Origin of the sequence: Streptomyces sp. NPDC020362 (assembly GCF_040642095.1) — a bacterium.
GTDB lineage: Bacteria > Actinomycetota > Actinomycetes > Streptomycetales > Streptomycetaceae > Streptomyces.
Window position 1 is genome coordinate 1 of the sequence record NZ_JBFAET010000061.1, and the last position, 44,839, is coordinate 44,839.

The window sequence follows — 44,839 nt, forward strand, 5'->3', positions numbered from 1 at the left end:
CGGCGCTCACCGCCGGGCCGCCGTCGTACCGGGACCTCAGCCGCGGTGGGCCGCACCGCCGAGCCGGGCCTGGCCGACGCCGTAGGGCGGCCGGGCCGCGACCGGGGAGGCGTCCAGCCGGGCCGTGATGACCAGGGTGCCCGCCTCGATCTGGTAGTCCAGGGGCAGCCCGAGACCGCGCATCGCCGCCACCATCCCGGTGTTGGACGCCTGGGTCACGGCGTACACGCTCTCGCAGCCCGCCTCCACCGCCATCGCCACCAGCCGGCCGAGCAGCTCGGCTCCGATGCCCCGCCGCTGCCACTCGTCCTCGATCAGGAGCGCGACCTCGGTCTCGTCGCCGTCCCACAGCAGATGCCCGAGGCCGACGATGCGGCCGGAGGCCGTCTGCACGGCGAGGGTCCGCCCGAAGCGCGGGCTGAGCAGGTGGGTCAGATAGCGGTCGGCGTCGCCGACGGGCCCGTGGTAGCGCAGGCCGAGGGTGTGCCTGGAGCACCGCTCGTGCATCGCCCTGGCCGCCGCCAGATCGCCGGTGTCCACCCGGCGCACCGTGATGTCGTCGCCCTCGGGCAGGGTCAGCACGTCCTGGCTGCGCGGGATCCGCGGACCGAGCCGGCCGTCCAGCTCCACCAGTGCCCTGGCCCGCGCGAACTCGGTCGGCGTGAACGGCAGGTACGGCCGTTCCACGGTGAGCACGCCGCCCTCCGGTGCCCGCAGCCGCATGACGGTGTCCTCGAGGACCCCTTCGACGGGCACGGGCTCCGGCCCGCGGCCCCCGCCGACCGGCGTGGCGGGCAGCGAGCGGATCGTGCACCGGCCCAGCAACTGCCGCAGAGCCAAAGGGAGTTCTGCCGCGTCGAGCGCGGTGCGCGCCGCCAGGCCGAGGACCCGCGTCGGGGCGTCCACCAGGTCGTGGGCGTCGGCCCGCTCGATCCAGGTGGACGCGCCGCCGGCCAGCGAGACGGCCCGGGTGATCTCGGCCGACGTGAGACCGTCGGGCGCCCGCAGCAGGAACTCGTCCACCGTGCCGTCGGCCAGTGGGTGGGTCTGCAGGCTCAGGATGTCGACCCGCCGCCCGGCCAGCGCCGCGCACAGCGCGGCCAGCGAACCGGGCTCGTCCTTCACCGTCGTGCGCATCCGCCACAGTGCGCTCGCCCGGGCCTCGTTCCGTGCCGTCGCGTCCGCCTCCTGCACGGGCCCGGCCGACCGCACCTCGGCGGCCGTCCGGGCACCGGTATCGTCGGCGGGCGGTGCGTGCCCGTGGCGTCGTGCCCACCATGTGTGGAACCCCGCCGTCGAGATCAGCACGACCGCCGAGATCACCAGCAGCGCCGGACCGTCGGGTCCGTGCCCGATCAGGTTCGCCACCGCGTCCGCCACCGCCACTGCCGTGAACAGGGCGGCGAGTTCGACGAGGTCCCGCCGCCAGTGGTGTACGGGCCGTCCGCGCCGGGCCCGGGTCACATGAGACATGTCTGGAGTCATGCAGCCACTGTGAAGGAACGGTGTTGCGTGATCACGAACGGCTTGTGTCCGATGAGTAAAGCATGCCTTCGCCCCTTTTGTTGCGCTTTATACAGTTGAGGGGCTCGGGCTTCCGGCCGGAAGGGGACGGTCACGTCCCCGCATCGGGCGGCCGCCTCCACGGCCGACGTGTCCCGCAACCGGCGGGCCCGGGTGGCCGGACGGGAGGAGCCGCCACGGTCGGCGGCGTCCGCCGGGTGCGGAACCCCGCCACGTGCCCCGGACCGCTCGGCACGGTCCGCCGCCGCGGTCGGCACGTCCCGGAGGCCGCGGGCCGTCACGGCCGGCAGGTCCCCGAGGCTGCGGGCCGCCACGGCCGAAGCCTCCGGGCGGGCGGTCGCGAGCCCCGCCGCCGGGACGGGGAGAGCGTGCCGGAGCACCCCCATATCGTCGCATGGGCGCCGGTGGCCGCGACCGTCCGTGCCGCCTCGGCCGGCCGCCGCGGCTGCACCGCGCCGGGGTCGAATGCAGGAGGCCGAACGTGCGGGGCGCGGCGGTCCCGCGAAGCCTTACTGGCCCACCCGGCCCGGCTGCAGGGTCTGCGTGAACAGCACCGTGCCGTCCTGCTCGCGCAGCCGTACCGTCAGTTCGCCGCTGCCGCCGTCGATGTCCACCTCGCCGAAGAACTGGTAGCCGCCGGCGGGCGACACGTTCGACGCGGTCGGCGCCTTCACGAACACCCGCTCCGGGCCGAACGTGTTGTCCAGCGCGTTGGCCGGGAAGGCGCCCGCGTTCAGCGGCCCGGAGACGAACTCCCAGAACGGTTCGAAGTCGGTGAACGCGGCCCGCGACGGCTGGTAGTGCTGGGCCGAGGTGTGGTGCACGTCCGCCGTCAGCCACAGCGTGCCCGTGATCCGCCGGTGCTTGATGAAGCGCAGCAGCTCGGCGATCTGCAGCTCACGGCCCAGCGGGGCGCCCGGGTCGCCCTGCGCCACCGCCTCGAAGTTCGGCTTGTTCTCCATCGGGTCGGGCACCACCAGGCCGAGCGGCATGTCCGCGGCGATCACCTTCCACACCGCACGCGACCGGGACAGCTCCCGCTCGAGCCACTCCAGCTGCTCACGGCCGAGGATGCCCTGCGGGTCCACCCGCTGGTCGTCGGTCGAGTTGGCGTTGCGGTAGGTCCGCATGTCCAGCACGAACACGTCGAGCAGGGGGCCCTGGTGCAGCACGCGGTGGATGCGGCCCTCCCGCGCCCCCGGGCGCAGCGTGGAGACCGGGAAGTACTCGCTGAACGCCCGCCGGGCGCGAGCCGCCAGCACGTCGATGCTCTTCTCGGTGTACCGGGTGTCGGTGGAGCCGATGACCTCGCCCGGGTACCAGTTGTTGCGGACCTCGTGGTCGTCCCACTGGATGACGGACGGCACCTGGGCGTTGAACCGCCTCAGGTTGTCGTCGAGCAGGTTGTAGCGGAAGTTGCCCCGGTACTCGGCGAGGGTCTCGGCGACCTTCGCCTTCTCCTCGGTGGTGATGTTCCGCCAGGTACTGCCGTCCGGCAGGGCCTGGGTGGCGGAGATGGGGCCGTCGGCGTAGATGTTGTCGCCGCTGCACAGGAAGAAGTCCGGGTCCAGCTTCGCCATCGCGTCGTAGATCCGGTAGCCGCCGCGGTCGGGGTTGATGCCCCAGCCCTGACCGGCCAGGTCTCCCGACCACAGGAACCGCACGCCGTCGCGGCGGTGCCGGGAGACCGTGCGGAAGGTGCCGGTCACGGGCTCGCCGGTGCGGCGCGGGTCGTCCGGATCGGCGAGGAGCACGCGGTAGTGGATCTGCTCGCCCGACGGCAGGCCGTGCAGCCGGGTGGTGCCGGTGAAGTCCGTGTCGGCGCCCAGCGGCGGGCCGTGCCATCTGCGCGGGTTGCGGAACGACTCGGTGGCCGAGGTCTCCACGATCATCCGGGCCGGCCGGTCCGAACGCACCCACACCAGGCCCGAGTCGGCGGTCACGTCGCCCGTCTGCACGCCCCAGCCCGCCTCGGGGCGCCCCGAGAGGGCGAACGCCGGTGCCGCGCCGAGGCCGGCCGGCAGGGTCAGGGCCGCCGACGCGGCGAGGGAGCCGCGCAGCACGCTGCGGCGGCCGGGGAGCGGACGATGGGACATGGCTGCGCCTCCAGGGAAGGGATCCGGCCAGTGTGCAGAGCCACACCTACTGGTGCGCTGCGGCGCGCACGCAAACCGCAAGTGAACAACGGGCCGTCCGGCGCCTGGTGAAATCCGGTCAGCCGGTCGGCCGGTCGGCCGGTCGGCCGGTCAGTCGGATAGCGGGTCGGTCGGTAAGCCCGATAGCGGGTCGGTCGGTCAGCCGGTCAGTCGGCGAGCGCCTCGGCCATCAGCCGTACGCCCGCGCGGATCCGGGCCGGCGGCAGATGCGCGTACCCGAGCACCAGCCGCACACCGTCCTCGTCGGCACGCGCGTGTGTGCAGGCACTGAGGGGGCGTACGGCGATGCCGGCGGCGGCCACCCGCTTCAGGAAGCCCTCCTGCGGGCCGTACCGTTCGGGGAGTTCGGCGATGGCGTGCAGACCCGCCGCGATGCCCGACACCCTCGCCTGCGGGAAGTGCTCGGCCAGGGCCGCGACCAGGACGTCCCGCCGCTCCCGGTAGGTGCGCTGGCAGCGGCGCAGCTGCCGGTCGTAGTCACCGCGTTCCACGAAGCGTGCGAACAGCGCCTGGTCCAGGGAGGGATGACCGAGGTCCATCGTCCGCTTCCGCGCCACGACCTCCTCCGTCAGGGCCGCGGGGACGAGCAGCCAGCCCAGCCGCAGTCCGGGCGCGAGGGACTTGCTGACCGAGCCCATGTAGGCGACGCGCTCCGGATCGAGGCCCTGGAGGGCGCCGACGGGAGCGCGGTCGTAGCGGAAGTCCCCGTCGTAGTCGTCCTCCAGCAGCAGGCCGTCCACCGACCGTGCCCAGTCGAGCAGTTCGGCGCGGCGGCGCGCGGAGTACGCGATCCCTGTCGGGTACTGATGGGCGGGCGTGGTCACCGCGGCCCGTACACCGGAGCCGCGCAGCGGGCCGAGGGCCAGGCCGTCCTCGTCCAGCGGCAGCGGTACGGTGCCCAGACCGGCCGCCGCGTACAGGCCGTCGTGCTGGGGGCTGCCGGGGTCCTCGACCCCGATCGTGCGCGTCCCGCGCGCGTGGAGCACGGATCCGATCAGGCTGCTCGCCTGGGCGACACCGGAGACGACCACGATCCGCTCAGGGTCGGCGACCACTCCCCGGCGGCGGGCGAGCAGCGCGGCGAGCGCGGTGCGCAGCCGGGGAAGTCCGCGCGGGTCGGGGTAGCCGAGTTCGTGGTGCGGCAGTTCGGCCAGCACGGCGCGCTGCGCGGCCGCCCAGGCGGCCCGCGGGAACAGCGACAGGTCCGGTGTTCCCGGGACGAAGTCGACGCGGGTGCCGGGGGAGCGCGGGGCGAGGTCACGCGCGCGGGGGTGGGCGGCTCGCACGGCGTCGCTCACCCAGGTGCCCGCGCCGCGGCCGCTGCGCAGATACCCCTCGGCCGTCAGCTGCTCGTACGCCTCCGTGACCAGGCCGCGCGACACGCCGAGGTCGGCGGCGAGATCCCGACTGGACGGCAGTCGCGTGCCCGGTGCGAGCCGGCCCGAGCGGATCGCCTCGCGCAGCGCCTCCTGGAGGGCACGGCCACGCGCGCGTGCCGGGGCCGAAGCCGCGGGCAGCAGCAGCTCCCACGCCGCCGATCCCGCAAGGCCGCCCGCAGTGGTCCCCGATGACGTCATGGAAGTGGACCTTAATCCGGACCGCCCCGCTTCCTAGCGTCACCGCCATGAAAGCCACCATCGTCCGCCCGCCGGACACGACCACCGGAAAGAAGCCCGAGACGACTCGCGGCGCCCTACTCGCCGCCCTCGCCTGCGTGCTCGTCGGCGGCTCCTTCACCGCCAACAGCGTCCTGGGCCACTACCCCGGCGCCGGCGGCCAGTTCCTGCGCTACGCCCTGGCCTGCCTGCTGCTCGCCCCGCTCGCGGGACGGGACGGCCTGCATCGCCTGCGGGCGCTCGGCGCTCGCCAGTGGGTCCGCCTCGCGCTGCTGGCAGGCATCGGCATGGTCGGTTTCAACCTGGCCGTCATCGCCGCCGAACGCAGCGCGGAGCCCGCGGTCCCCGGTGTCTTCGTCGGCTGCGCACCGGTCGTGGTGGCCGTCCTCGCCCCGCTCCTCGACGGGCGCCGACCGCAGCGCGCGGTGCTGTACGGCGCGCTGCTCGTCGCCGGCGGAGCGTTCGCCGTGCAGGGCTGGGGCCGCACCGACGGGCCCGGGATCGCCTTCTCGGCGTGCGCGCTGGCGGGTGAGGTGGGGTTCGCGCTGCTCGCCGTGCCGGTGCTGCGGCCGCTCGGGCCGCGGCTGCTGTCCGCGACCGTGTGTGCCGTGGCCGCCGTCGAGGCCGTGCTCGTCTCCGCGGTCCTGGACGGCGGGGCGTGGCTGCGCCGTCCCGGCGCCGCGGAGGCCGCCGCGCTGCTGTGGCAGGCGGCGGTCGTCACCGTGGTCGGCTTCGTGTGCTGGTACAAGGTCCTGAAGCGGCTCGGCGCCGAGCGGGCCACGCTGTTCTCCGGGCTCATTCCGGTGGCCGCCGCCTGTACCGCCCCGCTCGTCGGCACCGGTTCCTACGGGCCGGCGCAGGCCGCCGGGAGCGCCCTGGTGGGCACCGGGGTCGCCCTCGGCTCCGGTGCGCTGCGTGTGCGCCGGTCCGGCACCGGGGTCGCCCTCGGCTCCGGTGCGCTGCGTGTGCGCCGGTCAGCGGCTGCCGTCGAGGATGACGCGGGCGACGAGCGCCGGGTCGTCGTTCATCGGGCAGTGCCCGCAGCCGGGCAGCCGCACCAGCCGGGCACGGGGGATGATCGTCTTGGCGCGGACGCCCTGGCGGCGCACGAGGAGCCGGTCCCGGGTGCCCCAGGCCACGGTGACCGGGAGGCCCGGCACATCGTCGGTGAACCGGACGGTGCTGCCCGCCCGCAGGGTCGCGTCGAACCCGGTGGCGCCCACCAGGGCGAGCGTCTCCGCGACCACGGCCTCGGGTGAACGGCGCGCGGGGCGGCCGTAGATGGTGCTCGTCAGCGCGGTACGGCCGGCCGCCGTGCGCGACATCCGCTCCACCAGGGGCAGCGGGAGCCGCTGGGCGATGCCCCGCATCGTGAGCAGCACCGCGAAGGCGTAGCGCCGCTCGGCCTCCGTCCAGAAACCGGCCGGGGACAGGGCCGTGACGGACCGCACGAGCTTCTCCCGGCCCAGCTCCAGGGCCAGCAGGCCGCCCAGTGAGTTGCCCACCACGTGCGGGCGGTCCAGCTCCAGGGCCTCGAACAGGGCGGTCAGGACGGAGTTGGTCGTGGGCAGGTCGTAGTCGAGGCCGCTCGGCAGGGCCGGGGACGCGCCGAAGCCCGGCAGGTCCACGGCGATCACGTCGCGTTCCGTCGCGAGGATGTCCACGACCGGGTCCCAGGCCTGCAGGTGGTGCCCGATGCCGTGCAGCAGGACCAGCGGCTCGCCGCGTCCCACGCGCGCGTAGGAGACGGTCACGTCCCTCGGGCCGTGCGGGGTGGGGACCTTGAAGGAGACGGTCGCGGACATGGGGTGCTCCTCGTCTGGGCTGCTGACGGACGCCGTAGACAGTTTGTCAGCAGTTGCTACCGGCGGGTAGCCCCCGGTGGTCGTGGGTGTTGCCCGCGCCGGGTCTCAGCGGGCGCGGCGCACCTCGACGTTGAAGTCCGCGTGCCCGAACTTCTGGAACAGACAGAACCACAGCGGCAGCAGCATCTCCATGGCCCGCGCGGACCGGATCCCGCCCAGGTCCAGCACCCGCTCGGCCGGCCAGCCGAACTCGCCGAGCAACTCCGTCACCTGCCCCTTGGCGCCGGCGTCGTTCCCGCACACGAACAGATTGTGCTCGCCCGGCACGCGCCCCGGATCCACCATCACCTGGCAGTTGACGGTGTTCATCGCCTTCACCACGCGCGCGTCCGGGAACATCCGCTGGATCTGCTCGGCCACGCTGTCCGACTCCACCGGGTCCAGCCGCACCTGCCCGTCCTCGAATGCCAGGGGGTTGCACACGTCCACCACGACCTTGCCGGCCAGGTGCTCCGCCCCCGCGGCCCTGAGAGCGTCGAGCGCCACCCGGCCGCCCACCGCGTTCAGCACCACGTCGGCCGCCGCGGCAGCGTCCGCGAACGCGCCCGCATGTGCCCGGCCACCCACGGCCGTGGCCCACTCCTGACCGATCGGGTTGTCCTTCGTGCGCGATCCGAGGGTCACGTCGTACCCCAGCTCCACCAGTCTGCCGCCGAGTGTGCGGCCCACCTCGCCCGTGCCCAGCACCGCGTACCGCATCGGTCACCTCCTGGACCTCGGCCGCCGGCCACCGGCGGTCCGCGGTCATTGTGTTCCGGGCCGGTCCGGGACAGGCCGATTCCTCCTGGACACCGCCACGCGTGTCGGATGGGATGGGACGGTGACCGCCGACACCGCGACCGACGTTTTCGAAGAGCACCGATCCCTCCTCACGGGCGTCGCCTACCGCATGCTCGGCCGCGTCGCAGACGCCGAGGACGTGGTCCAGGACGTCTGGCTGCGCTGGTCCCGCGCCGACCGCAGCGAGGTCCGCGAACCGCGTGCCTACCTCGTGCGCATCGCCACCCGGCTGGCCATCGACCGGCTGCGCCAGGTGCAGACGCGCGGCGAGGCGTACGTCGGCCCCTGGCTGCCCGAGCCGTACGTCACCGACTTCGGCGACACCGTCCCCGACACCGCGGACCGCGCGCTGCTCGCCGACTCCGTCTCCCTCGCCGTGCTGGTCGTCCTGGAGTCGCTGTCACCGCTGGAGCGGGCCGTCTTCGTCCTCCGGGAAGCATTCGGCTACCCGTACGCCGAGATCGCCGCCCTGCTCGGCCGGGGAGAGGCGGCGGTACGGCAGCTCGCGGGGCGGGCCCGCCGGCACGTCGAGGAGCGGCGGCCGCGCTACGAGGTCGACCCCGCCCTGCGCCGCGACCTGACCGAACGCTTCCTCGCCGCCGCGGCCGAGGGGGACCTGGCGGGACTGCTGTCCGTGCTCGCCCCCGACGCCCGGCTGGTCGCCGACAGCGGCGGCAAGGCGAAGGCCCCCGTGCGCGTCCTGCACAGCGCGGACAAGGTGGGCCGCTTCCTCGTCGCCGTCGCCGCCCAGAGCCTTCCCGACCCGTCCGTCCGCCTCGTCGAGGTCAACGGCGGCTTCGCGGTGCTGACCCTGTCCGCGGGCAAGCCCGACACCCTGATCCAGGTGGACGTCGCCGACGGCCGTGTCGCCACCGTGTACCTCGTCCGCAACCCCGAGAAGCTGCGGTATCTGGCCGACCGCTGAGCACCGGCGCACCGCAGGCCCTCGTCGTGCGACGAGGGCTTTGCCGCGATGTCACACATGCGACCACGTACGAACGCCTCGTGAACGCTCCGCGGCGTGGTCCCTGTGCAGGGCCGCGGGGAACGAGGATTGGTCTTGACCAAGGGTGACGGCCGCCCTATGGTCGCAGAGAAGTGCAACAACCTTTAATAAACAAGGGCGCTAAAAACCGCCGGACCACGGCTCTTGTGGAGGACAGGGTGGGGACCACGCAGCTGGAATCGGTGCCGGAACCGAAGTACTGGCATCTCAAGACCGTGCTCAGTGAGGCACTGGACTCCGAGTTCTCGGTCGGTGAGATCCTGCCCAACGAGCGCGACCTCGCCGCCCGCTTCGGCGTGGCCCGGGCCACGCTCCGCCAGGCCCTCGAGCAGCTGGAGCTGGAGGGCCGCCTGCAGCGCCGCCGCGGCGTCGGCACGACCGTCGCGCCCCCGCGCGTGGGCGTGGCCGTCGGCACCCGGCAGCACGCCTGGCCCGGGGCGGCCGACGACGCCTGGCAGCCCACCGACAGCGTCCAGTCCGCGCCGCCCGCGGCCGTCGCCGCCGCCCTGGAGAGCGGTGCCGGCGAGCCCGTGCACATCGTGCGCCGCTCCCGGATGTCCCACGGCCAGCTCGTCGCCACCGAGCTGCTCTACATCCCGGCGGCCTCGGTTCCCGACCTCACCGCGATCGACGCCCCGTCCGGCCCGGCACGCGCGCGTGCGGTGCTGCGCGAACTGCAGCGCCTGGACCTGGAGAGCCAGGACCGCGCCGTCGAGCTGGGCTCGGCCCGCGCGGACGACGCCAAGGACCTCGACCGGCTGCCCGGCGCCCCCGTCCTGGTCGTCACCACCCGGTTCTTCGCCGAGGGCCGCACCGCGGCGCTCTCCGTGGCGACCTACCGGGCCGACACCTGCCGCCTCACCTTCGGCGACTCGCCCGGCGTGGAGATACACCACGACCCCGAGCAGCGGGCCTCCTGAGCCTCCTCACCCCACCGCGCCCCGGAACTCCGCCGGGGCGCGCGGCGTTCTGCGACCGACCGGAGAGCGGGCGGCCGATCCGGCGTGGTCCGGGTTGTCGTCGGGTGGCCAGCTGATCCAGCGGTGTCCGGGTCGTGGCCTGATCTGGCGGCGTCCCGGTCGTGGCCGGGTCGGCGGCGGCCGGTCTCTCTCCCCCCCCCCCGCAGCGTCCGCATCGGTCGGCAGAGACGCTTTCGCGTCGGTCGGCGGAGCCGCTTCCGCGGCGGGCGGTCCCGCAGCGTCCGCGTCGGGCCGGCAGACCCGCTTCCGCATCGGTGGCGGTCGGCTCAGCGCCGCGCCGTCACCGTCCCGTCCACTGCGAACAGCTGCTCCTCGACATGGTCGAGGGCCAGCCGCAGCGCCCCGGTGGGCACGGCCGCCTCACCCAGCAGGGAGAGCGTCACCCTGGGCGGGCGCAGGCAGTAGCGCGCGAGTTCGCGGCGCAGCGGCTCCAGCACTCCGTCCAGGCCGGCCGCCCAGCCGCCGATCACGACCAGCTCCGGGTCGAGGGCCAGCACCAACGCGGCCACGTCGTGCACGAGCCGCTGGATGAACCGCTCCACGGCCGCCCGCGCCCGCTGGTCGCCCTTCCGCGCCAGCGCGAACACCTCGGCGACCGCCGGCTCGTCCAGCGGGTGCAGCGGCTCGTCGGTGGTGGACAGCAGCGCCTCCGGCGTGGCCTCCCGGCCCAGCAGGTGCAGCGCGCCGATCTCCCCGGCCGCCCCGCCGTACCCCCGGTGCAGCCGCCCCCCGATCAGCGAGCCGGCCCCGGGACTCAGTCCGGCGAGCACGAACACCACGTCGTCCGTCTGGGTGGCCGCGCCCTTCCAGTGCTCGGCGACTGCGGCCGCGTTGGCGTCGTTCTCCACCAGGACCGGGCACTTGAAGGAGCGGCTGAGCCGTTCACCGAGCCTGAGGCCCGTCCACTGCGGCAGGGCGGTGCCCAGCCGGACCGTTCCGTCGGCCTCCACGATGCCCGGTGTGCCCACGCCCACCGCCCGCAGCGAACTGCGCGCGACCCCGGCCCGGCGCAGCAGCTCGGCGACAGCCCCGCGCAGCCGGTCCAGCCGCTCGTCCGCAGGAGCCGTCTCGTCCACCTCTTTGGCCTGCGCGCCCAGCACCCGTCCGTCCAGGTCCGACAGGAGCGCCGCGACCCGGTGCGCGCCGATCTCCAGGCCCAGCAGATGCCCTGCCTCGGCCCGGAACCGGAACCGGCGGGCGGGCCGCCCCTGGCGGCGTGCGATGCCCTCCTCGGCCGCCGTCTCGACCACGAGCCCGGCCTCGATGAGCCCCTCCACGACCCCCTCGACGGTCGGCCGGGACAGTCCGGTGACCCGGGTGATCTCGGTGAGCGTCGCGCAGTCCGTGGCACGCAGCGCGTGCAGCACCACCGCGGAATTGATCCTTCGCAGCAGCGAGGGATCGCCGCCGGTCAGCTGCGCCACCGTCCGTCCTTCCAGCTCGCGGGCGTGTTGGGGCGGATCGTACTCGGCCCGGACCACCCCTGCGAGTGCCGGGGACCGCCGACCCGGCGGTCCCCGTGGATCAGCCCGGCGCGACGAATCCCGACTCGTACGCGGCGATCACCGCCTGGGTGCGGTCGCGCGCCCCCAGCTTGGCCAGCACGGCACTCACATGAGACTTCACCGTCTCCGTCCCGACCACGAGCCGGGCGGCGATCTCCGCGTTCGACAGTCCGCGCGTCATGAGCCGCAGCACCTCCTCCTCCCGCTCCGTCAGCCCGGCCTCCGACAGCGGGGCACGGGCCGCGCGGTCCCCGTCGCCGTACCGGGCGGCGAGCCGGCGTACGGAGGCGGGGAACAGCAGTGACTCGCCCTCCGCCACCAACCGCACCGCATGGACGATCTCGGCCGGCCTGGCCCGCTTCAGCAGGAACCCGTCGGCACCCGCGCGCAGCGCCTCGTACACGAACTCGTCGTCCTCGAAGGTGGTCACCACCAGGATCCTGGGCGGCGCGTCGACCGTGCGCAGCACCGCGCGCGTGGCCTCGATCCCGTCCATCAGCGGCATGCGGACGTCCATCGCGACCACGTCCGGGCGCAGTCGGCGTACCAGCGGGATGACGGCCGCGCCGTCGGCCGCCTCGCCCACCACCTCGATGTCGGGCTGCGCCTCCAGCACAGCCCGAAGACCCGCGCGGACGAGGGGCTCGTCATCGACGAGGAGAATGGTGACCGGCATCCGGCCAGCGTAGATCAACCGACCGGCAGCTCCGCATGCACCTGCCAGTCGCCCCCGTCGGGTCCCGTGCGGGCGCTGCCCCCGAGCAGTGCCGCGCGCTCCCGTATGCCGCGCAGCCCGCTGCCCCGCCCGGGCCCCGGTATCGCCCCCGGCAGCGGACTGCGCACCTCCAGCGCGAGCGTGCCGTCGGCCACGGACACCCGGACGCGCACGGGTACGGCCCCCGCGTGCCGCAGGACATTGGTCAGCGCCTCCTGCAGGATGCGGTACCCCTCCCGCGAGACCGGCCCCGGCACCTCCGCCACGGGCCCGGTCACCTCGGCGTCGACCTCGGCACCGGAGGCGCGCGCCGACTCCAGGAGGCGGTCGGCGTCGGCCAGTGTCGGCCGGGAGCTCGCGGGCCGCTCCGACTCGCGCAGCACCCCGAGGACCCGCTCCAGGTCGGCGAGGGCGGCCCGGCCGGTGTCCTCGATGGCCTCCAGAGCCCGGTCGGTGAACGCCGGATCGCCCGCCGACCGCGCCGCACCCGCCTGTACCACCGCCACCGTCAGGGCATGCCCGATGGAGTCGTGCAACTCCCGTGCGATCCGGGTGCGTTCGAGCAGTTGCTCGGTGCGCTCCTCCAGGGCGGCCAGCCGTTCGGCGGCGGACGGCCCGAGGAGCCGGCGCGCGCACATGGTGACCAGCGCGCCGAGTCCGACGACTGCCCCGTACAGGGCGAGCAGCGGAAGCGGCACCAGCAGGGCGACCGCCCGGCCCGGCGGCAGCCGGTCCAGCAGGGGCAGGCCGGAAGGACGGTGTCCCCGGCCGAACTCGGCCAGCTGGTAGGCGATGATCGGCAGCCACACCGTGGCGAACATGGCGGCCGCACCGAGGACCATGCGCAACTCCAGCCACAGCACCGTGCGCAGCCGGTCCCGCCAACTCGCCGACGGCGTCACGGAGATGCCCGGCTCCTCCTCGCCGGGCGTCAGCAGCAGCCGGGCCTGGACGCCCTCGCCCATCCGCACGGCGGGCAGGAGACCGACCGGGACGAGACAGAGCGCAGGCACCCATGGAGTCGACATGTCGATGAACAGCCACACACTGACGATCAGCATGGGAACCCACAGATGCAGCAGTCGCGTGTATGTCGTACCGCGAAGCAGCGGGCGCAGGAAGCGGACCATGGGCACATCGTCGCAGGTGGCACGGACAACTGACCTCCCCCGCACGGGGGAGACGATCTCCACCCGCGGGGGAGGAGCCGAGCCGCGCACCCGGCCAGGCTGATGCCATGACCAGCATCGACGTACAAGACCTCACGAAGGAGTACGGCACCCGGCGGGCCGTGGACCACCTCACCTTCAGCGTCCGCCCCGGGCGCGTCACCGGCTTCCTCGGCCCCAACGGCGCCGGAAAGTCCACCACCATGCGGCTCGTCCTGGGCCTGGACCGGCCGACCTCCGGCACCGCCACCCTCGGCGGTCGCCCCTACGCCGAACTCCGCGAGCCCCTGCGCCGGGTGGGCGCCCTGCTGGACGCGCGGGCGGCGCACGGATCCCGCACCGCGCGCGATCATCTGCGGGCCCTGGCGGCGAGCAACCGCATCCCGCTGCGCCGCGTCGACGGCGTCCTGGAGGAGACGGGACTCGCCGCGGTGGCCCGGCGCCGGGTGAGGACGTACTCCCTCGGCATGCGCCAGCGCCTCGGCATCGCCGCCGCGCTCCTCGGCGACCCCGAGGTGATCCTGCTGGACGAGCCGGCCAACGGCCTCGACCCGGAGGGCATCGTCTGGATCCGCACGCTGCTGCGCCGGCTCGCGGCACAGGGGCGTACGGTCCTGGTCTCCAGCCACTTGATGAACGAGACCGCAGCCTTCGCGGACCACCTCGTGATCCTCGGCCGCGGCCGCCTCCTCGCCGACACCCCCGTCCAGGAGTTCATCCACGCGCGCGTGCGGCCCCAGGTCAGGATCCGCACCACCGACGCCGCCGTGCTCGGCGACCTGCTCGCCCGCCACGGCCACGACGCCTCCCGGGACGGGGACGGGACGTGGACCGTGCGGCACGCGCGCGTGGACGACCTCGGCCGCCTCATGTCCGAGGCGGGCGTCCCCGTGCTGGAACTGGCCACCCAGGAGGCCACCCTGGAGCAGGCCTACCTCGATCTGACCGCGGCCGAAGCCGAGTTCACCGCCCACCCACAAGAGGTCTGACCATGCCGTTCGTACCTGTTCTGCACGCCGAGTGGATCAAGATCCGGACCCTGCGCCCGCTTGTCGGCAGCCTGGCCGCGATGCTCGTCGCCACCGCCGCGTTCTCCGCGCTCGCCGCCGCCGACGCCGACGGCACGGACCCGCTGTTCTCGGCGTTCTTCGGCGTCAGCTTCGGGCAGATCGCCGCGATCGCGTTCGGTACGACGGCCGTGTCGTCGGAGTTCCGGGGCGGCGCGCTGCGGCTGACGCTGGCGGCCGCGCCCGACCGGTTGCGGTGGTTCGCCGCGAAGGCCACGGCGATCGCCCTGCCCGCGCTCGCCGCCGGCCTGCTCACGGGAACGGTGACCCTGCTGGTGGGCAAGGCCGTCCTCGGCGCGTCCGGTCCGTCCTGGGCCGAGGGACTGCGCGGCGCCGTCGGCTGCGGCCTCCACCTCACGCTGATGGCGCTGTTCGCCGTCGGCCTGGCGACCGTCCTGCGCAGCGGAGTGGCGACCCTCTCCGCCCTGATCCCGTTCCTGCTGATCGTCTCCTTCGTCGTCGGAGACCTGTCCGGGGGTGTCGCCGACTTCCTGCCCGACCGGGCCGGCCAGGTCGCCCTGCACAGCACCTGGGACGGGGCGCTCGGCCCGTGGACCGGGCTCGCGGTGACCGCGCTGTGGACGGCTGCGGCGCTGAGCGCGGGAGCCTGGAGCGTCCGGCGCAGGGACGCCTGAGGGCCCGTCGACGGTCGGGGGAGCCCGCTCTGCCGGATCACACGGACGTCGGCTGCGTGACCGGGACGGGCCCGCCGTGGCTCCTCAGGCCTGCGCAGCCACCCGTAGCCGTGCGAACTCCTCGGCCATCGTCGCCGCCGTCCAGTGGGCGTTGAGCCCGCTGGGATTGGGCAGCACCCACACCCGTGTGTCCCCGATGGTCCGCTCCTGCGGCCCCACCTGAGCCTTGCGGTCCCCGAAGGCGGCCCGGTACGCGGTCACCCCGACCACGGCCAGCCACCTCGGTCGCGACCGCGTCACCTTGGCCGTCAGCAGCCGACCGCCCTCGGCGTACTCGGCCGCGCTCAGCTCGTCGGCCCGCGCCGTCGCCCGCGCCACCACATTGGTGATGCCGAGTCCGTACGACAGCAGTTCCTGCTGTTCCGCGGGCTGCATGAGCCGCGGGGTGAAGCCGGACAGGTGCAGCACCGGCCAGAAGCGGTTGCCGGGGCGGGCGAAGTGATGGCCCGTGGCGGCCGTCATCAGGCCGGGGTTGATACCGCAGAACAGCACATGGAGGCCGTCCGCGACCACGTCGGGGACGAGTCGGTCGCGGGCGGCCTCCAGTTCGGCCCGGGTGAAGCGGGTCAGAGGATCGCTCCGGGGGTGTAGCCGGCGGCCTCCGGGTGCTGCTTGACGATCTCCTCGATCCGGCCGGCGACCACGCCGACCTGGGCGGCGGCCGCGCCGGTGAAGGACAGCTTGTCGGCCATCAGCGCCGCCAGCTGCGCACGGTCCAGCGGCAGGCGGTCGTCGGCGGCGAGCTTGTCGAGCAGGTCGTTGCGCTCGGCGCCCTGCTCGCGCATCGCGAGCGCGGTGGCGACGGCGTTCTCCTTGATCGCCTCGTGGGCGACCTCGCGGCCGACGCCGGTCCGCACGGCGCCCATGAGCACCTTGGTGGTGGCGAGGAACGGCAGGTAGCGGTCCAGCTCGCGGGCGACGACCGCGGGGAACGCGCCGAACTCGTCGAGGACGGTCAGGAAGGTCTCCAGCAGGCCGTCGAGCGCGAAGAACGCGTCGGGCAGCGCGACCCGGCGCACCACCGAGCAGGAGACGTCGCCCTCGTTCCACTGGTCGCCCGCCAGCTCACCGGTCATCGAGGCATAGCCGCGCAGGATCACCATGAGACCGTTGACGCGCTCGCAGGAGCGGGTGTTCATCTTGTGCGGCATCGCCGAGGAGCCGACCTGGCCCGGCTTGAAGCCCTCGGTGACCAGCTCGTGCCCGGCCATCAGCCGGATCGTCTTGGCCAGCGAGGACGGCGCGGCGGCCAGCTGCACCAGCGCGGTCACGACCTCGTAGTCCAGCGAGCGCGGGTAGACCTGGCCGACCGAGGTGAAGGCCTGCGAGAAGCCCAGGTGCTGCGCGATCCGGTTCTCCAGGTCGGCGAGCTTTCCGGCGTCCCCGCCGAGCAGGTCCAGCATGTCCTGCGCGGTGCCGACCGGGCCCTTGATGCCGCGCAGCGGGTAGCGGCCGAGCAGCTCCTCGACCCGCCCGTACGCCACGAGCAGCTCGTCGGCGGCGGTCGCGAAGCGCTTGCCGAGGGTCGTGGCCTGCGCGGCAACGTTGTGCGAGCGGCCGGCCATGACCAGCTCGGCGTACTCGCCGGCCAGCTTGCCCAGGCGCGCCAGGACGGCCACCGTACGGTCGCGCATCAGCTCCAGCGACAGCCGGATCTGCAGCTGCTCGACGTTCTCGGTGAGGTCACGGGAGGTCATGCCCTTGTGCACGTGCTCGTGCCCGGCGAGGTCGTTGAACTCCTCGATCCGCGCCTTCACGTCGTGCCGGGTAACCTTCTCGCGCTCGGCGATCGAGGCCAGGTCGACGGTGTCGAGGACGCGCTCGTAGTCGGCGATCGCCTCGTCCGGCACCTCGATGCCGAGGTCCTTCTGGGCCCGCAGCACGGCGAGCCAGAGCTGCCGCTCCAGCTTCACCTTCTGCTCGGGCGACCAGAGCGTGGCGAGCTCGGCGGAGGCGTAGCGTCCGGCGAGGACGTTCGGGATGCGGGGCTTGGCGGGCGCTGAAGTCACGTGTACGGATTGTACTGGCGATTTATGCAGGCCAGCGCCATCGGGCGGTTCGGTGGATGCTACGAGAGCCGCGTCACGTCGTCCGTGTCCGCCAGCTCCGCCAGCACGTCCGCGTGGCACAGCTCGGGCGCACACCAGCAGGCCAGAGTCCTTCCCCGCAGGTCCGGGACCAGGTCCAGCAGTTCCGGGCGCTCCAGCAGGTGGGCCCGGTACATTGCCATGACCTCGGCCCGGGTGCCGTCCCGCTTCTTCTGCGGGGTGTCGTAGGCGAAGGGGTTGTACAGCGGGTGCCGGGGCAGGTCCCAGCCGCCCATGGTCCAGCGGCGGCCTACGTAGACCACGTCCGCGGGGGCGTGTTCCAGCCGGGGGCCGAACTCGTGGATCCGGCCCCTGACGCTGATCACCCGGGTGGTCATGGCGAGGACGCTACGCCTGAGCCTCGTACGGAAGCAGGTCCGGTCGCTTCGGCGGGCGGCCGTCGCCGGACGGTGTGACACCCATGGCCGCAGTCATAGACCTCCGCCTGCGCAAGAGCAAGACCTTGCAAAACAGCTCCACCCGCCGAGGTGTGACTTCTGAGGCGTCACTGCGCCCCTGCGGCTGGTGAGATCCCGCGCCGGCCCGAATTGCCATCCTCATCGACAAAAGTCTGGCTCGCTGGAAGATGTGCCGTAGAGGAGATTGATCTCGTCGCGGACGGGCCTGTCACGCGAGAGGCGAGAGCGCTGTACTGGGGTGCCTGAAGTTGCTCTAATCAGGTGAAAACGACCTCTCAAGCGCCCAAGACGTCCTTTCCTGCGGGTCGTGAGGCGTGGATGTACTGGTCGGCCCAGGCGCTGATGATGTGGGCGGCTCGCTGCGCCTGCCCTCGTGCGGTCAGGAGGTGGTCTGCTCCTTCGAGCGAGACGAAGCTTCGCGGGTGCCGCGCCTCGCGGAAGATCTCCCCGGCGTTGGCGATATCGACAGTGTCGTCGGTGGGCGAGTGCATCACGAGCAGCGGCCGGTCCAACTCACGGACCCGGTCGTGCAGACGGGCACGGCGGACGTCCTCGACGAAGGCGCGCTTGAGGACCAGGGTCCGCCCGCCGACGAACCACTCGTGCTGCCCCTCACTGAGCACGCGGTCGACGACCGCGTCGTACTGGTGCTCCACGTGGCTGGGGTCGGCGGGCGCCCCGATCGTGGCGACCGCGCGGACGCCGGTCGCCTCGGCCGCCGCAGCGATGGCGGCGGCGCCTCCCCACGAGTGACCCACCAGCAGATCCGCCGGAGTCCCCCGCTCTGCCATCAGGTTTACCGCGCGGACACTGTCCTGGACCTTGACGGTGAAGGAACCGTCACCCCAGTCGCCGTCGGAATCGCCGATCCCGAGGTTGTCGTAGCGCAGCATGCCGATCCCCTCGCGGGCCAACTGCTTGCTGACCCGCGAGGCGGCCGGCGAGTTCCTGCCGAGCGTGAATCCGTGGACGAAGATCCCCCAGCCCCGGACCTCGCCCTCCGGCAGGTCGATCGACCCGGCCAGCTCGGGGCCGACGACGCTCTTGAATCTCACTTCTTCGGACACGTTGCGATCACTCCGGCCGGGTGTTCGTGGAGGCCGGTGTACCGACGAGCAGCTCGGTGATCTCCTTGGCAAGGTGCGGGCCGAGCTCGCCCCAGCCGTCCTTGTAGCCGTAGACGCCGGCCAGGGTGCGGGCCTCGTAGTCGCCGTTCATGATCTCGATGTCGTCGGCGGTGATGAGTCCCGGGTGGGCGACGCCGACAGCCGACGAGACCTTCATCAGCTCCCTGCGCAGGGTGCGCAGGTAGACAGCGGCCCGGGTGGCCTTCGAGGTCGGGTCCAGGCCGCGGGCCAGCCACTGGTTCTGGGTGGCGATGCCGGTGGGGCACTTGTCGGTGTGGCACTTCTGCGACTGGATGCAGCCGATCGACAGCATCGCCTCACGGGCCACGTTGATCATGTCGGCTCCCAGAGCGAAGGCGACCGCGGCGTTCTCGGGCAGGCCGAGCTTGCCAGAGCCGATGAAGGTCAGCTCGTCGGTGAGCCCGAGCTCGGCGAAGGTGCCGTAGACCCGGGAAAAGCCCATCCGGAACGGCAGCGACACCGAGTCGGCGAAGATCCGCGGCGCCGCTCCGGTGCCGCCCTCGCTGCCGTCGACAGTCACGAAGTCGACGCCACGGTCACCACGCGCCATCAGCGCGGCCAGCTCCTGCCAGAAGCCCAGCTCGCCCACCGCGCTCTTGACTCCGACCGGCAGACCGGTCTCGGTGGCGAGCAGCTCGACGAAGTCGAGCATCGAGTCGACGTCGCTGAACGCGGTGTGCCGCGACGGGGAGGCGCAGTCCTTGCCGACGGGGATGCCGCGGATTTCGGCGATCTCCGGGGTCACCTTGGCGCCCGGCAGCATCCCGCCCAGCCCCGGCTTGGCACCCTGGGAGAGCTTGATCTCGATCGCCTTGACGGGGGCGCTCGCGACCACGTCCTTGAGCTTGTCGAGGTTGAAACTGCCGTCCTCGTTGCGGCAGCCGAAGTACGAGGTGCCGATCTGCAGCACCAAGTCGCCGCCGTTGCGGTGGTACGGCGACAGGCCGCCCTCGCCGGTGTTGTGCATCGTGCCGGCCAGCGCCGCTCCCTTGTTGAGCGCCGTGATGGCCGCGCCGGAGAGCGAGCCGAAGCTCATCGCAGAGATGTTCACGACGCTCGCCGGCCGGAAGGCCTTCGCACGCCCGCGCGGCCCGCCCAGCACCTTGGCCGAGGGCAGCGGGGCCTGCGGGTCGTGCGCGTCGGGCAGAGCGCCGGCGAAGGTGCGCTGCTTCAGGTAGGCGTGCCCCTGGACGTGCTCGACGTCGACCTCGGTTCCGAACCCGAAGTAGTTGTTCTGCTCCTTCGCCGACGCGTAGATCCAGGTGCGCTGGTCACGGCTGAATGGGCGCTCCTCCTCGTTGGAGGTCACGATGTACTGCCGCAGCTCCGGCCCGATCGTCTCCAGCAGGTACCGGGCGTGCCCGATCACGGGGAAGTTCCGCAGCAGTGCGTGCCGCTTCTGGACAAGGTCGCGGGCTGCCACCAGCGCCACTGCTGTTGCGGCGACGGCGCCGATCCTCCGGGCCTGCATGAACGTTCCTCCTCGAGGCACGGCTCCATCGCCACGCGGTGGAGCCCGCTTGTGTCACATCGGGCGCCAGACGGCGCACACAGTCAAGGGCGCGCCGGCGCCATCGAAGAAAGGCGAAACGACTCTAAAGGGCCACACGAATATGCACAGCGACGGCGATCACACCACCCAAACGACCGGGCCCAGGCCCCGCCCGCACACCAGAGCCAGACATCAGCGTGTTGTTCGACCTCGCCGGTTCACCTGACCTGCTGATCCTGGTTCGTTCCTGCGGCAGCAGGACGGCCGTTCTTCACGCTTCGACGTGTCGAGCAACGTCGCGTGAAAGAACGGCCGCTGGTGAAGAGTCTCGCCCCTGAACAGTCCGCTGACGCCACGCTGGGCATGCTGTCCCGCTTTCGTGTCCAGTTCTACGACTGCCTCTACTGTCCGGGCGGATGCGCTCTTCGAGCTCACCGGCGCGGTGCTGTGCTCGGCCCGGTGACGTCGCTGGTTGAGCTGACGCTCACAGCCGAGCACCGGCGTGGGCACGGTGCGATGTACGACGCGGTCAATCGCGGCTGGTTGGAGCCGCGCCGCCTACGGCGGCTGCAGGCCTCCACCCCGTTGCCGCGTGCGGCCGACGGGCGGGGCTCCGGGTTAGGGCCCCACCTGTTGCCAGTCCGTCACAGGGCCGGGGTTTGTGCGGTCTGCAGGGGTGACCCAGAAGGCTTTGCCCAGTTCAGCGCTAAAGTGGGCGCCTGTCCGGCCGTCCCCGGACGGTGTACCCATGGGGTTAACCAGTCCGGAACGCGGGGGCGACAGCGAGGATCACCGCTCGTGCGGCCTCCGAACAGGCTTGTTGCCCGGAATGCGGTGCCGGCTTAGCTCGGATGCATGACCGGTACCGACGGCGGATCGCCGATCTGGCCGTTGGCGGTTTGGGAGTGGCAGAACAGGAGCCGCTTCGGCGAGGTGCTCGTGAACAGGGATTGATCGTAGTCCCCGTAGCGCCGCGCGACGTTGAGACCGGCCAGCCGGCAGGGCGCCAAGAGTTCCTCGGGAAAGAAGCAGCGCATGCTGACTTTCTTGGCGCGTACGCACACGCCGTCGCGTAGGTAGCCCAGCGTGAAGCGCAGCACTTGGGCGGCGGCGTCGTAGCTGGTCGTCGCCCGCACGTCGAGCCTCGCCCCGTCCCGGTCCGCGACCGACTTGTGGCGGTGGGGCGACTCGGGGAGCCGGCACAGCTTGGCCATGTCGGGGTTGAACACGTCCAGGATCAGGGTCCCGCCTGGTCGCAGCACGTTTCGCGCCGAGGCGAGGAACGCGACCACGGAATCCAGGTCGTGCAGGTGCTGCATCGCGTTGGTTGCCGAGACCACCAGGGCGAAGCGCCTGTCAGAGCGGATGTCTCGGCAGTCCTGTTCCAGCCACTCGACCGGCAGTCGCTCGTCCTCGGCCCGCTGACGGGCACGCGTAAGCATTGAGGGCATGATGTCAAGCCCTGTGACCTCGACACCCGCCCGCGCGATCGGCAGGGTGATGCGCCCGGTTCCGCAGGCCACCTCCAGGACCGGACCCGCCCGCCCGGACCGCTTGGCCGAGGAAGAACGGGATGTCGTGGGTGCGCGCGGTGAACTCCTGATCGTAGAAGTCCGCATCGTCGTATACGGCCAGGTCCTCCGGTGGCTTCATCGCGCCACCGTCGGCGTCGGGCCGAAAGCGTCAGCAAGGCTGGTCAGGATGGAGCCGGACCAACTGCTCTCCCCGAACACGCTGACGGGCATGGCGAGCACGCCGCACTCACGCTGGAGCGTCTCCGCTGGGATTGCAACCGGGAAGAAATAGTTGCCGGGACACGTCCGGCTCGCCGTGGGAATCGCCCCGAGCACCTCGTCCGGCAACCGTTCGAACAACCGCTCAGCCCGTGCGGCCAGTTCGTCGACGACCTGCCGGGGTACGTCGCTGTGCTCGGTCAGCAGGCGGTCGGCGAGCCTCAGCTGAGCCGGCGTCGGCGGATCCGCCCGGAACGCTTCGGCCAATTCGGCTTGCGTCGGACCCAGCAGGACTACGCCGAATGTGCGTGGCCACAGCCATCCCTTGGTGACGGAATGCAGTAGGACCGCGCAACCGGTGTCCAGCAATCGCCGTGTGCCGGCAGCGAACGGGGCTCCCAGGTCGTAGACGCTGTCGATCAGCAGGCGGCGGCGTGGTGATTCCCGCAACCACGCAATCACCGCGGCGCACTCGGCATCGGACAGGTATCGGCCGAGCGGCTTGCTGGGGTTGGCGAGCAGCAGGTATTCGGGCCGGTGGTCCGCCGGCGATCTCGGCAGGGCCGGCGCCGGTAGCGTCGGGTAGGACGCGGGCGCCAGGCCCGCAGCGCGGGCCAGCTCGAAGTAAACCGGGTACACGTCGCTGGGCAGCCACAACCGCGCTTGCACGGCGCGCAGCCAGTGGAACACCACACCGAGCCCGTGCCGGACCCCGCGACAGACCATGGCGTGGCCGGACCACCCTTCCGGCAGCTCGAAGCGCCGCAGCCAGGCACGGGCGAGATCGCACCGGTGCACCGTACTCATGTCGGTCGGCGGTTCCCGTCGCATCGGAGCAAGCGCCCGGTACACGTTGGTCTCGGCGGCGTCCAGAAGCGACGGGAAAACACTGAGTTGCCGCTGCCGGAACTCCTGGAACTCCTCGAACCTCATGCCGCCGCACCTTCCGGCACGATCTCGCTGGCCCGGTCTTCCAGGGAGGCGTAGCAGCGCCCGTCGGCCATGACGTTCCAGCTGCGTGCGATCCCGTTGGTGCGTTCCCAGAGCAGGCTGGGCTCGGTGTAGGCGGCGATCCGCATCGGCCGTCCGTCCCAGCTGCCGTGGTAGACCGGCGCGCCCCAGGGCAGGCGGCTCGCCAGTACGAAGCCATGCTGCTCGGCGAACCGGGTGACGATGGACAGCGAAACCTGGTGCTCTCGGCTCCAGACATTGGCGGCGCGGTCGAAGTAGAGCGACTCGGTGCTGGTGGATACATAGAGCTCTTTGAAGCAGACTTCCTCGACGCCGAGAGCCGCGGCCCACGAAAGGTAGTCGGCGACCTCGGCCGCATCGGCGACGCCGCCGTGTTGGAGCACGCAGATCAGCCTCATCCGCAGCCCCGGCCAGCGGTCACGTTCCACGCGCCAGGTGTCGATCACAGAGTTCACCGGCGTGCGCAGCATCATCAGCCGCTCGCTGACGGCGTCGTCCTGATGGTGCCGGGAGACCGCCAGCACGCTCAGGCCTGCGGCGCTCAGGGCTGCGAGGCGGCCGGCCCGGTCGGCGTGCCGGCCTTTCGCCAGGGTGTGCGCGTTGGTGATCAGGACGACCTTCGGGAAGACCGCCGAGCAGGCGGACACCAGTCGCAGCTGCTGTTCGAACGGTATGAGCGTGGGCTCCCCGCCGCCGGTGATCACTGCACGTTCGGCACCCGCCGCACGGGCGCGCTCCAGCCAGTGGGCGACCGCGTCCCACGGGACCCGTGCCGGCGCTTGGTCGCTGGAGATCGAAGCCGAGGAGAAGCAGAACGAACACCGGGCTTGGCAGGCGGAGGCGACTGGCAGGAGCGACACCGAGCGCGGTCGCGTGTCGGCGTAGCGACCCTGTGCCGATCCATGCAGGTGCAGGGAGGCCGCCATCGCGTCCTCGACGGTCGTCGGGCGCAAAGTGAACTCGTCGCCTACTCGGTCGAGCTCATGGACTGCTGACAACCGGATGCGAGCCTCGTGCAGTTCCATGCCGAGGCCGGTCGACACGTTGGGCACCAGCTTGTCGGGGTCCACCATGGTTTCCAGCACCAACAGCCGGTCACCCGGAATGGCCAGACGGTCCAGCAAGCGTCGCGCCTTGCCGATACCGATTCCCAACTCCGCACGGGTCAGCAGGTGGAACCGGTCGGGATAGGTACTCTCCGGAATCCCCGCCTTACCGTAAGCGTTCGCGTACTTGTCGAAGCCCTTCGCGAAGTTCGACAGCACGATGACGTGGAAGCGCTGGTCGCTATGGTTCATCCCGTCATCATGCATGAACGGGCCCAGACGACATGGGCCGAACTGCAGGCGGAACGCGGGGCCACCGCACGCCTTCTGCCACTCATCGCCGTCCGGCAAGGCGGCGCAGTCCCGGCGTCGCGCTGATATCGGAGTGCGAAGTGGCTCGGGAGAGTGTCACAGTCACTGTCGTGACCTTGATGGACGTACTCGTCGGCTTCTCCCGCACTGGCCGGATCGGGCCCCTGAACTGCGGAATGACCCTGGCTGAGGCTGAAAACCTTCTCGGCCCGGGGCGCCCGCACCCCGCCCACATCATGAAGGGACCCGATATCGACGGCTACCCGTACTCCTGGGACGGGCTGGGGCTCGTGGTCACTCAGCGAGCCGTCAGCGGGATCTGGATCAACCTCTGGCCCGGTTCGACCGCCAGACTTCCGCCGCTCGTCCTGCCCGATTCCGAGTCATTCGACGCCACCGTCCTCCGCGAGGAGCTGATCGCCGCCCTGGACAACGCAGGCTGCCAACATGCGGTCAACAGCACCCTCACCTTCGGCCGGCAGGCAAGCCTCATCACCCAACCCGCTGACGTCTGCGCGGTCTTCAGCCTGCCGGGACGGGACAACCACGTGCCGCACCGTGATCGGCACTACCTCAATGTGATTCACAAGCACACGGCTTGACACTGCTGATTCCACAGAATGACCCGGTTCACGTGACCCTCGACCATGCCGCTGGAGCAGGGCAGGGTCAGGCTGGCGGTCACGGCGTCGTAGTCCTTGTAGAGGTTGCGGGTGAAGCTGTGCAGGGGCGGCAGGTCGCTGCTCTCGACCGCCTTGATCCAGCGCGGCAGGAGGCGGCCTTCAGAGGTTCTTCATCATCTTGGCGAAGTCGCTGATGTGCCTGCGGAGATCGGCGAGTTCGGGGCGGTCGGCCAGGAGCTCTACTCGGTGGCAGAGGTCGACCGGGCCCTGGGCACCGCCGCGGTCACCGGCCGGTTCGCTGACAAGGACCTGTTGTCCATCGTCGACCACCAGGCCACACGCGAGCACACCGAACCCGTCCGCCACGCGAGGAACAATCCCTGCAGCCCGGCACCTCCGCATGGTGCTCCTTCGGCCTGCCCACCCAGCCCGCCTCCGACGTCTCCGAGTACGGCGAAAGCGATCTCGCCTGATGGCCACCCCACTTCGCATCGTTCCCGGCACCAACCGACCGCATGTGATCGCCTTGCGCTCACGCCCCTCCGGCCGACGACAGCACCTGTTCGCACCACAGGTCGGAACATGTCGACCGAAGACCTCCCGGCCCCCACGGCCAAGCACTGGCAGGACTGCACGCACGTGTACGACTTCCCCATGAGGCTCTCCTGGTTGCGGCCGAGCACTTTGCCTTCTGCCCGGACAACATCTGGCAGGGCAGCAGGCCGTACACGCTGACCGCGTACTCTGAGCGGATCATCGGGGCTCATCACTGGGATTTCTGGTGGAACTGATCCGCTCCGCAGAAGACGCTCAACCGGGAACTGACTTTCAGGAGTGCGGTGCTGGGTCGTCAGGCGACGGACAGTCTGTGCCACCAGTGATTGCAGCCGCCGGAGCAGAAGCGCTCGCGGCGCCGCGCGTCGGCAATCGTGAGCACCGCGATCAGCAGCCTGAACGCCTTGCGGCGTTCGTCGAGAGGCGCGAGACCGGTGATCTTTCCCAGTTGCTCGTCCATCCGGCCTCGTGAGATCAGCACTGCGGGCGTATGCGTCGGGCGCAGCCCGGCACGGCGGATGCTCTCCGGTGCATCCTCTGCGACGGCGCGCGCCTGGACGCAGTGGTGGCGCAGGAACAGCAGCACTTCGGACTGCTCTTCGTGGCCGAGGCTGTCGAACCATTCGATGCCCTCTGACATCGGGCGCAGCCCCTGCGCGAGCTCGTTGAGCAGGACGTCGCGTTCGTTCATGACTGCCTCGCGTCGCGGACGCCTCTCCGCCGCGGTGATCAGGATGCCGAGCAGCACCGCCAGATCGGCCGCGCCTTCGGCATCGTCGGCCCAGCGGGTGGTCTGAAGCGGGCGCACCTGGTCGAGGAGGATGCCCTCGCGTGCCAGGACGAAGCCAACGCCGGCACGTCCGCGTGGCACAGCTCGGGCGCACACCAGCAGGCCAGAGTCCTTCCCCGCAGGTCCGGGACCAGGTCCAGCAGTTCCGGGCGCTCCAGCAGGTGGGCCCGGTACATTGCCATGACCTCGGCCCGGGTGCCGTCCCGCTTCTTCTGCGGGGTGTCGTAGGCGAAGGGGTTGTACAGCGGGTGCCGGGGCAGGTCCCAGCCGCCCATGGTCCAGCGGCGGCCTACGTAGACCACGTCCGCGGGGGCGTGTTCCAGCCGGGGGCCGAACTCGTGGATCCGGCCCCTGACGCTGATCACCCGGGTGGTCATGGCGAGGACGCTACGCCTGAGCCTCGTACGGAAGCAGGTCCGGTCGCTTCGGCGGGCGGCCGTCGCCGGAGGAGCGGCCGGTCAGGCGTCGGCCTATCCAGGGCAGCAGGTACTGCCGGGCGAACCGGGCGTCCGCGGCGCGCCGTGTCGCCCAGCCCGGCGGCTCGGTGGGCGGTATCGGCGTGCGCCACTCGGTGTCCTCGGGCTCGTGGCCGAGTGTCTGCCACACCGCCTCCGCGACCCGGCGGTGCCCCTCCGCCGTCAGATGCAGCCGGTCCACGTCCCACAGCCGGGGGTCGGCCAGCGACGGCGCACCGTACAGGTCGACCACCAGGGCGCCGTGCCGCGCGGCCAGCTCGTCCACGCAGGCGAACAGCTCCTCCATGCGCGGGCGGAACCGCTCGAGCACCGGGCCCTCGCGGCCCGGGCTGCGCATCAGCACGAGCTGCTTGCAGCTGGGTGCCAGGCGCTCGACCGCCTCGGTCAGCAGGCCCCGCACCCGGCCCATGTCGCACTTGGGCCTGAGCGCGTCGTTGAGCCCGCCGACCAGCGTGATCACATCGGCGTTCATCGCCGCCGCCACGCCCACCTGCTCGTCGACGATCTGCCCGATCAGCTTCCCGCGCACGGCGAGGTTGGCGTACCGGAACCCGGTGGTGCGGGCGGCCATCCGGGCGGCGAGGAGGTCGGCCCAGCCGCGGTAGGAGCCGTCGGGCAGCAGGTCCGACATGCCCTCGGTGAAGGAGTCGCCGACCGCGACCAGGCTGGAGTACGGGGGAGGCGTGGGATTCGTCTGCATGGCGACAGCGATGGTATCCCGGTTCCATACCCGCCGGTCGGTCGCCCTCGGAATGCCGGAACGGCCCGACCGCAGCGGCCCGCACAGCGCACACGGGCCACCCGCCCAGTGCATGGGGGCCACCCGCCCAGCGCATGCGGGGCGGCCTTGCACGGCGCATGCGGGGCCCCGCCCGGCTCGAGCGGTGCCCCCGCCCGGCTCACGCCGGCTGACCGAACAGCTCCTGCAGGACGTCCTCCATGGTCACCAGCCCGGCCAGCCGCCCGTCCTCGCCCAGGACACCGGCGAGATGCGTACGGCTGCCCCGCATCGCGGTGAGCACGTCGTCCAGCGGGGTGCTCTCCCGTACGCGTGCGATGGGCCGCATGTCGCGCAGCCGGAACGGCTCGTCGCGGGGCAAGGCGTCCAGCGCGTCCTTGACGTGCAGGTAGCCCACGATCCGGCGGCCCTCGTCGACCACCGGGAACCGGGAGAAGCCGGACTCGGCCGACAGCCGCTCCAGTTGCTCCGCCGTGACGCCCACGCGCGCGTACACCACCCTCTCCAGCGGGACGACCACGTCCCGCACCGGTCTGCGGCCCAGCTTCAGGGCGTCGTGCAGCCTCTCCTGGGCGCGGTCGTCGATCAGGCCGGCCAGGCTGGCGTCCTTGACGATCTCGGCCAGTTCGGTGTCCGTGAAGGTCGCCGCGACCTCGTCCTTGGCCTCCACCCTGAGCAGCTTCAGCAGCCCGTTCGCGAAGGCGTTGATCGCGAAGATCACCGGGCGCAGCGCCCGGGACAGCGTGACCAGGGGAGGGCCGAGCAGCAGCGCGCTGCGCACCGGCTCGGCGAGCGCGACGTTCTTGGGCACCATCTCGCCCAGCAGCATGTGCAGGTAGGTGGCCAGGGACAGCGCGATCACGAAGGACACCGCGTGGCCCGCGCCCTTGGACACGCCGATCGCGTGGAAGACCGGCTCCAGCAGATGCGCGATCGCCGGCTCGGCGACCACGCCGAGGACCAGCGTGCACAGCGTGATCCCCAGCTGGGCGGCGGCCAGCAGCGCGGACACGTGCTCCAGGCCCCACAGCACGCTCTTCGCGCGCCGGTCGCCCTCCTGGGCGAGCGGCTCGATCTGCGAGCGGCGCACGGAGATCAGCGCGAACTCGGCGCCCACGAAGAAGGCGTTGACGACCAGCGTCGCCAAGCCGATGAGCAGCTGAACGGCGGTCATCGGGTCCGCTCCGTCTTCTCGTCGCTCTCCTCGTCGTCCAGCGGGGCGTGCAGCAGCACCCGGGCCGCCCGGCGCCCGGAGGCGTCCACCACGTCCAGCCGCCAGCCGGCGACCTCCACGCTGTCGCCGACCCCGGGTATGCGGCCCAGCTCCGTCGCGACCAGGCCGGCCAGCGTCTCGTACGGCCCCTCGGGCACGCGCAGGCCCACGCGCGCGAGCTGGTCCGTGCGCGCGGCGCCGTCCGCGGAGTACAGGGCCCGGCCCGCTTCGTCGGCGCCGGCGGGGGCGAGGTCCGGTGTCTCGTGCGGGTCGTGCTCGTCCCGCACCTCGCCGACGACCTCCTCGACGATGTCCTCCAGCGTTGCCACGCCCGCCGTACCGCCGTACTCGTCGATGACGACGGCCATGGTGCGCCTGCCGGACAGCCGGTCCAGCAGCCGGTCGACGGTGAGGGACTCCGGCACCAGCAGCGGCTCGCGCATCACCTGGGCGACGGAGCGCAGGGTCCGCTCGTCGGCGGGCAGCACCAGGACGTCCTTGATGTGGGCGATGCCGACGACCGCGTCGAGGCTGCCGCGGTAGACCGGGAACCGGGACAGTCCCGTGGCCCTGGTCGCGTTCGCCACGTCCTCGCAGGTCGCCTGGGTGTCGAGGGCGACGACCTGGACGCGCGGGGTCATCACGTTCTGCGCGCTCAGGTCGGCCAGGTTCAGTGTCCGCAGGAACAGCTCGGCGGTGTCCGCCTCCAGCGCGCCCGCCTTCGCGGAGTGCCGGGCGAGGGCGGCCAGCTCCTGCGGCCCGCGCGCGGAGGCCAGCTCCTCGGCGGGCTCCAGGCCGAAGCGGCGCACGACATGGTTGGCCGTGCTGTTGAGGTGTGTGATGAAGGGGCGGAAGGCGGCGCTGAACCAGCGCTGCGGGTTGCCCACCCGCTTGGCCACGGCCAGCGGCGAGGAGATCGCCCAGTTCTTCGGCACCAGCTCGCCGACGACCATCAGGAACACCGTGGACAGCGCCGTACCCAGCACCAGCGCGACCGAACTCGCGGTGGTGGGCGACAGGCCCATCGCCCGGAACGGCCCGGCCAGCAGCCTGGCGATCGACGGCTCGGCGAGCATGCCGACGACCAGGTTGGTGACGGTGATGCCGAGCTGGGCGCCGGAAAGCTGGAAGGTCAGATTCCGTGCGGCCTTCAGGGCGCCCGCCGCGCCGCGCTCGCCGCGTGCGGCGGCCCGCTCCAGCTCGCCGCGCTCGACCGTGGTCAGCGAGAACTCGGCCGCAACGAAGGCGCCGCAGGCGAGCGAGAGCAGGATCGCCACCAGAAGGAGGAGCACTTCGGTCATCGGGTCACCCCCGTCCCATGATCGGACAGGGCGGGGCGGAACGCGCGGTGTCGCGGACCGGGAGGTTCGTCCATCGGAGGACGCTCACAACCTTTCACGGAGGGCCGAGTGCTCCCTCAATGGTAAAGGATGAGCAAAGAGACCTCGGGGGCTCAGTCCGTGAGGGGCTTCACCCAGCGCCGCCACTGTTCCTCGGGCGCGTACCCGGCCGCCCGCCAGGCGTGGTGCGCACTCTCGTTGCGGACCAGCACCATCGCGTCCCCGCGCCGGCCGCCGAGCCGCACGAACCGCTCCTCCGCGGCGGCCAGCAGCGCCGAGCCGATGCCCCGGCGCCGCCGGTCCGGGTCCACCGCGAGCCGGTACAGATGGCAGCGCCAGCCGTCGAAGCCCGCGATCACGGTGCCGACCAGCTCGCCGTCCTGCTCGGCGAGGAGCAGTGCCTCAGGGTCGCGGGCGACCAGCCGCTCCACTCCGGCGCGGTCGTCGCTGATGCTGGTGCCCTCGGCGGACGTCTTCCAGAAGGCCAGAACGGCGTCCAGGTCGGCGGGTCCGGCGGAACGTATGTGCAATTCGGTCATGCGATCACCCGATCACAGGAGGCCGCGGCCGTCCGCGCGTTTCAGCATGCGGACTCCTCCCGCAGCCGCTGCATGACCGGCGCGAACGCCTCCATGCACGGCTCCAGGACGGTCAGGTACGAGAACCCGAACCGCTCCCGCTGCGCGCGCACCCGCTCGACCACGTCCTCCAGGGGGCCGACCAGAATGATGGGAAGCTCCAGCGCCCGCTCCAGGCTGAGTCCCGGCTGGCGTTCGAGCAGCGGCTTGAGGACGGGCTCCGGATCGTCGGTGACGGCCACGATCTGGATCAGCAGGTTCAGCTCGGAGGGTTCCGTCCGGCCCGCCGCCGACTCCCGGTAGTGGGCGACCCGCCCGTCCAGTTCCTCGGCGGTGAGCGGCGCGAGCGTGCCCGGGGTGGCACCCGGCCGCGCACCGGTGAAGGCCGCGATGTCCGCGTGCTCCGCCGTCAGGCGCAGCATCCGGTCACCGTTGGCACCGATCAGCAGGGGCACCCGGGACTGCACGGGCCGGGGCTGGAACTCCTCGGAGCCGAGCAGCCGGTCCAGCTCCGCCACCGTGTGCCGCAGGTGGTCCACCCGTTCGCGCGGCGAGCCGAAGGGCAGTCCGGCCGCCTCGTGCTCGGCCTGGACGTACCCGGTCCCGAGACCGAGTTCGAGGCGGCCGCCGGTCAGGGCATCGGTGGCCGCGACCTCACGGGCTAGCAGCACCGGATTCCAGAAGCCGGCGTTGAGCACGAACGTGCCGAGCCGCGGCCGCTCGGTCGCCTCGGCCGCGGCGATCAGTGCCGGGAACGGCGCGACCATGCCGAGATGGTCGGGGACCAGGATCACGTCGTACCCCAGTTCCTCGGCGCGGCGGCACTTGGCCCGCCAGTCGGCGGCGGGCGAGGGCGTGAGCAGGTTGACTCCGAAGCGGAAGGGGCGCGGCATGAACTCTCCTCTGCTGCACATGACTTGAGTGTGGATCTTCGATTCCATCATGCGCGCCCCCGCGCGGTCACTCGTGCGCGATCGCCGCCAGCACGTTCATCCGCGACGCCCTGAGCGCCGGCAGCAGGGCGGCCACGATCCCCACCACCGCCGAGCCGATCACCACCGCGACGATCGTGCCCCAGGGGAACGCGAGCGCGGTCATGCCCTGCAGAGCCAGCACCTGCTGTGCGCACACGCCCCACACGAGCCCGAGTCCCAGTCCGAGGACGGCACCGAACACCGCGATCACCACCGACTCCAGCCGGATCATCCGGCGCAACTGCCGCCGGCTCAGCCCGATCGCGCGCAGCAGTCCGATCTCCCGCGTGCGCTCGACCACCGACAGGGCCAGGGTGTTGACCACGCCGAGCACGGCGATGACGATCGCGAGCCCGAGCAGTGCGTAGACGAGGTACAGCAGCACGGCGATCTGGTCGTGCACGAGCTTCTTGTAGTCGGCCTGGTCGCGGACCTGAACCTGCGGATACGGCCTGAGGGTCCGCTCCAGGCGGGAGCGCAGCAGGCCGGCGCCGGTGCCCGCGGACCGTTTGACGTAGAGAGCGGCGTCCTGGCCGCCGGGGACGTACTTCTCGACCGTGCGGATGCCGAAGAACAGCCCGCCCTGCATGCCGAACCCGTCGCCGCCGCCCTGGTCGGTGAGGGCGCCCACCCTCATCCGGGCCCGCTGCCCGCCGGGGAACTCGACGGGCAGGGTGCTGCCCAGACGCACGCCGTGGTCCTTCGCGAAGGACGCGTCCATGCCGAGCCCGCCGTCCGCGAGCGCCGCCGTACTGCCGCCGGCCGCGTAGGTCACATGGGCGACCTCGTCGACCTGCGGGTCGTAGCCGGCGGCGGTCGTCTTCACGCGTGTGCCGTCGGGGAGCCGTACGGCCACGGGCGCGAACCGCTGTCGCACGACGAGCCGCACGCCCTCGGTGCCGCGCACCTTGTCGGTGATCTCCCGTGTGAACGGCAGGAAGTTGCTGTTCTGGACGACGAAGTCGGCGCCCAGCGTCCTGTCGATCCGCTGGTCGAAGGATGCGGACATCGAGGCGCTCGCCACCGACATCCCGCCCACCAGCGCGAGGCCCACCATCAGTGCGGCCGCGGTGGCACCGGTGCGGCGCGGATTGCGCAGGGCGTTGCGCTGGCTCATCCGGCCGACCGATCCGAACAGCGCGGGGAAGGCGCCGCCCAGCACGCGGATCACCGGCCGCACCAGAAGCGGACCGGCGATCACCGTCGCGATCAGCGTCAGGACCACGCCCAGGCCCAGCAGGGAGGCCGCGGACGCGGTCTTCGTCGCCGTCGCGCACCCGGCCAGCGCGGCCGCACCGGCCGCCCCGACCACGGAGCCGACGACCGCCCGCACCCTCAACGGCTTGCCCACGCCCGTTACTTCGGCGTCCGCGAGAGCCGCCATCGGCGAGACGGCCGCTGCGCGCCGCGCGGGCAGGTATGCGGCGACGAAGGTGACGCCGACGCCGACGGTGTAGGCCGCCACGGGTGTCGGCCGGCCGATGACCATCTCCGTGGCCTTCAGGTTCATCCCGAACGCGCTCATCAGCCGGATCAGCCCGAACGCGAGCCCGATCCCGGCCGCGAGGCCCAGCGTCGAGCCGGCCACGCCGAGCAGCACGGCCTCCGTGAGCACCGACCGCCGCACCTGCCGCCGGTCGGCGCCGAGGGCCCGCAGCAGGCCCAGTTCACGGGTGCGCTGGGCGATCAGCATGGAGAAGGTGTTGACGATCAGGAAGATGCCCACGAGCACGGCGATGCCGGCGAACCCCAGCATCACGTACTTGATGACGTCCAGGAACCCGCCGAGCTGGGCCGCGGCCGACTTGGCCTGCTCGCCGGCGGTCTTCAGGTCGTAGGTGCCGGTGCCAGTGCCGATCGCCTCTCCGACGCGGCGCTTGAGTTCCGCGTCGGACACCCCCGTGGCCGCGTCCACCGAGATGCTGGTGGCCCGGTCGGCCGAGCCGAGCAGCTCACGGGCGGCTACCGAGGGGTCCAGGAAGACCAGGGCCGCGCCCGGGTTGGTGGTGGTGAACGTGGCGATGCCGACGACCCTGGCCCGGAACGTGCCCGGCTGCGCCTGGACGGTCAGGGTGTCGCCGATCCGCACCTGCTTCTTGTCCGCGGTGTCCGCATCGAGCAGCGCCTCGCCCGCGCCGTGCGGCGCATGACCGGAGGTCAGCTTCACCGGGCTGCGACGGGTGACGTACCAGGAGGTGGCGATGGTCGGGGCGCCGGTGGTCGGGCCGACGGACCTGTTGCGGCGGTCGACCACCACCACGTTCTGAACCGACACGTCCGCATGCGCCGCCGCGACTCCCGCGACCTTGGCCACCCGGTCCTTCAGGGCCGCGGGCACGGTCTGCACGGCACCGGCGGTCCTGGCGGACTGCAGGTCCTGTTTCGGCTCGACCGTCACATCGGCGGAGGTCGAGGCGAACAGCCGGTCGAACGTACGGGTGACGGTGTCGGAGAAGATCAGGCTGCCCGCGACGAACGCCACGGACAGTACGACGGCCAGCGCGGACAGGGCCAGTCGGCCCTTGTGCGCGAGGAAACTCCGCAAGGTCGCCTTGAGCACGGGGTCAGTCCTCCTGGGCGGTGCTGTCGTCGCCGAACCGCCCGCGCAGCACGTCGAACGCCTTCATGCGCTCCAGCACGGCCTGAGCCGTCGGCCGCTCCATCCGGTCCACGATCCGCCCGTCGCCGAGGAAGAGCACGAGGTCGGAGTGGGCGGCCGCGCCCGGGTCGTGGGTGACCATGACGACGGTCTGCCGCAGATCGTCCACGGCCCTGCGCAGAAAGCCCAGCACTTCGAGACCGGCCCGCGAGTCGAGGTTGCCGGTCGGCTCGTCGGCGAAGATCAGCTCGGGCCGGGAGGCCAGGGCCCGGGCGCAGGCGACGCGCTGCTGCTGACCGCCCGAGAGCTGCGCCGGGCGGTGCGTCAGGCGCTCGCGCAGCCCGAGCGTGTCGATGACCTGGTCGAGCCACGCCTGGTCGGGCTTGCGGCCCGCGATGTTCATCGGCAGCGTGATGTTCTCGGCCGCGGTCAGCGTCGGGATGAGGTTGAACGACTGGAACATGAACCCGATCCGGTCCCGTCGCAGCCGGGTCAGCTCCCGGTCCTTCAGCCCCGTGATCTCCGTGCCGCCGATCCAGACCTGCCCGGCCGAGACGCCGTCCAGGCCCGCCAGACAGTGCATGAGAGTGGACTTCCCCGAGCCCGAGGGCCCCATCACGGCGGTGAAGCGGCCGCGCGCGATCTCCACGTCCACCGAGTCCAGGGCGAGTACGGCCGTCTCGCCCGAGCCGTAGGCCTTGGTCAGCCCGCGGGTGCGGGCCGCGATCGAGCCGTCGTACGCCCGGCCCGGGGCGTGTTCGGCAGCAGGTGTGGACAAGACCGCCTCCGATCGTCGACTCCCTCGTACCGGCCGAGCCTAATGTGACCCGTCCCACAGCCGGAATCCCTCTGGGCGCTCCCTCTGAAGAGCCGGCCGCCCTTGCCGTTGCTAGCACTTCGGCGCTAGCTTCGAAGCATGGCGAAGACCCAGCTGAACGTGCGCGTGGACGAGGACACCGCCCGCGCGGCCCGCGAGCGCGCCCTGGCCCGCGGCATGAGCGTCAACCGCTACATCGAAGAGCTGGTCAGACAGGACACCGGGGAAGTGGGCAGCACCTTCGTGGACGCCGCCGCCGACTTCATGAAGCAGTACGAGTCCGTGTTCGCCGAGGAGTTCGGCGAGGTACGCGGCACCGGCTCCGGCGAAGCCCGCAGCTGATCCCTTGAACGAGCTCAGCATCGACCTCGCCTGGCTTCTCATGCTCGCCGAACGGAAGACGCCGGGGGACCCGCAGGTCACCGACTGGGGTGCCCTGGTAGCCGCCGTCGCCCGGCACCGGGCCGAGATATTCGACGTGCCCGTCTACGACACCCCGCACGCCCGTGCCGCAGCCCTGCTGCAGCTGCTCGTCCACGTTCCGGCGCTGGAGCGTTCCAACGCCCTGTTCGCCTCGGCCGTCGCCTACGCCTACCTGGTCGCCAGCGGACTGAAGGTCGTCACCTCGCCCGAACAGATCCGCGACCTCGCCCGGCTGGTCAAGAGCGGTGAGGCGGGCATCGACGACATCGCCCGGGAGCTGCGCCGCTGGAGCCTGTGACGAGCGGCGGCCCGCAGCGCGCCGGAATCAGCGCGCCGCCGGTTCGACGGGCCGCCGGGCGGTTCCCAGCACACAGTACGAGGTGGGCAGCTTCGGGCCCTTCTCAGGCAGCAACACCCGCCGGTACGGGCCGAGTTCGAACCCGGCCTCGCGCAGTGCGGCGACCGGGTCCCGGGCGACATGACAGCCGCCGTTCAGCGCGGGCCACAGTGTCCGGTCCAGGGTGTGCTGAGTCAGTGTCATCACCCGGCCGCCGCCCCGGCCGTGCTCGAAGAACCGCACCTCGCCGCCCGGTTTGAGCACCCGCCGCACCTCGCCCAGCGCCCGTGCCACGTCCCGCACGCTGCACAGCACCAGCGACAGCACGACCGCGTCGAAGCCCTCGCTCTTGACCGGCAGCGCCTCCGCCGTCCCCGGCACCACGTCGACCGGGACCTGGACGTGCAGGGCGGACTGCAGGGCCATCCTCCTGAGCAGCGGCTCCGGTTCGATCGCCACGACCTCCGCGACGGTCCCCGGATAGTGCCCGAAGTTCAGTCCGTTGCCGGCGCCGATCTCGATCACCCGCCCCGACAGCCCGGCCAGCAGCCGCTCGCGCACCCCGGCCATCCCGAGCCGGGTCTCGGCGGCCACGCTGAACCGGGCGTAGCAGCGGGCGAAGAGCGGGTGGTGGACGGGGCTGCGCGCCACCGTGCCGGAACCGGTCGACAACAACCGCATGGCAACCTCCCGGGAGGGTCGGGCCTACGGTGATTGTCCCCCGGGAAACCCCGTCGCACCCCCGGCGAAACGCCCGACATCCCACACGGCGAAGTCGCGTGCCGGTCCGTCGACGCCGTGGTCGGTGTTCATGCCGGCGTGCGGGACGCAGCCGACGTCGCCCGCCCCGCACGGCTTCGCCGGAGTACGCCAGGCAGTGGCGGCCGCTGGGCCCGCTCGGGGAGCGGGCCGGCAGGCCGCCCTTCGGGGTGCCGGTCCGCGTCGGCACGGTCCGGACCTCGGTGGCCAGGTGCGGGGCGGTGCCGACGGCCATCCGGCACCCGTCCATCGCGCACCTGACCGTCCGGGGTCCGACCAGCGCGCACCCGACAGACGCGCACCTGACCGTCCGGCACCCGACCACCCCGCTCGGCGTGGAGGCCGCCGTCCCCACCGGACCGGATCGACCCCGATGGTGCCGTCAGGGCGCTTCCTGGATCCGGAAGTCCCCGACGGTGCTGTCAGGGTGCTTCCCGGATCCGGATCGACCCGGACGGTGCCGTCAGGGTGCCTCCCGGGTCCGGAACGCCTCCGCGTCCCACGTTCCGTCCAGGCGCGGCGCAAGCCAGCCCGGAGCCGCCGCGCGGAAGTCCGCGGGAGGCAGGGCAGCGGCCCCTGCGGGAAGCGCGCCGAGCAGCGGGGCGCCGGCGACCTCCGGCAGGTCGGCGACATTGCAGCGGGAGGCGAGGTCCGGGGCATCGGGCCAGCTGCCGATCACCACACCGGCCGGCTCCAGATCGCGCGAGCGCAGTTCACGAGCCGTCAGCTCCGTCGTGTTGAGCGTGCCCAGACCGGCCGGAGTGACGACCACTACCGGCGCGTTCAGCAGCTGCGCCGCGTCCGCCAGCGTCCCGCCCGCCTCGTCGAACCGGACGAGCAGCCCGCCCGCCCCCTCGATCAGCACCAGATCGTGCTCGGCGGCCAGCTTGGCCGCGGCCTCGGCCACCTCGTGCGGACGCACGGGAGCCATGCCCGCACGCCGGGCCGCCGTACCCGGCGCCAACGGCTCGGGGTAGCGGGCCAGTTCGGCGGCCGTGACCGGACCCGCGAGGCGCACGACCTCGTCGGCGTCCCCGCGCTCGTCGGGCCGAACCCCCGTCTGCGCGGCCTTCAGCACGGCCACCGAACGCCCGGCCGCGAGCGCCGCGGCGGCGATGGCGGCGGTGGTGACCGTCTTGCCGATCTCCGTGCCCGTGCCCGTGATCACCAGTACCGGCATCTCATCCCTCCCGCGCCGCGGCGCACACCGCGCGCGCGATCCGTGCCACGTCCTCGTCGCCGGTGACGTACGGCGGCATCGTGTAGATCAGGTCGCGGAACGGGCGCAGCCACACGCCCTCCCGTACGGCGGCCCGGGTGGCCGCGGCCATGTCCACCTCGTGGTCGAGCTGGACGACCCCGATGGCGCCCAGGACGCGGACGTCCTTGACACCCGGCAGTTCCGCGGCCGGAGCGAGGCCCTCGCGCAGGCCGGCCTCGATGCGCACGACCTGCGCGCGCCAGTCCTGCCCGAGCAGCAGCTCGATGGAGGCGCAGGCGACGGCCGCCGCCAGCGGATTGCCCATGAACGTCGGCCCGTGGGCGAGCACCGGGACCTCGCCCTGCGAGATCCCGTCGGCCACCCGAGTGGTGCAGAGTGTCGCCGCCATCGTCATGTAGCCGCCGGTCATCGCCTTGCCCACGCACATCACGTCCGGCGTGACGCCCGCGTGCTCCGCGGCGAACAGCGCACCCGTGCGCCCGAAGCCGGTGGCGATCTCGTCGAACACCAGCAGCACGTCGTGCGCGTCGCACGCCTCGCGCAGCACCCGCAGATAAGCGGGGGAGTGGAACCGCATCCCGCCCGCGCCCTGCACCACCGGCTCCACGATCACCGCGGCCAGCTGGTCGGCGTGGCGTCCGATCAGGTCCCGCAGATGGTCGGCGTACGACTCCTCGTACTCCGCCGGCGGTGCCTCGGCGAACACCTGGCGCGGAAGCACGCCGGTCCACAGCTCGTGCATCCCGCCCTCGGGGTCGCACACCGACATCGGCTGCCAGGTGTCGCCGTGATAGCCGCCCCGCCAGGTCAGCAGCCGCTGCTTGCCTGGCCGGCCGAGCGAGCGCCAGTACTGCAGGCACATCTTCACCGCGACCTCGACCGACACCGACCCGGAGTCGGTCAGGAACACATGCTCCAGACCGTCCGGCGACATGTCGACAAGGAGCTTTGCGAGCCGGACGGCGGGCTCGTGTGTGAGCCCGCCGAACATCACATGACTCATCCGCCCCAGCTGCGCGTGAGCGGCCTCGTTCAGGACCGGGTGGTTGTAGCCGTGGATCGCCGACCACCACGACGACATGCCGTCGACGAGTTCACCGGAGTCGTCGGCGAGGCGGAGCCGGACCCCGCTCGCCGACTCCACGACGAGGGGGTCGACCCGGCCGGGCATCGGACCGTACGGATGCCACACGTGCCGGCGGTCCAGCTCGAGCAGTTCGGGCACGGTCGATGCGGACAGGTCAGGCATTGGGCGCGAGATCCGTTCCCGTGCCCCGGCGGCGGACGGCGACGAGGTCGGTGCGCGGCTCGTTCGCGGCGGGCACCGCGGCCGTACCGCACACGTCCGCTCCCTCGTGGGAGCCGCAGACGGACCCGCACCCGGCGTCCTCGTGCGACCCGCACCCGGCGCCCTCGTGCGACCCGCACCCGTTGCTCCCGTGCGACCCGCACCCGCCGCCGACGGCCGCTGCCCGGTGCTCCGGCAGCGTCACCTGGTCGGTGCCCTCCACCTCGAACCCGGCGTCCGCGATCATCTCCAGGTCGGCCTTGCCCGCCTGGCCCTCGCTGGTCAGGTAGTCCCCGAGGAAGATCGAGTTGGCCAGGTTCAGGGCGAGGGGCTGCATCGTGCGCAGGTGGACCTCGCGGCCGCCCGCGATGCGGACCTCGGCGTCCGGGCAGACGAAGCGGACCATCGCGAGGATGCGCAGGCAGCGCTGCGGGGTGAGGTTCCACTCCGCGGAGAGCGGGGTGCCCTCCATCGGGATCAGGAAGTTCACCGGAACGGAGTCCGGGTCGAGCTCCCGCAGCGAGAAGACGACGTCCACCAGGTCCGCGTCGCTCTCGCCCATGCCCGCGATCAGGCCCGAGCAGGCGGACAGCCCGGCCGCGTGCGCCTTGTGCACCGTGTCCACCCGGTCGGCGTACGTGTGGGTCGTGGTGATGTCCCCGTACGTGGCCTCGGAGGTGTTCAGGTTGTGGTTGTAGGCGTCGGCGCCCGCCTCGCGCAGCCGCTCGGCCTGGCCGTCGGAGAGCAGGCCGAGGCAGGCGCACACCTCGACGCCCTCGTTCTGGTCCTTGATGGCCTTGATGGTCTCGGAGACCCGGTCCACGTCCCGGTCCGTCGGGCCGCGGCCGCTGGCCACCAGACAGACCCGCTTGGCCCCGCCGGCCAGCCCCGCCGCGGCCGACCTGGAGGCCTCGTCGGGCTTGATCCAGGTGTACTTGAGGATCTCGGCCTTGGAGCCGAGGCGCTGGGAGCAGTAGGAGCAGTCCTCCGGACACAGGCCGGACTTGAGGTTGACCAGGTAGTTGAGTTTCACGCGCCGGCCGAACCAGTGCCGGCGCACCTTGCCGGCCGCAGCCACCACATCGAGCAGGTCGTCGTCGGAGGTGGCGAGCACGGCGAGTGCTTCCTCACGGGTCGGCAACTCGCGCCGCAGCCCCTTGTCCACCAGCGTGTTCAGCAGGTCCATGAGGCCCGATCCTGTCGTACGGGACCGCCCGGGGCCAAGGAGAGTTTGCACAACGGAGACGGATCACCGTGTGGGTATTGCCACACCCTGGGCGGCTGATCGTGCCGCTAGGGTCTGTGCGCTACCTACAAAAGCCCCGGAGGACCCATGGCGTTCGGCTGGATCGACGAGCAGGCCGAGGCGCGCCGCCGCGCCGGACTCGTACGGACCCTGCGCCCGCGCCCCGCCGACTCGCCGCTGATGGACCTGGCGAGCAACGACTACCTGGGTCTGGCCCACCACGCCGAGATCGTCGAGGGGGCCGCCGCGGCCGCCCGTCGGTGGGGCGGCGGTGCCACCGGCTCCCGGCTCGTCACCGGCACCACCGAGCTGCACACCGAGCTGGAGCGGGAGCTGGCGGACTTCTGCGGCTTCGAGGCCGCACTGGTCTTCGCGTCCGGCTACGCGGCGAACCTGGCCGCGGTCACCGCGCTGGGCCCGCACGACTCCCTGATCGTCTCCGACGCGGGCAACCACGCCTCCCTCATCGACGGCTGCCGACTGGCCCGGGGGGCCAGGCAGGTGGTCGGGCACGCCGATCCGGAGGCGGTGGGCAAGGCGCTCGCCACGCACCGGGGACCGGCGATCGTCGTCTCCGATTCGGTCTTCTCCGTCGACGGCGACGCGGCACCGCTGACCGCGCTGGCGGAGGCGTGCCGGGAGCACGGGGCGGGCCTGGTCGTGGACGACGCCCATGGGCTCGGGGTGCTGGGCGACGGCGGCCGGGGCGCGGCCGAGGCGGCCGGTCTCGCCGGAGCCGACGACGTGGTCGTCACGGCCACGCTCTCCAAGTCGCTGGGCAGCCAGGGCGGGGTGGTGCTCGGCCCGGCGCGGGTGATCGACCATCTGGTCAACGCGGCCCGCACGTTCATCTTCGACACGGGCCTCGCGCCCGCCGCGGTCGGCGCGGCGCTGGCGGCGCTGCGGCTGCTGCGACGCGAGCCGGCGCGGGCGGCACGGGCCCGCGCGGTCGCCGCCGAGCTGCACGCACGCCTGACCGCCGCGGGTCTGGAGGCGGTGCGTCCGGACGCCGCGGTGGTCTCCGTGCGGGCTCCGTCCCCGGAGCAGGCCGTGCAATGGGCGGCGGACTGCCGTACGGCAGGCCTGGCCGTGGGCTGCTTCCGTCCTCCTTCCGTGCCCGACGGCATCTCACGGCTGAGGCTGACCGCCCGGGCGGACCTGTCCGGGGCGGAGATCGAACGCGCTGTACGGGTGATCGGCGAGACGCGACCATGAGTCGGCGTGACACGGCCGTGCATCGCACGAAAGTGATCGAATTTGATCAGTAGGGATCAGTGAGGATCGGTTGGGTCGATCGGGTCGACCGAGTCGGTCTGTTCGATCGGTTCGGTCTGTCCGATCGGTTCGGTGTGTCCGATCGAGTCGGTTTGTTCGGTCGGGTCGGTTGAGAAGGGGATCATCGGAGCGCGGTCACGAACCCCGCCCAGCTCCCGGGGGAGAAGAGCAGCGCGGGTCCGGCCGGGTCCTTGGAGTCGCGCACGGCGAGCAGTCCGGCCCGCGGGCCGGAGAGCGGCCGGGCCGTCTCCACGCAGTTGTTCGCTCCGGTGCTGTAGCTGCTGCGCAGCCATCGCACGTCGTGCAGATCGGTACTGGCAGGGACGTTCCGAGGCAGTGCTGGCATGGTGCCTCCTTACGCGCCGTCACCTATCCCGGCGATGTAATCCAACGAGTCCTCGGGTGAAAGGGCGTGGATCTGAAGGGTGTTGAAGGCCTCGGAGTAGGCCATGAGGTCTTCTTTCCGCTCCAGATAGAGGCTACTCGTCAACTGGTCGAGAACAACCACATCCAGATCAGAAGTGCTCGGAAATGAGAAAATAACGAAAGGGCCGGTGAGGCCGACATGCGCCCCCGCGGCGAATGGCAGCACCTGGAGCCGCACCTGGGGCAGCCGCGCCGCCTCGACCAGCCGGGCCAGCTGCCGCGCCATCACCCCCGGCCCGCCCACGTCGCGTTTGAGCACCGCTTCGTCCAGCACCGCGCTCAGCGCCAGCGGCGGATCCGAGCGCAACACGTCCTGCCTGGCCAGCCGCACTTCCACCAGCGCGTCCAGCCGATCCTCGTCGACTCCCTCCACGGCCGCCCGGGTGACCGCGCGGGCGTACTCGGGCGTCTGCAGCAGACCCGGGACCACCGTGGTCTCCAGCGTGCGCATCCCGCTCGCCTGCGACTCCAGGCTGATGAAATCGCGGTAGGTGGGCGGCAGGATCCCCCGGTAGGCGTGCCACCACCGGTTGCGGCCGCCCGCCTCCTCGGACCCCGCCAACATCAGCAGCAACTCGCGCAGTTGCCCGTCCCGCACCCCGTAGGCATCCAGGAGTAACCGCACATCGGCCGGTTTCACGCCGCTCGCGCCGGTCTCGATACGGCTCACCTTCGACTGGTGCCAGCCCACCAGACGGGCCGCCTCGCCACTGGTGAGCCCCGTCCCCGTGCGCAGCGTGCGCAGCTCGGCGCCGAGCTTGCGGCGCCGTACCGCGGGACCGTTCTGCATGGGGTACTCCTTACTCCTTCCGGGCCGCCCAAATACGGTCTCCCGTCGCAGAGTTCACCGCTTTGAGCGACAGATATATGCATATCCTGGTGGATCGCTCCCCTGACCGGCCCGGTAATGGCAGTCTGGCGAAGAAGCACCAGTGCGGGACCGTACTCGAACCATCCGCTCCTCGTCGGACTGCGGCCCGTGGGAAAGGGACGGCATCGCCATGGCAGACCATCTGGAAGCATCCGTCACTCTGCCGAGCGATCCCGCCTCGGTCTCCGCTGCCCGCTCCTACGTGGTGGGCACCCTCGCGGAGTGGGGTCTGCCACCGAACACCGACGCGGCCGACACCGTGCGGCTGATCGTCTCCGAACTCGCCACCAACGCCGTCCAGCACACCTTCGGTCAGTCACCCACCTTCACCGTCGACATCGCCCTGCACCGCGACGAACAACTGCGCATCGGCGTGACGGACAGTCATCCGCGCTTCCCGAAGAGACTGCCCGCAGCCGTCCAACAGGACAACGGGCGCGGCATGGTCATCATCCGCTGGCTCACCGCCGAGTGCGGCGGCAAGCTCCGCGTCCGCCCCACCCGCGAGGGCGGCAAGACGGTCTCCATCGAACTCCCCTGGTCCATCCCGGCCGAGCCGGTCACGGCGGGCCAGCCCGAGCCCTAGAGCGCGTCCGGCCGCCCGCAGGACACCCGGACGGCGGCCCGTCACCCCCCACTGTCGCAGTCGGCGGAGCCAACCCCGCCCGGCCGGGGGACGGTTCACCGGGACGGGCGCTGACGGTCCGGTGCCTGCCGTGCCCGGCCGAAGGCCCCGTGCAGCAGAGCACGGAACGCCTCCGCCGCCGGAGCGACCTCGTCGGCCCGGAAGGCGACCGAGATCGTACGGCGTAGCCGTCCCCCCTCCAACGGACGTACTCCGACCGGAGTGACGGCGGTCCGCGCCACCATCTCCGGTACGAGAGCCACCCCGAGCCCCGCGCTGACCAGCGCGCACACAACGGCGTACCCGGGGGTCGGCACCAACAGCGCCGCAGTGGCGCCCGCCTCGGCCAGCACCGCCTCCACCCCCCGGCGGGCCGGATGGTGCGGCGCCATGCTGATCAGCGGCTGCCCGGCCAGCTCCGCCAGCGGCAGCCGGGACGAGGCGCTGCTCAGGGCATGCCCCGGAGCCGTCACCAGCACCAGCTCCTCCTCCAGGACCGTCTCCAGCGCGACCGAGGAGGGCACGGGGACGGGATCGGAGGGGTGGTAGGTGTGGGTCAGCGCCAGGTCCACCTCACCGGCCGCCACCGCCGTGACCCCGGACGGCGGGTCGTAGTCGGCGACCGACAGCCGCACGTCCGGATGCGCCCGGCGGAACGCGCTCAGCGCCGGCGGCAGCAGATGGACGCCCGCGGTCGGGAAGGTGCCGAGCCGCAGCACCCCGCCCGTGAGGCCGGTCAGCCGCGCCAGCTCGTGCCGCGCCTGCTCCATCTCGTCCAGCACCCGCCGGGCCCGTGCCACCAGCACCTCGCCCGCCTCGGTCAGCCGGGCCCCGCGATGGTGGCGTACCAGCAGCGCCGTGCCCGCCTCCCGCTCCAGCTTGGCCAGTTGCTGGGACAGGGCGGGCGGGGTGTAGCCGAGCCGGTCGGCGGCCCGGGTGATGGAGCCCGCCTCCGCTACGGCGACCAGCGCGGCGAGCCGGGTCGGGTCGTACATGGAGCCAGCCTAAAGCACTGCTTAATGCTCACCCAGATGATTCGAAATACCTGCTGAAGGCTGTGGCCGTGCAGTCTGGGGCTCATGGACGGACAGCTCATCGCCTTCACCGGGATCGCCGCCGGTCTGGTCGCCATGCCGGGCGCCGACTTCACGGTGGTGGTCCGCAACGCCCTGGTCTCCCGCCGGGCCGGTGCGGTCTGCGGCCTCGGGATCGCCGCCGGTCTCCTGGTGCACACCACGCTCGCGGTGGCCGGGGTCGCGGCGGTCCTGGTCGCCGTACCCGCGCTCTTCCGTGCGCTGCAGCTGCTGGGCGGGGCCTATGTGCTGCAGCTCGGGCTGCGGACCCTGTGGTCGGTGCGGCGGCCCGCCGCCGCTCCC

At 72.1% G+C, this 44,839-nt stretch carries 43 protein-coding genes and 4 pseudogenes; 13 read left to right on the plus strand and 34 right to left on the minus strand.

All coding sequences use genetic code 11. The annotated features are described in order from the left end of the window. Window positions 1-36: 36 nt before the first annotated feature. From AB0H32_RS22380 to AB0H32_RS22390, 3 genes are all read right to left on the minus strand, one after another. Complete coding sequence (locus AB0H32_RS22380) at window positions 37-1,485, minus strand: GNAT family N-acetyltransferase (RefSeq protein WP_361123342.1); 1,449 nt, start codon at window positions 1,483-1,485, stop codon at window positions 37-39. 548 nt (window positions 1,486-2,033) lie between these two features. Next, window positions 2,034-3,620, minus strand: coding sequence for an alkaline phosphatase D family protein (locus AB0H32_RS22385; protein ID WP_361123345.1), 1,587 nt, complete (start codon window positions 3,618-3,620; stop codon window positions 2,034-2,036). Window positions 3,621-3,826: 206 nt separating this feature from the next. Continuing rightward, on the minus strand, window positions 3,827-5,257 hold the full coding sequence (locus AB0H32_RS22390; RefSeq protein ID WP_361123348.1) for a PLP-dependent aminotransferase family protein: 1,431 nt from the start codon (window positions 5,255-5,257) through the stop codon (window positions 3,827-3,829). Between the two features lie 47 nt (window positions 5,258-5,304). Here AB0H32_RS22390 and AB0H32_RS22395 point away from each other — a divergent pair. After that, window positions 5,305-6,183, plus strand: a pseudogene (locus AB0H32_RS22395) (DMT family transporter); the annotation flags it as partial. 87 nt (window positions 6,184-6,270) lie between these two features. On the opposite strand, the gene AB0H32_RS22400 reads toward AB0H32_RS22395, so the two are convergent. Both AB0H32_RS22400 and AB0H32_RS22405 read right to left on the minus strand, forming a co-directional pair. Next, window positions 6,271-7,101 carry an alpha/beta fold hydrolase gene (locus AB0H32_RS22400; RefSeq protein WP_361123351.1) on the minus strand — a complete coding sequence of 277 codons (831 nt, stop codon included), beginning with the start codon at window positions 7,099-7,101 and terminating at the stop codon, window positions 6,271-6,273. Between the two features lie 105 nt (window positions 7,102-7,206). After that, on the minus strand, window positions 7,207-7,860 hold the full coding sequence (locus AB0H32_RS22405; RefSeq protein ID WP_361123354.1) for an NAD(P)-binding domain-containing protein: 654 nt from the start codon (window positions 7,858-7,860) through the stop codon (window positions 7,207-7,209). Window positions 7,861-7,981: 121 nt separating this feature from the next. On the opposite strand from AB0H32_RS22405, the gene AB0H32_RS22410 reads away from it, so the two are divergent. Continuing rightward, the gene (locus tag AB0H32_RS22410) at window positions 7,982-8,866 is read left to right on the plus strand and encodes an RNA polymerase sigma-70 factor (protein ID WP_361123357.1); all 885 of its coding nucleotides are present in this window, start codon (window positions 7,982-7,984) and stop codon (window positions 8,864-8,866) included. A 239-nt stretch (window positions 8,867-9,105) separates the two neighbouring features. Further along, window positions 9,106-9,867 (plus strand): GntR family transcriptional regulator, encoded by a 762-nt coding sequence (locus AB0H32_RS22415; RefSeq protein WP_361123360.1) that lies wholly within the window; start codon window positions 9,106-9,108, stop codon window positions 9,865-9,867. Between the two features lie 326 nt (window positions 9,868-10,193). On the opposite strand, the gene AB0H32_RS22420 is transcribed toward AB0H32_RS22415, so the two are convergent. The 3 genes from AB0H32_RS22420 to AB0H32_RS22430 all read right to left on the minus strand — a co-directional run bounded on the left by AB0H32_RS22420 (window position 10,194) and on the right by AB0H32_RS22430 (window position 13,277). Next, the gene (locus AB0H32_RS22420; protein WP_361123363.1) at window positions 10,194-11,351 is read right to left on the minus strand and encodes an ROK family transcriptional regulator; all 1,158 of its coding nucleotides are present in this window, start codon (window positions 11,349-11,351) and stop codon (window positions 10,194-10,196) included. 100 nt (window positions 11,352-11,451) lie between these two features. Further along, a complete protein-coding gene (locus AB0H32_RS22425) occupies window positions 11,452-12,108 on the minus strand; it encodes a response regulator transcription factor (RefSeq protein WP_361123366.1) in 657 nt (218 codons plus the stop codon). Between the two features lie 14 nt (window positions 12,109-12,122). Further along, window positions 12,123-13,277: a histidine kinase gene (locus AB0H32_RS22430; protein ID WP_361123369.1), complete on the minus strand. Its 1,155-nt coding sequence runs from the start codon at window positions 13,275-13,277 to the stop codon at window positions 12,123-12,125. Between the two features lie 107 nt (window positions 13,278-13,384). Here AB0H32_RS22430 and AB0H32_RS22435 point away from each other — a divergent pair, with 107 nt between their 5' ends. Together AB0H32_RS22435 and AB0H32_RS22440 are read left to right on the plus strand one after the other, a co-directional pair. After that, the gene (locus AB0H32_RS22435; protein ID WP_361123372.1) at window positions 13,385-14,305 is read left to right on the plus strand and encodes an ATP-binding cassette domain-containing protein; all 921 of its coding nucleotides are present in this window, start codon (window positions 13,385-13,387) and stop codon (window positions 14,303-14,305) included. A gap of 2 nt (window positions 14,306-14,307) precedes the next feature. Then, entirely contained in the window at window positions 14,308-15,018 is a 711-nt protein-coding gene (locus AB0H32_RS22440) for an ABC transporter permease (protein ID WP_361123375.1), read from the plus strand. A gap of 84 nt (window positions 15,019-15,102) precedes the next feature. On the opposite strand, the gene mug is transcribed toward AB0H32_RS22440, so the two are convergent. The 5 genes from mug to AB0H32_RS22465 all read right to left on the minus strand — a co-directional run bounded on the left by mug (window position 15,103) and on the right by AB0H32_RS22465 (window position 20,203). Then, on the minus strand, window positions 15,103-15,648 hold the full coding sequence (gene mug, locus AB0H32_RS22445) for a G/U mismatch-specific DNA glycosylase (RefSeq protein WP_361123462.1): 546 nt from the start codon (window positions 15,646-15,648) through the stop codon (window positions 15,103-15,105). Next, window positions 15,645-17,087, minus strand: a complete 1,443-nt coding sequence (purB, locus tag AB0H32_RS22450) for an adenylosuccinate lyase (protein WP_361123378.1) — start codon at window positions 17,085-17,087, stop codon at window positions 15,645-15,647. Before purB ends, mug begins: the two co-directional genes overlap by 4 nt. Before the next feature lie 59 nt (window positions 17,088-17,146). Next, on the minus strand, window positions 17,147-17,503 hold the full coding sequence (locus AB0H32_RS22455; protein WP_361123381.1) for a DUF4326 domain-containing protein: 357 nt from the start codon (window positions 17,501-17,503) through the stop codon (window positions 17,147-17,149). A 356-nt stretch (window positions 17,504-17,859) separates the two neighbouring features. Next, window positions 17,860-18,651 (minus strand): alpha/beta fold hydrolase, encoded by a 792-nt coding sequence (locus tag AB0H32_RS22460; RefSeq protein ID WP_361123384.1) that lies wholly within the window; start codon window positions 18,649-18,651, stop codon window positions 17,860-17,862. A gap of 7 nt (window positions 18,652-18,658) precedes the next feature. Next, window positions 18,659-20,203 (minus strand): FMN-binding glutamate synthase family protein, encoded by a 1,545-nt coding sequence (locus AB0H32_RS22465; RefSeq protein ID WP_361123387.1) that lies wholly within the window; start codon window positions 20,201-20,203, stop codon window positions 18,659-18,661. 384 nt (window positions 20,204-20,587) lie between these two features. Between AB0H32_RS22465 and AB0H32_RS22470 the strand changes: the two are divergent. Further along, window positions 20,588-20,833 (plus strand): annotated as a pseudogene (locus AB0H32_RS22470) (transposase); the annotation flags it as partial. Window positions 20,834-20,842: 9 nt separating this feature from the next. On the opposite strand, the pseudogene AB0H32_RS22475 reads toward AB0H32_RS22470, so the two are convergent. The 4 genes and pseudogenes from AB0H32_RS22475 to AB0H32_RS22490 all read right to left on the minus strand — a co-directional run. Beyond that, window positions 20,843-20,962 (minus strand): annotated as a pseudogene (locus AB0H32_RS22475) (SGNH/GDSL hydrolase family protein); the annotation flags it as partial. A 104-nt stretch (window positions 20,963-21,066) separates the two neighbouring features. Further along, complete coding sequence (locus AB0H32_RS22480) at window positions 21,067-21,843, minus strand: class I SAM-dependent methyltransferase (protein WP_361123390.1); 777 nt, start codon at window positions 21,841-21,843, stop codon at window positions 21,067-21,069. A gap of 30 nt (window positions 21,844-21,873) precedes the next feature. Beyond that, window positions 21,874-22,890, minus strand: a complete 1,017-nt coding sequence (locus tag AB0H32_RS22485) for an aminotransferase class I/II-fold pyridoxal phosphate-dependent enzyme (protein ID WP_361123393.1) — start codon at window positions 22,888-22,890, stop codon at window positions 21,874-21,876. Next, entirely contained in the window at window positions 22,887-24,227 is a 1,341-nt protein-coding gene (locus tag AB0H32_RS22490) for a radical SAM protein (protein ID WP_361123396.1), read from the minus strand. The genes AB0H32_RS22485 and AB0H32_RS22490 overlap by 4 nt, the downstream gene beginning before the upstream one ends. Before the next feature lie 170 nt (window positions 24,228-24,397). Here AB0H32_RS22490 and AB0H32_RS22495 point away from each other — a divergent pair, with 170 nt between their 5' ends. Next, complete coding sequence (locus AB0H32_RS22495) at window positions 24,398-24,889, plus strand: hypothetical protein (protein WP_361123399.1); 492 nt, start codon at window positions 24,398-24,400, stop codon at window positions 24,887-24,889. Window positions 24,890-25,069: 180 nt separating this feature from the next. Here AB0H32_RS22495 and AB0H32_RS22500 read toward each other — a convergent pair whose 3' ends face one another. Then, complete coding sequence (locus AB0H32_RS22500) at window positions 25,070-25,276, minus strand: hypothetical protein (RefSeq protein ID WP_361123402.1); 207 nt, start codon at window positions 25,274-25,276, stop codon at window positions 25,070-25,072. 263 nt (window positions 25,277-25,539) lie between these two features. On the opposite strand from AB0H32_RS22500, the gene AB0H32_RS22505 reads away from it, so the two are divergent. Continuing rightward, a complete protein-coding gene (locus tag AB0H32_RS22505) occupies window positions 25,540-25,701 on the plus strand; it encodes a DUF4253 domain-containing protein (RefSeq protein WP_361123465.1) in 162 nt (53 codons plus the stop codon). 59 nt (window positions 25,702-25,760) lie between these two features. Here AB0H32_RS22505 and AB0H32_RS22510 read toward each other — a convergent pair whose 3' ends face one another. The 9 genes and pseudogenes from AB0H32_RS22510 to AB0H32_RS22550 all read right to left on the minus strand — a co-directional run bounded on the left by AB0H32_RS22510 (window position 25,761) and on the right by AB0H32_RS22550 (window position 34,952). Continuing rightward, window positions 25,761-26,273 carry a DUF5958 family protein gene (locus tag AB0H32_RS22510; protein ID WP_361123405.1) on the minus strand — a complete coding sequence of 171 codons (513 nt, stop codon included), beginning with the start codon at window positions 26,271-26,273 and terminating at the stop codon, window positions 25,761-25,763. A 41-nt stretch (window positions 26,274-26,314) separates the two neighbouring features. Next, window positions 26,315-26,632: pseudogene (locus tag AB0H32_RS22515) on the minus strand (DUF4326 domain-containing protein); the annotation flags it as partial. A 10-nt stretch (window positions 26,633-26,642) separates the two neighbouring features. After that, window positions 26,643-27,431: an SGNH/GDSL hydrolase family protein gene (locus AB0H32_RS22520; RefSeq protein WP_361123408.1), complete on the minus strand. Its 789-nt coding sequence runs from the start codon at window positions 27,429-27,431 to the stop codon at window positions 26,643-26,645. 199 nt (window positions 27,432-27,630) lie between these two features. Next, on the minus strand, window positions 27,631-28,644 hold the full coding sequence (locus tag AB0H32_RS22525) for a hemolysin family protein (RefSeq protein WP_361123412.1): 1,014 nt from the start codon (window positions 28,642-28,644) through the stop codon (window positions 27,631-27,633). Next, entirely contained in the window at window positions 28,641-29,984 is a 1,344-nt protein-coding gene (locus AB0H32_RS22530) for a hemolysin family protein (RefSeq protein ID WP_361123415.1), read from the minus strand. Before AB0H32_RS22530 ends, AB0H32_RS22525 begins: the two co-directional genes overlap by 4 nt. Window positions 29,985-30,136: 152 nt before the next feature. Next, on the minus strand, window positions 30,137-30,562 hold the full coding sequence (locus AB0H32_RS22535; protein ID WP_361123418.1) for a GNAT family N-acetyltransferase: 426 nt from the start codon (window positions 30,560-30,562) through the stop codon (window positions 30,137-30,139). A 41-nt stretch (window positions 30,563-30,603) separates the two neighbouring features. Continuing rightward, window positions 30,604-31,494: an LLM class F420-dependent oxidoreductase gene (locus tag AB0H32_RS22540; RefSeq protein ID WP_361123468.1), complete on the minus strand. Its 891-nt coding sequence runs from the start codon at window positions 31,492-31,494 to the stop codon at window positions 30,604-30,606. 67 nt (window positions 31,495-31,561) lie between these two features. Further along, window positions 31,562-34,135 carry an ABC transporter permease gene (locus AB0H32_RS22545; protein WP_361123421.1) on the minus strand — a complete coding sequence of 858 codons (2,574 nt, stop codon included), beginning with the start codon at window positions 34,133-34,135 and terminating at the stop codon, window positions 31,562-31,564. A gap of 4 nt (window positions 34,136-34,139) precedes the next feature. Beyond that, window positions 34,140-34,952, minus strand: a complete 813-nt coding sequence (locus AB0H32_RS22550; RefSeq protein ID WP_361123424.1) for an ABC transporter ATP-binding protein — start codon at window positions 34,950-34,952, stop codon at window positions 34,140-34,142. A gap of 138 nt (window positions 34,953-35,090) precedes the next feature. Here AB0H32_RS22550 and AB0H32_RS22555 point away from each other — a divergent pair, with 138 nt between their 5' ends. After that, on the plus strand, window positions 35,091-35,333 hold the full coding sequence (locus tag AB0H32_RS22555; protein ID WP_361123427.1) for a toxin-antitoxin system HicB family antitoxin: 243 nt from the start codon (window positions 35,091-35,093) through the stop codon (window positions 35,331-35,333). A gap of 4 nt (window positions 35,334-35,337) precedes the next feature. Further along, window positions 35,338-35,712, plus strand: coding sequence for a fic family toxin-antitoxin system, toxin component (locus tag AB0H32_RS22560; RefSeq protein WP_361123430.1), 375 nt, complete (start codon window positions 35,338-35,340; stop codon window positions 35,710-35,712). A 27-nt stretch (window positions 35,713-35,739) separates the two neighbouring features. On the opposite strand, the gene AB0H32_RS22565 is transcribed toward AB0H32_RS22560, so the two are convergent. The 4 genes from AB0H32_RS22565 to bioB form a co-directional block, all read right to left on the minus strand. Beyond that, window positions 35,740-36,432 (minus strand): class I SAM-dependent methyltransferase, encoded by a 693-nt coding sequence (locus AB0H32_RS22565; protein WP_361123432.1) that lies wholly within the window; start codon window positions 36,430-36,432, stop codon window positions 35,740-35,742. 541 nt (window positions 36,433-36,973) lie between these two features. Further along, window positions 36,974-37,690, minus strand: coding sequence for a dethiobiotin synthase (gene bioD / locus AB0H32_RS22570; protein ID WP_361123435.1), 717 nt, complete (start codon window positions 37,688-37,690; stop codon window positions 36,974-36,976). A 1-nt stretch (window position 37,691) separates the two neighbouring features. Further along, a complete protein-coding gene (locus AB0H32_RS22575; RefSeq protein WP_361123438.1) occupies window positions 37,692-38,981 on the minus strand; it encodes an adenosylmethionine--8-amino-7-oxononanoate transaminase in 1,290 nt (429 codons plus the stop codon). Then, window positions 38,974-40,206: a biotin synthase BioB gene (gene bioB / locus AB0H32_RS22580; protein WP_361123441.1), complete on the minus strand. Its 1,233-nt coding sequence runs from the start codon at window positions 40,204-40,206 to the stop codon at window positions 38,974-38,976. Before bioB ends, AB0H32_RS22575 begins: the two co-directional genes overlap by 8 nt. Before the next feature lie 147 nt (window positions 40,207-40,353). Here bioB and AB0H32_RS22585 point away from each other — a divergent pair, with 147 nt between their 5' ends. Beyond that, window positions 40,354-41,481, plus strand: coding sequence for an 8-amino-7-oxononanoate synthase (locus tag AB0H32_RS22585; protein ID WP_361123443.1), 1,128 nt, complete (start codon window positions 40,354-40,356; stop codon window positions 41,479-41,481). Window positions 41,482-41,662: 181 nt separating this feature from the next. Here the strand turns inward: AB0H32_RS22585 and AB0H32_RS22590 are convergent, their stop codons facing one another. Both AB0H32_RS22590 and AB0H32_RS22595 read right to left on the minus strand, forming a co-directional pair. Further along, a complete protein-coding gene (locus AB0H32_RS22590) occupies window positions 41,663-41,887 on the minus strand; it encodes a DUF397 domain-containing protein (protein WP_361123446.1) in 225 nt (74 codons plus the stop codon). 9 nt (window positions 41,888-41,896) lie between these two features. After that, window positions 41,897-42,757 carry a helix-turn-helix transcriptional regulator gene (locus AB0H32_RS22595; protein WP_361123449.1) on the minus strand — a complete coding sequence of 287 codons (861 nt, stop codon included), beginning with the start codon at window positions 42,755-42,757 and terminating at the stop codon, window positions 41,897-41,899. 211 nt (window positions 42,758-42,968) lie between these two features. Here AB0H32_RS22595 and AB0H32_RS22600 point away from each other — a divergent pair, with 211 nt between their 5' ends. Further along, window positions 42,969-43,424, plus strand: coding sequence for an ATP-binding protein (locus tag AB0H32_RS22600; protein WP_361123452.1), 456 nt, complete (start codon window positions 42,969-42,971; stop codon window positions 43,422-43,424). Between the two features lie 95 nt (window positions 43,425-43,519). On the opposite strand, the gene AB0H32_RS22605 is transcribed toward AB0H32_RS22600, so the two are convergent. Further along, window positions 43,520-44,458, minus strand: coding sequence for a LysR family transcriptional regulator (locus AB0H32_RS22605; protein WP_361123455.1), 939 nt, complete (start codon window positions 44,456-44,458; stop codon window positions 43,520-43,522). Window positions 44,459-44,542: 84 nt separating this feature from the next. On the opposite strand from AB0H32_RS22605, the gene AB0H32_RS22610 reads away from it, so the two are divergent. Then, window positions 44,543-44,839 (plus strand): LysE family transporter (locus AB0H32_RS22610; protein WP_361123459.1); only part of this gene is annotated, 297 nt, incomplete at its 3' end.

Bases quoted from the DNA above. Each gene is read 5' to 3' on its own strand.
- AB0H32_RS22480 (WP_361123390.1), bottom strand. From the start codon at position 21,843: ATGCGGACTTCTACGATCAGGAGTTCACCGCGCGCACCCACGACATCC.
- AB0H32_RS22520 (WP_361123408.1), bottom strand. From the start codon at position 27,431: ATGCAGACGAATCCCACGCCTCCCCCGTACTCCAGCCTGGTCGCGGTC.
- AB0H32_RS22525 (WP_361123412.1), bottom strand. From the start codon at position 28,644: ATGACCGCCGTTCAGCTGCTCATCGGCTTGGCGACGCTGGTCGTCAAC.
- AB0H32_RS22455 (WP_361123381.1), bottom strand. From the start codon at position 17,503: ATGACCACCCGGGTGATCAGCGTCAGGGGCCGGATCCACGAGTTCGGC.
- AB0H32_RS22565 (WP_361123432.1), bottom strand. From the start codon at position 36,432: ATGCGGTTGTTGTCGACCGGTTCCGGCACGGTGGCGCGCAGCCCCGTC.
- AB0H32_RS22430 (WP_361123369.1), bottom strand. From the start codon at position 13,277: ATGGTCCGCTTCCTGCGCCCGCTGCTTCGCGGTACGACATACACGCGA.
- AB0H32_RS22585 (WP_361123443.1), top strand. From the start codon at position 40,354: ATGGCGTTCGGCTGGATCGACGAGCAGGCCGAGGCGCGCCGCCGCGCC.
- AB0H32_RS22575 (WP_361123438.1), bottom strand. From the start codon at position 38,981: ATGCCTGACCTGTCCGCATCGACCGTGCCCGAACTGCTCGAGCTGGAC.
- AB0H32_RS22485 (WP_361123393.1), bottom strand. From the start codon at position 22,890: ATGAGGTTCGAGGAGTTCCAGGAGTTCCGGCAGCGGCAACTCAGTGTT.
- AB0H32_RS22385 (WP_361123345.1), bottom strand. From the start codon at position 3,620: ATGTCCCATCGTCCGCTCCCCGGCCGCCGCAGCGTGCTGCGCGGCTCC.
- bioB (WP_361123441.1), bottom strand. From the start codon at position 40,206: ATGGACCTGCTGAACACGCTGGTGGACAAGGGGCTGCGGCGCGAGTTG.
- AB0H32_RS22440 (WP_361123375.1), top strand. From the start codon at position 14,308: ATGCCGTTCGTACCTGTTCTGCACGCCGAGTGGATCAAGATCCGGACC.
- AB0H32_RS22400 (WP_361123351.1), bottom strand. From the start codon at position 7,101: ATGTCCGCGACCGTCTCCTTCAAGGTCCCCACCCCGCACGGCCCGAGG.
- AB0H32_RS22390 (WP_361123348.1), bottom strand. From the start codon at position 5,257: ATGACGTCATCGGGGACCACTGCGGGCGGCCTTGCGGGATCGGCGGCG.
- AB0H32_RS22435 (WP_361123372.1), top strand. From the start codon at position 13,385: ATGACCAGCATCGACGTACAAGACCTCACGAAGGAGTACGGCACCCGG.
- AB0H32_RS22595 (WP_361123449.1), bottom strand. From the start codon at position 42,757: ATGCAGAACGGTCCCGCGGTACGGCGCCGCAAGCTCGGCGCCGAGCTG.
- AB0H32_RS22425 (WP_361123366.1), bottom strand. From the start codon at position 12,108: ATGCCGGTCACCATTCTCCTCGTCGATGACGAGCCCCTCGTCCGCGCG.
- AB0H32_RS22465 (WP_361123387.1), bottom strand. From the start codon at position 20,203: ATGCAGGCCCGGAGGATCGGCGCCGTCGCCGCAACAGCAGTGGCGCTG.
- AB0H32_RS22490 (WP_361123396.1), bottom strand. From the start codon at position 24,227: ATGAACCATAGCGACCAGCGCTTCCACGTCATCGTGCTGTCGAACTTC.
- AB0H32_RS22555 (WP_361123427.1), top strand. From the start codon at position 35,091: ATGGCGAAGACCCAGCTGAACGTGCGCGTGGACGAGGACACCGCCCGC.
- bioD (WP_361123435.1), bottom strand. From the start codon at position 37,690: ATGCCGGTACTGGTGATCACGGGCACGGGCACGGAGATCGGCAAGACG.
- AB0H32_RS22540 (WP_361123468.1), bottom strand. From the start codon at position 31,494: ATGCCGCGCCCCTTCCGCTTCGGAGTCAACCTGCTCACGCCCTCGCCC.
- AB0H32_RS22600 (WP_361123452.1), top strand. From the start codon at position 42,969: ATGGCAGACCATCTGGAAGCATCCGTCACTCTGCCGAGCGATCCCGCC.
- AB0H32_RS22590 (WP_361123446.1), bottom strand. From the start codon at position 41,887: ATGCCAGCACTGCCTCGGAACGTCCCTGCCAGTACCGATCTGCACGAC.
- AB0H32_RS22380 (WP_361123342.1), bottom strand. From the start codon at position 1,485: ATGACTCCAGACATGTCTCATGTGACCCGGGCCCGGCGCGGACGGCCC.
- AB0H32_RS22535 (WP_361123418.1), bottom strand. From the start codon at position 30,562: ATGACCGAATTGCACATACGTTCCGCCGGACCCGCCGACCTGGACGCC.
- AB0H32_RS22530 (WP_361123415.1), bottom strand. From the start codon at position 29,984: ATGACCGAAGTGCTCCTCCTTCTGGTGGCGATCCTGCTCTCGCTCGCC.
- AB0H32_RS22605 (WP_361123455.1), bottom strand. From the start codon at position 44,458: ATGTACGACCCGACCCGGCTCGCCGCGCTGGTCGCCGTAGCGGAGGCG.
- AB0H32_RS22405 (WP_361123354.1), bottom strand. From the start codon at position 7,860: ATGCGGTACGCGGTGCTGGGCACGGGCGAGGTGGGCCGCACACTCGGC.